At 63.7% G+C, this 56866-nt stretch carries 52 protein-coding genes (1 of these 52 cut by a window edge); 26 read left to right on the plus strand and 26 right to left on the minus strand.

From position 1 onward, the window contains the following. Window positions 1-218 precede the first annotated feature (218 nt). Window positions 219-746, plus strand: a complete 528-nt coding sequence (locus tag BTO02_RS24100) for a dihydroneopterin aldolase (RefSeq protein ID WP_083615343.1) — start codon at window positions 219-221, stop codon at window positions 744-746. A 65-nt stretch (window positions 747-811) separates the two neighbouring features. Here the strand turns inward: BTO02_RS24100 and BTO02_RS24105 are convergent, their stop codons facing one another. The 9 genes from BTO02_RS24105 to BTO02_RS24145 form a co-directional block, all read right to left on the minus strand. Further along, on the minus strand, window positions 812-1240 hold the full coding sequence (locus BTO02_RS24105) for a hypothetical protein (protein WP_075159722.1): 429 nt from the start codon (window positions 1238-1240) through the stop codon (window positions 812-814). Window positions 1241-1344: 104 nt separating this feature from the next. Further along, entirely contained in the window at window positions 1345-1854 is a 510-nt protein-coding gene (gene fae / locus BTO02_RS24110; protein ID WP_075159723.1) for a formaldehyde-activating enzyme, read from the minus strand. A 130-nt stretch (window positions 1855-1984) separates the two neighbouring features. After that, window positions 1985-2881, minus strand: a complete 897-nt coding sequence (locus BTO02_RS24115) for a triphosphoribosyl-dephospho-CoA synthase (protein WP_075159724.1) — start codon at window positions 2879-2881, stop codon at window positions 1985-1987. After that, entirely contained in the window at window positions 2868-3917 is a 1050-nt protein-coding gene (locus BTO02_RS24120) for an ATP-grasp domain-containing protein (RefSeq protein WP_075159725.1), read from the minus strand. Before BTO02_RS24120 ends, BTO02_RS24115 begins: the two co-directional genes overlap by 14 nt. Further along, a complete protein-coding gene (gene mch / locus BTO02_RS24125) occupies window positions 3914-5023 on the minus strand; it encodes a methenyltetrahydromethanopterin cyclohydrolase (protein WP_075159726.1) in 1110 nt (369 codons plus the stop codon). The genes BTO02_RS24120 and mch overlap by 4 nt, the downstream gene beginning before the upstream one ends. Next, a complete protein-coding gene (locus BTO02_RS24130) occupies window positions 4998-6281 on the minus strand; it encodes an ATP-grasp domain-containing protein (RefSeq protein ID WP_075159727.1) in 1284 nt (427 codons plus the stop codon). The genes mch and BTO02_RS24130 overlap by 26 nt, the downstream gene beginning before the upstream one ends. Window positions 6282-6299: 18 nt before the next feature. Continuing rightward, complete coding sequence (locus BTO02_RS24135; protein ID WP_075159728.1) at window positions 6300-7226, minus strand: NAD(P)-dependent methylenetetrahydromethanopterin dehydrogenase; 927 nt, start codon at window positions 7224-7226, stop codon at window positions 6300-6302. A gap of 137 nt (window positions 7227-7363) precedes the next feature. Further along, a complete protein-coding gene (locus tag BTO02_RS24140; protein ID WP_075159729.1) occupies window positions 7364-8398 on the minus strand; it encodes a beta-ribofuranosylaminobenzene 5'-phosphate synthase family protein in 1035 nt (344 codons plus the stop codon). A 132-nt stretch (window positions 8399-8530) separates the two neighbouring features. After that, window positions 8531-8917, minus strand: coding sequence for a 4a-hydroxytetrahydrobiopterin dehydratase (locus BTO02_RS24145; RefSeq protein ID WP_075159730.1), 387 nt, complete (start codon window positions 8915-8917; stop codon window positions 8531-8533). Window positions 8918-9201: 284 nt separating this feature from the next. Here BTO02_RS24145 and BTO02_RS24150 point away from each other — a divergent pair, with 284 nt between their 5' ends. The 8 genes from BTO02_RS24150 (at window position 9202) to BTO02_RS24185 (ending at window position 17605) form a co-directional block, all read left to right on the plus strand. Next, window positions 9202-11010 carry a methanol/ethanol family PQQ-dependent dehydrogenase gene (locus BTO02_RS24150; RefSeq protein WP_075159731.1) on the plus strand — a complete coding sequence of 603 codons (1809 nt, stop codon included), beginning with the start codon at window positions 9202-9204 and terminating at the stop codon, window positions 11008-11010. A 230-nt stretch (window positions 11011-11240) separates the two neighbouring features. Further along, entirely contained in the window at window positions 11241-11654 is a 414-nt protein-coding gene (locus BTO02_RS24155) for a c-type cytochrome (protein WP_075161324.1), read from the plus strand. Window positions 11655-11719: 65 nt separating this feature from the next. After that, window positions 11720-12628: a substrate-binding domain-containing protein gene (locus BTO02_RS24160; RefSeq protein WP_075159732.1), complete on the plus strand. Its 909-nt coding sequence runs from the start codon at window positions 11720-11722 to the stop codon at window positions 12626-12628. A gap of 47 nt (window positions 12629-12675) precedes the next feature. After that, window positions 12676-13479 carry a hypothetical protein gene (locus tag BTO02_RS24165; RefSeq protein WP_075161325.1) on the plus strand — a complete coding sequence of 268 codons (804 nt, stop codon included), beginning with the start codon at window positions 12676-12678 and terminating at the stop codon, window positions 13477-13479. A gap of 123 nt (window positions 13480-13602) precedes the next feature. Next, complete coding sequence (locus BTO02_RS24170) at window positions 13603-14634, plus strand: LysR family transcriptional regulator (RefSeq protein ID WP_083615344.1); 1032 nt, start codon at window positions 13603-13605, stop codon at window positions 14632-14634. Then, complete coding sequence (locus BTO02_RS24175; RefSeq protein ID WP_075159733.1) at window positions 14634-15581, plus strand: quinoprotein relay system zinc metallohydrolase 2; 948 nt, start codon at window positions 14634-14636, stop codon at window positions 15579-15581. The genes BTO02_RS24170 and BTO02_RS24175 overlap by 1 nt, the downstream gene beginning before the upstream one ends. 66 nt (window positions 15582-15647) lie before the next feature. Beyond that, window positions 15648-16550 carry a quinoprotein dehydrogenase-associated SoxYZ-like carrier gene (locus BTO02_RS24180; RefSeq protein ID WP_232243655.1) on the plus strand — a complete coding sequence of 301 codons (903 nt, stop codon included), beginning with the start codon at window positions 15648-15650 and terminating at the stop codon, window positions 16548-16550. Between the two features lie 44 nt (window positions 16551-16594). Further along, a complete protein-coding gene (locus BTO02_RS24185; RefSeq protein ID WP_232243656.1) occupies window positions 16595-17605 on the plus strand; it encodes an MBL fold metallo-hydrolase in 1011 nt (336 codons plus the stop codon). Window positions 17606-17615: 10 nt separating this feature from the next. On the opposite strand, the gene BTO02_RS24190 is transcribed toward BTO02_RS24185, so the two are convergent. The 4 genes from BTO02_RS24190 to BTO02_RS24205 all read right to left on the minus strand — a co-directional run bounded on the left by BTO02_RS24190 (window position 17616) and on the right by BTO02_RS24205 (window position 20987). Next, window positions 17616-18974, minus strand: a complete 1359-nt coding sequence (locus tag BTO02_RS24190) for an ATP-binding protein (RefSeq protein ID WP_075159734.1) — start codon at window positions 18972-18974, stop codon at window positions 17616-17618. Then, complete coding sequence (locus BTO02_RS24195; protein WP_075159735.1) at window positions 18971-19633, minus strand: response regulator; 663 nt, start codon at window positions 19631-19633, stop codon at window positions 18971-18973. The genes BTO02_RS24190 and BTO02_RS24195 overlap by 4 nt, the downstream gene beginning before the upstream one ends. 104 nt (window positions 19634-19737) lie before the next feature. Beyond that, window positions 19738-20019 carry a hypothetical protein gene (locus tag BTO02_RS24200; protein WP_156883964.1) on the minus strand — a complete coding sequence of 94 codons (282 nt, stop codon included), beginning with the start codon at window positions 20017-20019 and terminating at the stop codon, window positions 19738-19740. A gap of 158 nt (window positions 20020-20177) precedes the next feature. Continuing rightward, complete coding sequence (locus tag BTO02_RS24205) at window positions 20178-20987, minus strand: COG4705 family protein (RefSeq protein WP_232243657.1); 810 nt, start codon at window positions 20985-20987, stop codon at window positions 20178-20180. A gap of 190 nt (window positions 20988-21177) precedes the next feature. Here BTO02_RS24205 and BTO02_RS24210 point away from each other — a divergent pair, with 190 nt between their 5' ends. Further along, window positions 21178-21885 carry a dienelactone hydrolase family protein gene (locus BTO02_RS24210; RefSeq protein WP_075159737.1) on the plus strand — a complete coding sequence of 236 codons (708 nt, stop codon included), beginning with the start codon at window positions 21178-21180 and terminating at the stop codon, window positions 21883-21885. A gap of 197 nt (window positions 21886-22082) precedes the next feature. Here BTO02_RS24210 and BTO02_RS24215 read toward each other — a convergent pair whose 3' ends face one another. Further along, window positions 22083-23351 (minus strand): PQQ-dependent sugar dehydrogenase, encoded by a 1269-nt coding sequence (locus BTO02_RS24215; protein ID WP_075159738.1) that lies wholly within the window; start codon window positions 23349-23351, stop codon window positions 22083-22085. A gap of 269 nt (window positions 23352-23620) precedes the next feature. Between BTO02_RS24215 and BTO02_RS24220 the strand changes: the two genes are divergently transcribed. After that, complete coding sequence (locus BTO02_RS24220) at window positions 23621-24442, plus strand: enoyl-CoA hydratase/isomerase family protein (RefSeq protein WP_075159739.1); 822 nt, start codon at window positions 23621-23623, stop codon at window positions 24440-24442. Between the two features lie 98 nt (window positions 24443-24540). Here the strand turns inward: BTO02_RS24220 and BTO02_RS24225 are convergent, their stop codons facing one another. The 5 genes from BTO02_RS24225 to BTO02_RS24245 all read right to left on the minus strand — a co-directional run bounded on the left by BTO02_RS24225 (window position 24541) and on the right by BTO02_RS24245 (window position 30216). Next, window positions 24541-25692, minus strand: a complete 1152-nt coding sequence (locus tag BTO02_RS24225) for an ABC transporter substrate-binding protein (protein WP_075159740.1) — start codon at window positions 25690-25692, stop codon at window positions 24541-24543. 83 nt (window positions 25693-25775) lie between these two features. Beyond that, window positions 25776-26708, minus strand: coding sequence for a 3-hydroxyacyl-CoA dehydrogenase (locus tag BTO02_RS24230; RefSeq protein ID WP_075159741.1), 933 nt, complete (start codon window positions 26706-26708; stop codon window positions 25776-25778). 106 nt (window positions 26709-26814) lie between these two features. Beyond that, a complete protein-coding gene (locus BTO02_RS24235; RefSeq protein WP_198039331.1) occupies window positions 26815-27552 on the minus strand; it encodes an ABC transporter ATP-binding protein in 738 nt (245 codons plus the stop codon). Continuing rightward, window positions 27545-29338 (minus strand): branched-chain amino acid ABC transporter ATP-binding protein/permease, encoded by a 1794-nt coding sequence (locus BTO02_RS24240; protein WP_075159743.1) that lies wholly within the window; start codon window positions 29336-29338, stop codon window positions 27545-27547. Before BTO02_RS24240 ends, BTO02_RS24235 begins: the two co-directional genes overlap by 8 nt. Further along, window positions 29335-30216, minus strand: a complete 882-nt coding sequence (locus BTO02_RS24245; RefSeq protein ID WP_075159744.1) for a branched-chain amino acid ABC transporter permease — start codon at window positions 30214-30216, stop codon at window positions 29335-29337. Before BTO02_RS24245 ends, BTO02_RS24240 begins: the two co-directional genes overlap by 4 nt. 229 nt (window positions 30217-30445) lie before the next feature. On the opposite strand from BTO02_RS24245, the gene BTO02_RS24250 reads away from it, so the two are divergent. Beyond that, window positions 30446-31285 (plus strand): FadR/GntR family transcriptional regulator, encoded by an 840-nt coding sequence (locus tag BTO02_RS24250; protein WP_083615346.1) that lies wholly within the window; start codon window positions 30446-30448, stop codon window positions 31283-31285. Between the two features lie 43 nt (window positions 31286-31328). On the opposite strand, the gene otnI is transcribed toward BTO02_RS24250, so the two are convergent. The 5 genes from otnI to BTO02_RS24275 form a co-directional block, all read right to left on the minus strand. Further along, the gene (otnI, locus tag BTO02_RS24255) at window positions 31329-32111 is read right to left on the minus strand and encodes a 2-oxo-tetronate isomerase (protein ID WP_075159745.1); all 783 of its coding nucleotides are present in this window, start codon (window positions 32109-32111) and stop codon (window positions 31329-31331) included. A gap of 54 nt (window positions 32112-32165) precedes the next feature. After that, window positions 32166-32828, minus strand: a complete 663-nt coding sequence (otnC, locus tag BTO02_RS24260) for a 3-oxo-tetronate 4-phosphate decarboxylase (RefSeq protein ID WP_075159746.1) — start codon at window positions 32826-32828, stop codon at window positions 32166-32168. Further along, on the minus strand, window positions 32825-34120 hold the full coding sequence (gene otnK / locus BTO02_RS24265; protein ID WP_075159747.1) for a 3-oxo-tetronate kinase: 1296 nt from the start codon (window positions 34118-34120) through the stop codon (window positions 32825-32827). Before otnK ends, otnC begins: the two co-directional genes overlap by 4 nt. A 10-nt stretch (window positions 34121-34130) precedes the next feature. Continuing rightward, on the minus strand, window positions 34131-35105 hold the full coding sequence (gene denD, locus BTO02_RS24270) for a D-erythronate dehydrogenase (protein WP_075161330.1): 975 nt from the start codon (window positions 35103-35105) through the stop codon (window positions 34131-34133). Between the two features lie 163 nt (window positions 35106-35268). Continuing rightward, window positions 35269-36147: a FadR/GntR family transcriptional regulator gene (locus BTO02_RS24275; RefSeq protein ID WP_075159748.1), complete on the minus strand. Its 879-nt coding sequence runs from the start codon at window positions 36145-36147 to the stop codon at window positions 35269-35271. 156 nt (window positions 36148-36303) lie between these two features. Between BTO02_RS24275 and BTO02_RS24280 the strand changes: the two genes are divergently transcribed. From BTO02_RS24280 to BTO02_RS24305, 6 genes are all read left to right on the plus strand, one after another. After that, window positions 36304-37614: an MFS transporter gene (locus BTO02_RS24280; protein ID WP_075159749.1), complete on the plus strand. Its 1311-nt coding sequence runs from the start codon at window positions 36304-36306 to the stop codon at window positions 37612-37614. 24 nt (window positions 37615-37638) lie between these two features. Beyond that, the gene (locus BTO02_RS24285; protein ID WP_075159750.1) at window positions 37639-39585 is read left to right on the plus strand and encodes a hypothetical protein; all 1947 of its coding nucleotides are present in this window, start codon (window positions 37639-37641) and stop codon (window positions 39583-39585) included. Between the two features lie 2 nt (window positions 39586-39587). Continuing rightward, entirely contained in the window at window positions 39588-41549 is a 1962-nt protein-coding gene (locus BTO02_RS24290; RefSeq protein ID WP_075159751.1) for a sugar ABC transporter ATP-binding protein, read from the plus strand. Further along, a complete protein-coding gene (locus BTO02_RS24295; RefSeq protein WP_198039315.1) occupies window positions 41546-42646 on the plus strand; it encodes an ABC transporter permease in 1101 nt (366 codons plus the stop codon). The genes BTO02_RS24290 and BTO02_RS24295 overlap by 4 nt, the downstream gene beginning before the upstream one ends. A 43-nt stretch (window positions 42647-42689) precedes the next feature. Further along, complete coding sequence (locus BTO02_RS24300) at window positions 42690-43703, plus strand: substrate-binding domain-containing protein (protein WP_156883965.1); 1014 nt, start codon at window positions 42690-42692, stop codon at window positions 43701-43703. A 170-nt stretch (window positions 43704-43873) separates the two neighbouring features. Next, the gene (locus tag BTO02_RS24305) at window positions 43874-44740 is read left to right on the plus strand and encodes a class I SAM-dependent methyltransferase (RefSeq protein WP_075159752.1); all 867 of its coding nucleotides are present in this window, start codon (window positions 43874-43876) and stop codon (window positions 44738-44740) included. A gap of 4 nt (window positions 44741-44744) precedes the next feature. Here BTO02_RS24305 and BTO02_RS24310 read toward each other — a convergent pair whose 3' ends face one another. Continuing rightward, window positions 44745-45275, minus strand: coding sequence for a hypothetical protein (locus tag BTO02_RS24310; RefSeq protein ID WP_156883966.1), 531 nt, complete (start codon window positions 45273-45275; stop codon window positions 44745-44747). Here BTO02_RS24310 and BTO02_RS24315 point away from each other — a divergent pair. Beyond that, on the plus strand, window positions 45265-45477 hold the full coding sequence (locus BTO02_RS24315) for a hypothetical protein (protein WP_075159754.1): 213 nt from the start codon (window positions 45265-45267) through the stop codon (window positions 45475-45477). The genes BTO02_RS24310 and BTO02_RS24315 overlap by 11 nt on opposite strands. 13 nt (window positions 45478-45490) lie before the next feature. On the opposite strand, the gene BTO02_RS24320 is transcribed toward BTO02_RS24315, so the two are convergent. After that, window positions 45491-46216, minus strand: a complete 726-nt coding sequence (locus BTO02_RS24320) for a GntR family transcriptional regulator (RefSeq protein ID WP_075159755.1) — start codon at window positions 46214-46216, stop codon at window positions 45491-45493. 174 nt (window positions 46217-46390) lie between these two features. Between BTO02_RS24320 and BTO02_RS24325 the strand changes: the two genes are divergently transcribed. From BTO02_RS24325 to BTO02_RS24355, 7 genes are all read left to right on the plus strand, one after another. Beyond that, the gene (locus tag BTO02_RS24325; RefSeq protein WP_075159756.1) at window positions 46391-47611 is read left to right on the plus strand and encodes a pyridoxal-phosphate-dependent aminotransferase family protein; all 1221 of its coding nucleotides are present in this window, start codon (window positions 46391-46393) and stop codon (window positions 47609-47611) included. Next, window positions 47608-48411 (plus strand): 2-keto-4-pentenoate hydratase, encoded by an 804-nt coding sequence (locus BTO02_RS24330; protein WP_075159757.1) that lies wholly within the window; start codon window positions 47608-47610, stop codon window positions 48409-48411. Before BTO02_RS24325 ends, BTO02_RS24330 begins: the two co-directional genes overlap by 4 nt. A gap of 76 nt (window positions 48412-48487) precedes the next feature. Then, window positions 48488-51502, plus strand: coding sequence for an FAD-binding and (Fe-S)-binding domain-containing protein (locus tag BTO02_RS24335; protein ID WP_075159758.1), 3015 nt, complete (start codon window positions 48488-48490; stop codon window positions 51500-51502). A 308-nt stretch (window positions 51503-51810) separates the two neighbouring features. Continuing rightward, window positions 51811-53100, plus strand: a complete 1290-nt coding sequence (locus tag BTO02_RS24340; RefSeq protein WP_075159759.1) for an MFS transporter — start codon at window positions 51811-51813, stop codon at window positions 53098-53100. Between the two features lie 133 nt (window positions 53101-53233). Then, window positions 53234-54016, plus strand: coding sequence for an enoyl-CoA hydratase/isomerase family protein (locus BTO02_RS24345; protein WP_075159760.1), 783 nt, complete (start codon window positions 53234-53236; stop codon window positions 54014-54016). A gap of 1 nt (window position 54017) precedes the next feature. Further along, a complete protein-coding gene (locus BTO02_RS24350) occupies window positions 54018-55265 on the plus strand; it encodes a CaiB/BaiF CoA transferase family protein (RefSeq protein WP_442953505.1) in 1248 nt (415 codons plus the stop codon). Window positions 55266-55446: 181 nt separating this feature from the next. Beyond that, window positions 55447-56866 carry the 5' portion of a methyl-accepting chemotaxis protein gene (locus BTO02_RS24355; protein WP_075159761.1) on the plus strand. The gene runs 164 nt beyond the window's last position, so the window shows 1420 of its 1584 coding nt (coding positions 1-1420); the start codon lies at window positions 55447-55449; its stop codon lies beyond the right edge, outside the window.

A 56866-nucleotide genomic window follows, 5' to 3' on the forward strand; every position in this document is an offset into this window, starting at 1 on the left:
CATTGCCCGTCGCAAACACTCTACAACCGTTAGCGCGCGTCATCAATAAGTAGTCTTATAAGGTCCGCATTTTGCGCGCGCTTTTTGCTTAATGTGACAGGCTTGCGATTTGCGTGTTTTCGTTCATATGTGTTCCTTCATATGCATGGCGCAAATCCGAAATCCTGGATCACAGTCATTCCATTCAATCAAAAGCCGACAGGCGGCGGAGTTACTTTATGGAGCGTTTCGATGCAATTCGCGCGACCCGGGAACCGATCGACATACCGCCTGGCGCCATGAACGAGCGGCTCGCGGCAGGCAATGCGATAACCGACGCGCCGGCGCGCGTTGCGCTGGACATCGTGTTTATCGAAGGCTTCACCGGCCAGACCGTGATCGGCATCGACGCGCCGGAACTGCATACCGCGCAGCCGGTGCGGCTCGACCTCGCGATCGGCGTTCCGTCGCTGCGCGCATGCCATACCGACCGTATCGGCGACACCGTCGACTACTCGGCCGTGCGAACCGCGCTGCACACGCTTCTTGCGACGCACAAAGTTCAGTTGCTCGAGGCGCTGGCCGAGCAGATCGCGCAACTGGCGATCGGCTCATTCGGCGCGCATTGGGTGCGCGTATCGCTGTCCAAGCCCGCGAAGTTCGACGACGTGTCGGCCGTCGGCGTGCTGATCGAACGCAGACGCAGCCAGACACGCAGCGCCTGGGGCGCCTGCGGGTCGCTCGGAGAAGGACTGATTCCCGATTGATCGCTCATGCGTAAACGGCGCGCTCGAATTCGAGCGCGCTTGACGCTTTGGCACACCATCCAACGCTATTTGGCCGACGCAGACGTTGCGGGTTTACCCAACCCGCACTGATCGTACGCAGTCTGTTGCAACGCGCGGAATTTCTTCGTTTGTGCGCGCGCCTTGTCCATCCGGAATTCGGCGCCGCCTTCGCCGCCCATCGTCGCGTACTTCGAGAATGTCGATTGTTCGACGTATTCGTCGTACGGCAGCGCCGCTGCGATCTTGTCGATCGTGCACGAGCATTTATAGACGTTCGCGAAATCGTGTCCGTTTTCGTCCATGCAGCCGAGCACGTACTCGACTCTTCCCTCGGTCGGATAGCTATAGCCTTGCGCGGACGCTGCCTTGCCAGGCGCAGCCGGTGCACTTTGCTGAGCCGGCGCGGCAAGTGGCAGACACGCAGCGAGCGCGATGGAGACGATCGCGAGCCGAGTGCGACAACATGAAGTCATGCGAGACCTCTTATCGAAACACGATGATGATCTGCCGATGCAAGCCGCGCGCCGGGTCACCACCCGCCGCGCGAGTCTTCGCACCGGCATCCAGACATCGAAGTCTAGTTCGGCGCAAACGGGTGTGCGGCCGAACTCTTCTTCGATACCACTTCCGCCGCGCTGGGCTCGCCAGCTACCGCACGTTGCAACGCTTCGCGCGTCGCCTTGTAGTTGAACTCCTGAATCTTCTTGTCGTCGTCGGCCTGCCAGTGAATGAACACACCGACGCAGATAAAGAGGTCGTCGGCTTCGTCCTTCGGAATCGTGCCGTCTTCGACGGAATCGGCGACCGCCAGCGCCACCGCGTGCTGTGCCGGGCCGAACATCTGAACCGCCTGTTTGGCGCCCTTGATGGTCACCTTGTTGAACAGGATGGTGTTCGGCTTCGCCATGAGGTTCGGCGCGACCACCGCGAGGAGCGACGTGAAGCCGTCCTTGTTGTTCGTCAGTGCATTGCAGAATGCGGTCTCGGCTGCCGAACCGCGCGGTCCGATGATCAGATCGATGTGAGCGACCTCGTTACCATCGCCGATTAGCGACTCGCCTACCAGGACGCGATTAATCTTGGCCATGCTGTTCCTCCGTTGAAGTTGGATCGGTCGACGCGGGGGTCGCTCGCGGCGCACGGCAAATGCCGCGAGAGGCGAGCGGAGAAAGCACCATCGCCCTGTCTAACAGGAAGCGTGCCAATTCGAGGCCGTTTTACGGGCTGGCCACGCTCTTCAGGTAACGCTGCGGCGCAAGGCAGATCGCCGCAAACAACGTCGCGACCGTCAAGTCAGCGCTCGTACCCGGATTGATGCCGTCGCGCTTTAATTCGGCATCCCATGCATCGAGTCGAGCCGCCTGCGGGCCGAACGGCGCAAGACGCCATTGCGCGTGGCGCCTCGCGGCTTCGCGCGTGACACTTTGCGCCACCGTCACGCCCTGCTTGCGCACAATGTGCGAGTCGGGCCATGACGAGAGGTACGTGAGGAACACTTCGAGGGTGATCGTCTCGGGAGCCGCATCCGGGTTTATCTGTAGCAGGTTCTCGATCGCGGCGAGACCGGTCGTGAAGATATCGGCGAAGCCGTTTTCGTACTGGCGCGCGATGCTGTCGCGCTTCGCGGCGAGTTGCATGGCCGCACGCAGTCCGATGCTCGGTTGCGCGTGCACCGATTGTTCGGACGCATCGCCGAGGCCGCCCGGATTCGCCGCGCGAATCGCGATATAGGCCGCTTGCGCGTCGTCGACGCAGAGTCGCGCGAGCACGCGTTCTGTTGCGCCGCGCCACTGCGCCGCGCCCAGCAGGCTGCCCGGTTCTTCGAGTGCGGCGGCAAGCGGCGCAATAAGCAGCACGATACCGAGGTTCGTGTTGCAGCCGACCGCCTGTTGCGTGCTCATCACCGCATCGAGTATGCGCGAGCCGACCGGCGTGGCATGCGCGAACAGCGCCGGGGCGCAGGCGGCCGCGCTTGCGATGAACTGTTGGGCATCCATCCGGTGCCCGGCGCTGTGCACACTGACGTTGCCGGGCTTCGGCGTCTCGACGTCGAGGCTGCATGCACGCAGGAAGGCGTCGCGTGCGAGCACGAGCGGGTCGTCAGACGGTCGCATGGCGCAGCGGAGTCGGTTCGACAGGCGTGGCGCCTGTTGCCGCGAGTTTGCGGTCGAGCAGGTCGTCGACGAGGGCCGCGGCAATATCGAACTGCGTGACCGATTGCAGCCCTCGCCATGCGGCGACGCCATTGACTTCGAGCACGAGCGGACTCGCGCACGGATGCTCGGACGATGGATCGGCGGACGGCGCAGGCATCAGGTCGACGCCCGCATAGTCGAGCCCAAGCGCCCGCGTCGCGCGCACGGCGATTTCAGCAAGCGTGTCGTCAAGCTCCGCGGGCGCGCATTGGGCGCCACGCGCGACGTTGTGAATCCAGCCGCGGCCGCCGGTGCGCCTCATCGCCGCGACCGCGCGACCGCCGATCACGAGTACGCGCCAGTCGAATGCGGCGTCAGCACGATGCGCGCCGGCCCGCGGCCGCGTCCGTGCACCGTCGTCACCTACAAAGCGCTGTAAATACGCGACCTGCTGATACTGCCTGAGCGGCGGCAACGGCATGAGCGTGCCGTCGCGCCGCACGCTCGCGCCGAGCCTGCGTAAGCCCTTGCCCTGCGAACCGAACAATGGTTTCAGCACGACCTGATGTCCGGCAGCGGTCTCACGCATCAGCACACGCTGCGCGAATGCAGCCGATTCGCCGGCCCAGGTCGCCGGTGTCGGCACACCGCTGCGGTGCAGCAGAAAGCTCGTCATCGATTTATCGACGCTGCGCTCGATCGCGCGCGCATCGTTGTAGACCGGCACGCCGCATTCACGCAGCGCATGCAGGATGCCGAGGCGCAGCGTCACCTGCTCGAACGTGCCGCCCGCGATGCCGCGCACGAACACGGCATCGGGCAGCGCGTGCCCAAAGCCGGGCAGCGCGAGGCCATACGGTTCCCATGTCGTATCGATGCGGCAGGCGGCGAGGTCGATGCAGCGCGCGTCGACGCCGCGCGCCCGAAACGCTTTTTTGAGGCGCGAGGTGTGCCAGCCGGTTTCGTCGGTCATGATCGCGACGCGCAGGCCGGCGCCGATCGACGTAGCGATCATTGCGCACCTGTCCCGGTCTGGCCTGCGTCAGACGCAGCACTCGACGAACCCGAGCGGAACGCCGACGCACCGGTCGCAAGCGGGTCCGCCGCGCCGTTCCACTGGCGATGCAGCAACGCACCGTCGAGCCGCCCGCCGTAGTAAGTCGCGCCGCTTTCGAGGCTTGCGATCCACACTTCGGCCGGCGCGAACAGCGCGGGGTCGATCTGATAGAAGTCGTGGTTGAACGACGCGAATACATCGGCGAACGGCCGGCCGTAATCGCGCGAATTCCACGACGGCAGTTCGGCCGCGAGTTTGCGTGCGAGCGTATCGCCGGTCACGGTCAGATGCACGCGGCCGCCGTAAAGGATGGCGTCGTTCGTGCGGCCCATTGCAGCGAGCGCATCGGGTGCGGGCGGCGGCAGGGGCGCGATGCCGCTCGCTTCGACGATGTCGGGCAGATGCGCGCCGAGCACATGCGCTTTATGTAGCGCGACTTCGACGACGCGCGAAACGACCTGCACCGTACCGGCGACAGACTGTGTCGGCGTGACGACGATCGTCAACCGATCGGGCGCGAGGCCGCAATCGTTGAGCACCTTGTCGAGCACCGCTTGCGGCGGCAACTGGTTCACTTCCATCACCAGCACGCCGCTGTCGTGGCGATCGCGATAGCCGAGTTCGTCGAAGAGCGGCTCCTTGCATGCGAGCGCGCGCGCCGGCCCCGAGCCAAGCGAAAAGAATTTCTTGCCGTTGTTCTGCTCTTTGGTGGCCGACAGGCTCCAGCCCGCGTACTGGCTGCCGAGACAGGCGATGACCGGCGTCGACGTATGCACTTCGATCATGGCGGGCCACAGCGGCTCGCGCTCGAAGGCGACGCGCGGCGCGACCTGGCCGAGGCCGCCCATGCAGATGCGCGCGATTTGCACGCCCGCTTCGATGCTGCCGCGCACGGCGACGCCGGCATCGACGATCGTCGTGCCCGATGCGCTGCGGGACACGCCGATCCGCAGCCGTGCCGCATCGGCAATCAGCCGTGCAACGAGCGGTTCGGCGAGGCTGTTGACGCTGATCGCAGCGTCATGCGTTTGCGAATGGTCAGCCGGTTCGTGTGTGGAGGTCATCGTGGGACTCTTGGCAGGTGTCGATCAGTTCGAGAAGGCGCGCGCGCTGGCGCTCCAGTTCGTCGCGCAGGCGGGCGGGGGCCGCGGCGGTTGCGATCAGCGTGCAGACCGGTTCGCCGGCCGCGATGCGTACGCCGGGCTGCGGAACGTCGCGGCACCACGGCGCGGCGAACAGGGTGTCGCTGAGGCGCTGCGTGACGGCGAAGCTGCGCGGGGCGAACGCGACGCGTTGGGCAGCGTAGCGTTGCGGCGCGACTCCTGACGCAGCGTTGAGCGACTGCGGCAAGCGGCCCTTCAGACACGCGTCGATATGACAGGCGAGCAAACCATGCGGCCACATCGCGGGCGATGCGATTTCATAAAGCGCGGCGGTCGACGAAGGGCGCGCATTGATTTCGAGCACGCTGGTCGTGTCGTTGCCGTTTAGCAGGAAGTCGATGCTGTTCATGCCGACGAGCCCGGTCTTCGCGACGATTGCTTGCACGATCGCATCGATGCGCGATGCAACGGGCGGCGGCACGTCGATTGGACCGAGCGAGCCGGTGTGGACGAACGGCAGCGCGCCGTGCGAGACGGTCAGCTGTTCGGCGAAACCGACGATCACGGCTTTGCCGCCCGCAGCGATAAAGAGCGCGGACATCGAACGGCCCGCAGCGATTCGCTGGAAGTAGACCGGCGGCGTCGCGGCGGCATCGGATGCACACGATGCGAATTCACTTGCTGCCCGAATATGCGTACCACCGCACCCGTCAGCCCGCTTCTCGAGCCAACCCCGTGCGTCGACGGGCCGTGTAAGCGAGACTTCCGGATGCTCGACGCACAACTCGTCGAGCAACGCAAAAAAGCGCGTCGGCTCACGCACCGCTTCGATCGCGTGCATGTCGTTACCGATAAACCGCGGCATGCCCGCCCGTTCATGCAATTCGCGCGCGAACGGCTCGAGCCCGCTGCCTGCGATCAGGCCCAGCATCCTTGGCAGCCGCGCCACTCGCGCAAGCGCCTCGAACAGCTTGTCGCGATCGACCGACAAACCCTCGCCACCGACATCGAGCCACACCTTCGCGCGCTGCCGCGTATCGCGATCGCCAAACAGATCGAGCGCGGCCACATTGAGTCGTGCCTGCGCTGCCGACTCGGTAAAAAGCCGCGCAGACAAACCCGCGATCGCGACGAACGGCACGCGGATATCGTACGCACGCGCGTAGGGCCGCGCCGATGCACGCGCGGAAGAAGGTCGGGCAGGAAGCCTTGCCTGCATGACGTTCGTGCGGCCGTGTCAGTCGCGGCCGGCGACGATCGCACGCGCCTCGTCGAACGCTTCGGCGAAACCGAGGTACACGGGCTTGCCGCCCGTGCGCATCCGCAGAAACAGACGATGCTCGACCTGGTATTTGACGTTGCCGATCGCGAGCGCGCCGATGCCGACCGCGTCGGGCCGCGCGGCACCGGCCAGCGGCTTGCCGTTGTCCATCACGTTGACGCCCGCGATGCCTTCGGGCGGCACTGCATTGACGTCGGCGGCGACCCGCATCTGCTGCGCATGCGCAAGGTCCGCGTTCGCGACGACCTGCACACCGGCCGCGGCGGAGCCGATCACGACATCGGCTTTCGCGAGTGCCGCATGCAGCGCATCGGGTGTGCCGGCGCCGATGCCTCGAGTCGCGATGCTGAACCGCTTGTTGACCTCGTCGCTGACGCGCTGTGCGCGCGCTGCGTCGGAGTGGCTCGCGATCGATACGTCCGCACCGAGCGATGCGAAGAGCGCGGCCGACACGCGCCCGACCGCGCCGGTGCCCCCGAGAATCAGCACCTGTTTGCCGCCGAGGTCTTCGCCGTGCTCGGATTTCAACGTCCGTTCGACGAGCGCGACCAAGGCGGCCGACGTCGTGTATGCGCCGCTCGGGTCCGCGAATACCGACACCTCGAACGGCGGCACCATCGCCTGGCGCGCGAGATCGAGCATGTCGGCGGCGAGCATCACATCGCGCCCGCCGATAAAGATGCCGGTGCGCGATACGCCTTTCGGCCCGCGCGAAAAGATCGCGTCTTGCGTAAGCTGCACGACGTTGCTCGCGTCGACGTTGCTGTACGGCACGACGATCTGATAGCCCGCGTCGGCCGCCATGTTGACGTCGAACGGACTCATCTGCGGCGTGGCCGTGAACATATGCAGGATGTATGGCCTTTCGGTAGCTTCGGACATGGCAGTGGCTGATATCTAGGGATCAAGGATCGTTTCGGGATGGCGGGGCGACGTGAGGCGGTGTGTGCAATGTCGGCCGCAACGGCGATATCGATATCGCGGCGGCGCGCGGTGAATGCACGCGCGTGCGACGCGCGTCATCCGACATCGACTTTGCAGTTGCGCATGCGCTCGACGCTAAAGGTCGCGCCGCGATTGCGCCCGACCGTCACCGCGCACGTCACGGAGGCTTCGTTGCGGGTTGCCGCACGGGCCGCCGCGAGCGCGCGTTCCGCGGCTTGCGCGCTGCGCACGAATGCAAAGCCGGTCGGCCCCCACGACGTCTGGCCGATGCCGGCCTTCTGCTCGTCCGCGATCGCCTGCAGCGCGCGGCCGACCGCAGCGCTCGTGAAGATGCCGCCCTGGACGGGCGCGAAGTATTCGCCGATCGTTTGCTGCACTGCGCTGATGCCGTCGGCGAAGGCGTCGAAGTCCTGCTCGGCGATGCCGGGCAAGACACGCATCATCACGAGATGACACAGGTGCGCAGCCAGCGGCTGCGGAAACGGCGGCAGTGCGGCAAGGCCGCGCCGCTCCTCGTCGCCGTGCAGCCCTTCGAGAGCGGCGTCGTCGATCAGCACCACGCGCCATGCGTCGGGAAACGCCTGCCGAAACAGCAGCGGCGGCATACGAGCGTCTTGCGGCCGCGCACCGCGCGCAGGACCACCATCGACAATCAGGCCGCCATGATCGAAACCGAGCGCGCCGATGCCGGAGCGCGCGCCGCGCCCGAGCAGCCGCGCGATTTCATCGCTCGAGGCGGGCACGCCGGCGAGCCGCGCGAACGCGGTGCCGATCGCGAGTGCGAGCTGGGTGCCCGAGCCGAGCCCGCAATGCGCACGCGAGGCCTGATCGATATCGACGGCGATAGAAGGACCGCCCCACGCATCGCGCAAGCGGTCGAGATACAGCGCGGCCCGCGCGCGCAGCGCATCGTTCGGCGCCCGCGCGATATACGAGCGTTCCGCCCGTTGCGCGCTGACGCGCGTACCGCGTCCTTCGATCACGAGACCGATGCTGCCGAACGCGCGCCCGAGCGACGCGCTCGGGTCGAGAAAGCCCAGATGCAAACGGGCCGGTGCGTCGACGGTGACCGCCGATAGCGGCGCGATGTGATCAGAGTGAATCGGCATGGCAAGCGTGTCCTTGTCGCGTCGTGGTTCGGACCGGGCCGCGCGCCTGCACTGCGCGCGAGCCAGCAGATGCGAAACAGACGCTGCAAGGCAAAAGCCATACCACGCACGCGAACCGATCGCGTGCCGCGTCTAGCTTTTCGGGGCGTCGTACTTGATATAGCGGAAACGCTGATCGTCGGCGGGCGTGCCTTCGAGCGGACCGCTTTCCTTGCCTGGCTGCCACTGGATCACTTCCTCGATCTTGTTCGCAAGCGCGAAGTCTTTATCGGTGATCCCTTTGGCCGTGTGCGTTTTCAGCTTGACGATGACGAACGCATAAGACACGGTCAGATCCGGGTGATGCCACGCGGCTTCGGCGAGATGGCCGACCGTGTTGACCACCATCAGCGTGCCTTTCCAGCTTTCGGTTTTGTATTTGCGCCGGAGCCATCCATCTTCCAGATACCAGTGCTGCAGCGCACCCACGAGACGCGCTTCGACTTCCTGCTCTGAATACACTCGCTCGGCTTGTGCCATGACTGACCTCGATGAACATGAAGCGGACGCCTGCAATGTATCGCGTATTTGACACAGTATGTATCGTCATCCGAAGCGAAGCGGCACACCTTGACGCCTGCATGCGCGGTACACCGACAAAGCTCGTGGTCGGCATGGAATATGCGATCAGCCTTCATACGCATGAGCCGGGCAAAGAATCCGGCTTGAATCTGGCTCGTTACCCGCATCCGGACGGCGCGGCTGGTGTAGCGCGGTAGCGTTTCATCGTGAGGTGGACGGTTTACCCATTCTGGAGGAGACACATGAACGTACGCACCCTGGTTCTAGGACTGGCGGTGGCTGCGGCAACGGCACTGAGTTCATTCTTCGCACACGCCGATCCGCAGCTCGATTCGCTGCTGAAGAACCCATCCAACTGGGCTGCACAGGCGGGCGACTATGCCAATCATCGCTATAGCCCGCTCAAGCAGATCAACGAGAACAACGTAGGCAAGCTGCAAGTCGCATGGACGATGTCGACCGGCGTGCTGCGCGGTCATGAAGGCTCTCCGCTCGTGATCGGCGACACGATGTACATCCATTCGCCATTCCCTAACAAGGTGATCGCGATCAACCTGAAGGACAAGACCTTCATCTGGCAATACGAGCCCAAGCAGGACACGCAGGTTATTTCCGTGATGTGTTGCGACACGGTGAATCGCGGTCTCGCGTATGGCGACGGCAAGATCTTCCTGCAGCAGGCCGACACGACGCTCGTCGCGCTCAATGCGAAGACCGGCGACGTTGTCTGGTCTGCGAAGAACGGCGATCCGAAGGCCGGTGAAACCAACACGAATGCGCCCCACGTGTTCGGCGACAAGGTGCTGACCGGCATTTCGGGCGGCGAGTTCGGCGTGCGCGGGCGTCTGATCGCGTATGACATCAAGACCGGCAAGGAAGTCTGGAAGGCATACAGCACCGGTCCCGACAACGAGATGCTGCTCGATCCGGACAAGACCATGACGTGGACGGACGGCAAGATGCAGCCGGTCGGCGCGGATTCGTCGTTAAAGAGCTGGAAGGGCGATCAGTGGAAACTCGGCGGCGGCACCACATGGGGCTGGTACGCGTGGGATCCGAAGCTGAACCTCGTCTACTACGGCACCGGCAACCCCGGCACATGGAATCCGACGCAGCGGCCAGGCGACAACAAGTGGTCGATGTCGATCTTCGCGCGTGATCTGAACACCGGCAAGGCGAAGTGGGTGTATCAGATGACGCCGCACGACGAGTGGGACTACGACGGCGTGAACGAGATGATCCTCGCGGACATCCCGATGAACGGCAAGACGGTTCCCGCAATCGTGCACTTCGACCGCAACGGCTTCGGGTATACGCTGAACCGCGAAACGGGCCAACTGCTGGTGGCGAACAAGTACGACCCGGCAGTGAACTGGGCGGAAAGCGTCGACCTGAAGAGCGGCCTGCCGATTCGCAACGCGAGCTATTCGACGCAGAAGGCCGGTCCCGACCACAACGTGAAGGGCATCTGCCCGGCGGCGCTCGGCTCGAAAGACCAGCAGCCTGCCGCGTTCGATCCGAAGTCGAAGCTGTTCCTCGTGCCGACCAATCACGTCTGCATGGACTACGAACCGTTCGATGTCGACTACGTGTCGGGCCAGCCGTATGTCGGCGCGACGCTGTCGATGTTCCCGGGTCCGAACGAGAACGGCGCGATGGGCAATTTCATCGCGTGGGATGCGTCGAAGGGCAAGATCGTCTGGTCGAAGCCCGAGCGGTTCTCGGTATGGTCCGGCGCGCTCGCGACGGCCGGCGGCATCGTGTTCTACGGCACGCTCGAAGGCTACATCAAGGCGGTGCGGATCAGCGACGGCAAGGAGCTGTGGAAGTTCAAGACGCCGTCCGGAATCATCGGCAACGTGTTCACGTACACCTTTGACGGCAAGCAGTACGTCGGCGTGTATTCGGGCATCGGCGGCTGGGCCGGCATCGGGATGGCCGCGGGTCTGCAAAAGTCGACCGAAGGTCTTGGCGCGGTCGGCGGTTATCGCGAACTCGCGAAGTACACGGCGCTCGGCGGCACGTTGTTCGTCTTCGCGATTCCGAGCTGATGGCGCGCCTGGGGTGAGCGAACAGGCGCAGGCTTTCTCGTTGAAAATGAAAGCCTGCGCTTGACGAATAGCGACGTACGAGTAGTGACGCACAAGTAGTGATGCGAAAGATCGGGGGCGCGCATGCCGCACTGCGAGGGCATGCGGTATGCGCGCCATCCGGCGGGCACGGCAACTGGAAGTCGGGCTGGCCGGGAGTGAAAGCGACAGTGTGGATGGGAGACGAACGCATGAAAGGCCGTTTGATGTTGTTGCCGTTTGCAGTGGCTGTATTTGCGTGGCCGGTCGCATATGGACAGACCAATGCCGCCCAGATGAAACCGGTTGCCTACAAGGTCGTAGACGGCAACAAGGTCGATGGCGATACCTACCTCGGTTGGAAAACGTGGCGCGCGCTAGCCTGCGAACGGTGTCACGGCGCAAAACAGGAGGGTCTCGTCGGCCCGTCGCTCATCGATGCGTTCAAGACGCTCGACAAGACCGAATTCCATCGCACCGTATTCGGTGGACGCATCGACAAGGGTATGCCCGACTTCAGTTCGAGCCAGATGATGCAAAAGAATTGGGAAAACCTTTATTCGTATCTCAAAGGGCGTTCCGACGGAAAGATCAATCCGGGCGATCTGCAACCGATCGACAAATGACCTGATTGCGGACCACCCCCGTCGGCCCTATCGGTTTCCCGATGTTTCCCGTTTCGGAGATAGTCATGTCCGCTCGCAGAACCCGATTTGCTTATATCCTGCGTGCCGTGCTCGCGCTTTCGTGCGCGACCTGCGCGGTGCCGTTCGCGCAGGCGCAGAATGCGCCGTCGCTGCCGAACAACGACGGCGCCGACAAGGTGCTGCGCGTGTGCGCGGACCCGAACAACCTGCCGTTGTCGAACGACAAGGGCGAGGGCTACGAGAACAAGATCGCCGAAGCCATGGCGAGCGATTTCGGCTACAAGGTCGAATACACCTACTTTCCGCAGCGCATAGGTTTCGTGCGGCACACGCTGCGCGAGAAGGAGCCCAATACCGAGCGCTACAAGTGCGATCTGATTGTCGGCGTGCCGCGTGGTTACGACATGACGGCGACGACACGCCCGTATCTGCATTCGACTTACGCGATGGTCTTCAGTAAAAAGCCGGAGTTCGCGAACATCAACACGCCAAGCGATCTGTTGAAGCTGCCGCCCGACCAACTGAAGAAATTGCGCCTCGGCATTTTCGCGCAAACACCGGCGGTGGACTGGCTGCTCGCGAACAACCTGATCGATCAGGCCGTGTCGTATCAGGCGCAAAGCGGCGATCCGCAGGCGTTCCCGGGCGAGATGATCCAGCATGATCTGAAGCAGGGCAACGTCGACGTCGTGTTCGTCTGGGGGCCGATTGCCGGTTACTTCGTGAAGCGTTCGGGGGACACCGCGAAACTCGTGCCGTTCCCGCCGCAGCCCGGCATCCATTTCGACTTCGAGATCGCGATGGGGACGCGCCACGGCGAAAAGGCATGGCACGACAAGGTCGATCAGTGGATCGCGACGCATCAGGACAAGATCAATACGATTCTCACGAGCTATGACGTGCCGCTGCTGCCGATTGCCAGCGCGCCCGTCGCATCGAATACGCCGCAATGATGGACACGCCTGTGAAGTTCGTGCGGCGCGAAGCCGCGTGGTGCGTCATGCGGCATGCGGCGACGCGTCTGTCGTGGTGTGCGGCGAGCGCATTATGTGCGGCGGCAGCGCTTGCCTTGCCGCTGGGGTCGGCGCATGCGGCTACGCCAGCGGCGTCGGGCACAGCAGCAGCGCCGCCGGCGTCTGACGCGGCAGACGAGATCGCGCCGGCCGAGCGGCTGCTCTTCATGACGCCGCACTTGCGCGGCGTCGCGGCGCAAACCGAACTCGACTACGCGATGACGCTATCGCATCCGCCTGAAAAGGCCAGCGACACCGTGCGCGTGCTCGTGAAAAGTGCGAACAATTCGGCCGACGATGCGAGCGTCAGCGATCGCACCGGCAAGGTCTCCGTGCCGTCGGGCGGGCTGCCCTGCAACCCGGTGATCGTTTATTTTCTCGAGCGCGATATCGCCGAGATGGAACAGCTGACGGGCGGCCAGCGCCGCTATTTCCAGAAGCGCGTGCGGCTCGCGCTAGCCGCGAATCCGCCGATCACGCCGGTGACGAGCAACGCGAACGGCAAGACGGTCAAGGCGCGCAAGGTCGAGATTCAGCCCTATCTGAACGACCCGAACGCACAACGCTTTCCCGATTTCGTCGGCAAGCGCTATACGTTCGTGTTTGCGGACGACATACCCGGTGGCGTATCGCTGATTCGAACCGAAGTGCCTGGGGAGAAGAACGACTTCGCGCATCCGCGGCTCACGGAAACGCTGAGCTTCACGGGCGCCGTGCGCAAGCTCGTGCCGCCGCCGGCGCATGGCACGCCGGTGCCGCCGCCGCCGAACGGACCGCGCGCGAGTCGCTGAAAGGCGGGCGCGCGGGCCGCTAACGCAGTCCCTGAGGCGACCGGCGGGGGATCGCACTACGCTGCCGACCGTCCGCGTGCGAGCCGCCCAGGACGGCCGGAAGCATTTTGTTCGGGAGGCAACGTGAACCTGATCCGCGCGCTGACGCTGCGGCAATTGCAGATCTTCGTGATCGCGAGCCGTCTGCCGAGTTTCGCGCGCGCGGCCGAAGAGCTTCACCTGTCGCAGCCTGCGGTATCGATGCAGATCCGTCAGCTCGAAGAGGCGCTCGGCCTGCCCTTGTTCGAGCGCGTGTCGCGACGGCTTACGCTGACCGAAGCGGGCGAGCGCCTGTCGCACCACGCGAGCCGCATCATCGGCGAGATCAAGGACATCGAGGACACGATGACCTCGCTCGCGCAGGCCGACAGCGGCACGATCGCGGTCAGTATCGTCAGCTCGGCGACGCATTTCGCGCCGAAGCTGCTCGCGCTCTATTCGCGGCAATTCCCGAAGGTGGACGTGCATTTTTCCGTCGGCAATCGCGAGACGCTGCTGCGCCTGCTGCAGGACAACGCAACCGATCTTGCGATCATGGGACGCCCGCCGCCCGAACTCGGCACGACGGCCGAACCGCTCGCGCGGCATCCGCATGTGATCATCGCGCCGCTCGATCATCCGCTGCGCGAGGCTCGGCGTTTCGACCTGCAGGAGCTGGCCGGCGATACGTTTCTATTGCGGGAACCGGGGTCGGGCACGCGCGCCGTGTCCGAGCATATGTTCAGGCAGCATCTGTTCACACCGTCGCGCTGCGTGACGCTCGGCAGCAACGAAACGATCAAGCAGGCCGTGATGGCCGGTATGGGCGTAAGCCTGTTGTCGCTGCATACGCTGTCGCTCGAATTGCGCGCGGGTGCGCTTGCGGTGCTCGACGTGAACGGCACGCCGCTCGAGCGGACCTGGCAGATCGTGCATTTGAGCTCGAAGCAGCTTTCGCCGACCTGCGTTGCGTTCCGGCGCTTCATGCTCGAACACGCGGAGCCGTTTCTCGAGCGCGAATATACGGAGTTCTTGCGTTGCCTGTCGCCGGCCGCTGCGCGGCGCGCGGCGGCCACGGGTGCTGCGAACGCCGGTGACGATGAAAGCGGCGCGCGCGATCGGACGGCGGTCCGGTAATGCAGCGGGTGCGCCTCGCGTTTTTTGCGTGTGTTGCATACGTTGCGTCAGCAGCGTGCGGCGACCCGGCCGCGGCTTGGGAGGCCACCCGGCCGCTTGCGGTGGTCCAGCTCGAACCCGGACTTTATTTTCACCGAGGCCAGGATAACGTCGCGACGCGCGAAAACGGCGGCGATATCGCCAACATCGGCTTTATCGTCGGTTCGCGTTGCGTTGCAGCGATCGACACCGGCGGCACGGCAGCCGAAGGGCGCGCCTTGCGTGCGGCGATTCGTGCGGTCACGCCGTTGCCGGTCTGCTACGTCATCAACACGCACATGCATCCGGACCATATTTTCGGCAATGTCGCGTTTGCGGCCGATCATCCGCAATTCGTCGGCAGCGCGACGCTCGCGGAAGCGGAGGCGTCGCACGAAGAGAGCTATATGCGCGTGCTCAAGCGCGAACTCGGCGATCTCGCGGAAGGCAGCGTCATCGTGCCACCCTCGCTGACCGTGTCCGGCAGCATGAAGCTCGATCTGGGAAAACGCGTGCTGCGGCTGCGGACCTGGAAAACAGCCCATACGAACAACGATTTGACCGTCTACGATGAAGCTAGTGGCACGCTGATCGCAGGTGACCTGCTGTTCGCCGGATGTATCCCCGTGATCGACGGCGCCGTGCTCGGCTGGCTCGACGATATCGCGGCGATGCGGGCCATGAACCCGCGCCGCATCGTGCCGGGCCACGGCCCGCTCGTCGCACCGTGGCGCGAAGCGCTCGCGGCGGAGGAGGCCTATCTGGCGCATCTCGTGCACGATGTACGCGCGGCGATCGAGCAGGGCAGGACGATGCAGCAGGCGGTCGAAACGATCGGGCAGGAGGAACGCGGCGAGTGGCGGCTATTCGATATCTACCACCGCCGCAACGTGACGGCCGCATACGCTGAACTCGAGTGGGAACAATGAAGCGGATGCGCCCGCTGCTAACCGCTCATGCATCCGCTGTAGTTCCAAAGGGTGGAGGAGCTTGAAATGGACAACATGACGAAAAGCGCAGCGACGCGTTCTGGCGCGGCATGTGTGACGCTTGCCACGACGTTTTCTATGACGTTTGCCGCGACGTTTGCCGTTAGTGCCGCGTATGCGGAAGAACACCCGGAAGACAATCCGGACACGCCCGCGCGCTGGGTCGACTTCAAGGACGGCACGTTCAAGGGCCGGCCGATCGATACGCATGGCGACGCGGTAATCAAGCTCGACGCACCGGCGCGTGCGGCGGACGGCGCCGTGGTGCCGATTGCGATTGCCGCGCAGTTCCCGCAGACACCCGCGCGCTATATCAGGAAGGTGTATCTGTATATCGACGAGAATCCGGAGCCCTATGCAGGCTCGTTTTCGTTCACGCCTGAGTCGGGTTTCGCGACAATCGAAACACGCGTGCGCGTCGAAGACTACACGTTTATGCGCGCGATCGCCGAAACGAGCGACGGCAAGCTGTATAGCGCCGTGCGTTTCGTGAAGGCGTCGGGCGGCTGCTCGGCGCCCGCGGGCAAGGACGATGCGTCAGCCGAGGCGAGCGCGGGTCAGGTGCGCCTCACGCTGCAAGGCCAGACGGTGGCGGGCAAGCCGCAACTCGCGCAGCTGATGGTCAGGCATCCGAATCGCACCGGCATGGCGATGAACCAGGTCACGCGCAACTATGCGACCGCGTATTTCGTGCGCAAGGTGACGATCACCTATGGCGGCAAGCCGGTGATGGTCGCGGACGTCAATTTCTCGATCAGCGAGAACCCGAACTTCCGTTTCTGGTTCGTGCCGCACGGCGATGGCGAACTGAAGGCGCATGTCGAGGATACGAAGAACAAGCAGTTCGAAGCCGAGGTCGCGGTGAGCTCGCAAGCGGGCGCGCAGCAGAATGCGTCGTCGAAACTGTGATGCGGGCGGCACGAGATCGGCATGCGTGCAGGGACCGCCTTGACGTGCTGCGTGCGGCAGGCGCGGTACGCGAGGTCCACGGCGTATCGATTGCGATACTGGCCGGTGCGATGATCGTCGCGCTGGCGGCGGCTGTATTCGCACCGGCGGCGCGTGCGGAACCGCAGTCGGTGTCGGCATTTCGCGCGCCCGAGCCGAACGAAATCGCGTCCGGCGTCTACGTCATGATGGGCAGCGGCGAGGCGGTGACGCTTGCGAATCATGGAATTGTTGCGAACAATGGTTTCGTCGTCGGGCCGAGTGGCGTGACGGTGATCGACACCGGCTCGTCGTATCGCTACGGCCGCGCCATGCTCGACGCGATCCATAAGATTACGCCCTTACCCGTCCAGCTCGTGGTTATCACGCATCAAGGGCCCGAATTCGTGTTCGGCGCGTCCGCGTTTCGCGATCGGGGCGTGCCGATTCTCTCGCAGCGCCGCACCGCGGAACTGATTCGCGAACGCTGCGCGATTTGCCTGAAGAATCTGAATCGCACGCTGGGCGCAGACGAGATGGCCGGGTCGCGTGTCACCGTGCCGGATCGTACCGTCGACGGGAATACGCAGCTCGAAAGCGGCGGCCGCACGCTTCGGCTGCTGTATTTCGGGCCGGCCAGTACGCCGGGCGATCTCGCGGTGCTCGATACGTCGACCGGTGTGCTGTTCGCGGGCGGACTCGTCAGTGTCGGGCGTATTCCCGAACTGCGCAACGAGCGCATTCCAGGCTGGCTCGATGCGCTCGACGAGATCAAAACGCTCGACACGAAAGCGATCGTGCCGGCGTTCGGGCGCCTCGCGAAGCCGGCCGATCTCGATCTGCTTGCCGAATATCTGCGCGAACTCGATGCAGCCGTGCGGCGTGCATTCGCGTCCGGCGTCGGGATCACGCAGGCAATGCACACGGTGCAAGTGCCGGCGTTTCGTCATGACAAGCTGTATGCGCTCGCACAGCCGCAGAATGTCGAACACCTGTATTTGCAGCTCGAGAAGGAAAAAGATCAGGCGGGGCAGTAACGCGTTCGGCTCAGGTGTGCGCAACCCGCGTTTCAGCAACCGGTCGAAACCCATCGACGCGTGCCGACAGACCCGAGGCGCCTACCCGGTTACGCAAGATCAATACGATCCCTAGGCGCGTCGCGATGCGCGCGGCGATTGCCAGCCCGAGGCCGCTGCCTTGCACTTGCGTGCCGGTGCCACGATAGAAGCGATCGAATACGCGGTTGAGCTCGTCGTGCGGAATGCCGGGGCCGGTATCGCGCACTTCGATGCCGATGCGCTCGCCGATGCGTTCAAGCAGCACGTCGACCGTGCCGCCTACGGGCGTGTAGCGAATCGCGTTGTCGATCAGCGTCGACAGCAGCAGAAACAGCGCATGCTGATCGGTCAGCGCGATATACGCGTCCGTCGCGCCGAGCGCGGCGCTCGTCTCAAGCCCAAGGTCGATCTGCTTCGCCTCGGCTAGCAGCGAAAATTCGCCGACGACCTGCTCACCCAGGCGCCGCATGCTGACTGGCGCCATCGGCGCTGCGGCGGCTGCATCTTCGCGCGCGAGCGTCAGCAGTTGCTGGACGAGGTGAATCAGCCGCTTCAAGCGACCCTGAATGCGTTCGAGCGTGACGTCGGAACCGGTCAGCGTGCCGTCGCGCGCGGCGGCTTGCAGTTGCAATTGCAGCGCGGCCAACGGCGAGCGCAATTCGTGCGCGGCATCGGCGACGAACATGCGTTGCGCCTGCGAGGCGACATGCAGGCGCCTCAGAAGATCGTTCAATGCGACCACGAGCGGTTGCACTTCGACAGGTGTGTGCGCATCGATCGCAAGCGGTTCCAACGCTTCGAGAGAACGGCTCGCCAGCGAACGCGACAATCCCCCGATCGGTGCAAGCCCGCGCGTGACGACGAACAGCACGAGCACGATCGCGGCAGGCACCATCAGTGCAAGCGGCCACAGCGTATGCAGGGCGAGCGTCAGCGCGAGATCGTCGCGCACCGAAAGCGGCTGTGCGACCTGCACGAAGCGCGCAGCCTGCTGCATGCCGAAGACGCGCCAGTGCGTTTCGTCTTCTTCGATGGTGCGCAGTCCCGCCGGGTAGCGGCCGAGCGTCTGCCTTTCCTGCGAGCGATAGGCGGGCTTGCCAGACGCGTCCCAGATCTCGATGACGATACGGTCGTCGGCGATATCGCCGAGCATGGTGTTCGACTGCTGCGAGGTCATTGCCGCACGCAGGTTAGGCGGCAGCGATAACGCGACGGTGCGCAGCTCGTAGTCGAACAGTTCGCCGGCTTCTTCGCGCGCCGTGTGGAAGATGCCGTACGCGGCCGCCGCCGATGCCGCACCGAAACCGAAGATCAGCCATCCGAGCAACTTGCGCCGGATGGACGTCATTCCAGTCTCTTCAAGCGGTAACCGACGCCCCGCACCGTCACGATCTGATCGGCGCCGAGCTTGCGCCGCAAACTATGCACGTGCACCTCGATCGTATTGCTGCCGACTTCCTCGCCCCAGCCATACAGCTTTTCCTCGAGCTCGGTACGCGTGAAGACGCGCTTCGGAACTTCGATCAGCGCATGCAGCAGCGCGAATTCGCGCGGAATCAGTGCAATCGGTTCTCCATCCTTCAGAACCTCGTGCGCGGCCGGATCGAGGCTCAACGCGCCGTGCGTGAAGACGGGCTGGGTTCGGCCCGCGCGGCGTCGCAGCAGCGCGCGCGCACGTGCGGCCAGTTCGTCGAGATCGAAGGGCTTGACGAGATAGTCGTCGGCGCCGGCGTCGAGGCCGCGTACGCGGTCCTCCACCGCATCGCGTGCGGTCAGGATGATAACGGGCGCAGCGCCGCCCTCGTTGCGCCAGGTCTTCAGCAGGTCGATGCCGTCGCCCTTGGGCAGACTCAGATCGAGCAGCACGAGATCGTAGACATCGTTGCCAAGCGACAGCGCAGCGGCGCGGGCGTCGCGCGCCCAGTCGATGGCGTGGCCGGCACGGCGCATCGATTCGAGCACGGTCTCGCCGATCATGTCGTCGTCTTCGATCAACAACAGGCGCATCGGTCAACTCCGTTTGAAACCTGGGTCGATGTTATCGCAGCGGCGCGGTGTACCGGCCACGCGGGCATGGCGGAAGCGATGACCCGGCACGTCTGCGCCATCAGTCAGTGATGTCCGAAGGTCGGCTCTGTGAAGCCACCGTGATTCATCGGACGGCCGGACTGGTATGTGCCGTTTGCGGGCGCGCCGTAGTCGATGCCTGCATCGGCTCGCTGGTTTTGCGAGTTCATGGCCGACTGGTGTTGCCAGTTCTGCTGGTCCGTGCTGGATGTGGCGGGCGCGTTCGTTGCGGTTCCGTTGTTCGTTCCGTTGGCGGTTTGCGCGAACGAGGTCGCGGAGACCAGCAATAAAAGTGCCGAGGCGACAGTGGTTACAAGGGCCTTCATGTGATTTCTCCTGTGGAGTTGAACGAGAGCGGCACGCAATGCACACTCATCAATAAGCTTAGTTCTCCCGCCTTATGCAGCGCTTAAAAAAATTACGAAACCGTCATTCGCACCGATGCGGTAAACGCGGTCGCGATTCGACCGAGCCGGCGTCGACGTCATCTCGCCGACCTTGCAGCGACATCGCGCGTGCCGCGTCCGAGCCAATGCTGCAGCACGACCACCGCAGCCATCGTGCCCAGAATCGCAAGTGACGCGGGAATGCGCTCGAGCGCAAGGCCGCCTTCCGCGAGCGGCTTCGTCAGCGTATCGCCTAGTGTTGCGCCGAGCGGCCGCGTCAATACATAAGCGGCCCAGAACAATACGCTGACGGGAATTCGCGTGCCGATGCGCCATGCAGTTGCCACGAACACGAGCAGCCCCGCAAACACGAGCGAACCGCGCTCGAAGCCAAGACCAAGGCTCGTTGCGGTGAAATCGCCGAGCGCGGTGCCGAGCGTGTTCGACACGAGAATCGTGAGCCAGTAGAACACCTCGTCGCGAGGCCGCACGATATGCTGGTATTCGATGCGGCCCGCCACGGCACGCCAGCTCGCGAGAACGACCAGCACGGCGGCGAACAGGGAGGCGGACGATACGATGTAGCCGAGCCCCGCAGTGCGGTCGAGAAAGTCGGACAGCGTCGTGCCGACGGTGGTGGTCGCCACGACGACGGCCCAGTAGACGGCCGGGTGATAGCGGTCACTGCGCACCTGAAGCGTCAGCGTAATGACAAAGAACGCGAGGAAGATAAGCGTCGCGACCGCATAGCCGAGGTTCAGCGTCATCGATAACGCATCGCCGCCTGTTTCGCCGACGGTCGTCGCAAGAATCTTCACGATCCAGAATACGGCGGTGGCTTGCGGCACCTTGCTGATCAGATTGTCTTCATTTGTGCTATTGCGGTATGTCGATGGCGATCGCGTCACTTTGCCCTCCGGAAAGATGTGCGACGCAGGTGCATCGCTTGCGTTTACGCGGGGAATAGACGCGATGTTGCAGGACAGCAGCTTAAGACTCCCTTAGCTGCACTGCATCAGAATCTGCACGGGCGCGTGGGCGGCGCTATGCTACTGCTTTCGCTGCTCCTCCTCCTTCCTCTGTGACCAAGGACTTGTCATGAAAACGAACCTCGGATCGACGGTCGGCTTTCGCCGGCCTGACGGCAAAGACGTCAACGGCTATCTCGCGAAACCCGACAATCCGCAGGGCGCGCCCGCAGTCGTCGTCCTGCAGGAATGGTGGGGCGTCAACGACCAGATTCGCGGCGTGGCCGACCGTCTCGCGCAATGCGGCTATCTCGCGCTGGTGCCCGATCTGTACCGCGGCAAGTCGACCGTCGAGGAAGAAGAGGCGCACCACCTGATGTCGGGGCTCGACTTCGGCGATGCCGCATCGCAGGACATTCGCGGCGCCGTTCAGTATCTGAAGCAGCAGTCGCCGCGCGTGGCGGTGATCGGTTATTGCATGGGCGGCGCACTGGCGTGGCTTTCACTTTGTCAGACGCCGGAGATTTCGGCCGGCGTGATCTGGTACGGTTACCCGCCGATCGAATATATCGACGCGTCGAAAATCAAGGTGCCGGTGCTCGCGCATTGGGCCACGCAGGATGCGTTCTTCGCGGAAGCAGGCGTCGACGCGCTCGCCGCGAAGCTCAAGGAAGCGAATGTCGACGCGCAATTCCATCGCTATCTTGCACACCACGCGTTCTCGAACGAAACGGCCGTCGGTCCGGGCCGCATTGCCGGCACGCAGTTCGACCCGGTGTGGTCGCAACTGTCATGGGATCGCACGCTGACGTTCCTTGCGCGCAAGCTTTGGGTTTGAGTACCGCGAGCCGAACGTGCATCGACCGGTTTAGCTGAAAGACCAGGGCGCGCGGTGCTCGCACCGCGCGCCCTTTTTGCTACCGCTTCAGGCTGCGATAAAACGCCACGGGATTCGCGATGTCGGCCGCGAACGCCGCGTGCCTCGCGCCGGCTGCCGGTACACAGGCAGTGACGCCGCCGCGACTACCGCGCTCGTCATTTCGCTCCCATGTACGAGATGCGGTAAATCGCGCCCGCATAGTCGTCCGAAACGAGCAGCGAGCCGTCCTGCAACTGCTGCACGTCGACCGGGCGGCCCATGTATTCGCCGTTCGGCGTGAGCCATCCTTCGGCGAACACTTCGGCGGCGCCGGCCGTGCCGTCATCCTTGATCGGGATGAACATGATGCGCGCGCCGATCGGCTTCGTGCGGTTCCACGAGCCATGCTCCGCATCGAAGATGCCGCCCTGGTACTTCGCGGGGAACATCTTGCCCTTGTAGAACGACATGCCGAGATCGGCCGCATGCGCGGCGAATTCGACCTGCGGGAACACGACGCCCGCGGGCGGCGTGCTGTCCTTGTACTCCTCGGTGCGGACCTTGCCGCCGCCGTACCACGGGAAACCGAAGTTTTCGCCGGCCTTCGTCGCGTGGTCGAGTTCGCCCGGCGGGGTGTCGTCGCCCATGCCGTCGACCTGGTTGTCCGTGAACCACAACGTGCCGTCTTTCGGGTTGAAGTCGAGGCCAACCGAGTTGCGCACGCCGTGGGCGTAGACCTCGCGGTTCTTGCCGTTCTGGTCCATGCGGATGATGCCTGCCAGGCCATTCTTGTCGAGCTCGCTCAACTTGTCCTTCGGCGGCACGTTCCAGGGCTGGCCGAGCGCGATGTAGAGCTTCTTGTCGGGGCCGACGCGGCACGCGCGTGCGCCGTGATTGAAGCTCTCGAACTGCGTCGGAATCAGCTTGCCCTGAGGAACGACGACGGCTGCGGCGACATCGGGCCCGCCTTCGCCGAAGAACTGCGCGGCCGGAAAGGCGAGCACGCGGTTCTGCTCGACCACATACAGCACGCCGTCCGGCGAGAAGCACACGCCGTTCGGCACCTTGAACGTCACGGAACTCGCGAACGAGACGACGTCGTCGGCAACGCGATGTTTCGTGCGATCGGTGACCTGCCAGACGCGTGCCTTGCGTGTGCCGACGAAGACGACGCCCGTCGACGGCTCGACGGCCATGTGTCGCGCATCGGGCACCACCGCATACAACTCGATCTTGAAGCCGGGGGGCAGCTTGATCTGTTTGAGGTTTTCGCGTAGCTCGTCGGCGCGCTGGCCCGTTTGCGGCACCGTTTCGGGCGGCGTCTTGTCGCCGGTTTGCTGGAAGTTGGATAGCGCGGTCACGTTATCTCCCGCTGCTTGCGCGGCGGGCAATGTCGCGATGAGCGTCGCGACGGCGAACGGCAGAAGCTTGAGCGTTGCCTTCATTGCTGTGTCTCCTTGAGGTTCTGTTTTTGGCGACTGCAACTGCTGACTCGACTTCTCTTACTTCATGCGCAAATCAGTAGCGTTATAGGTGATTTCGCGTGGCGCCGCACAGGAAAAATCCCCTGGTGCCCGTACAAAGCTCCAGAATCCTCAGCTCGTAACGCGCGTGTCGCTGCAAGCGACATCGCTTCGTAGTCTTGACTTGACCTCCGGACTGGCGGGGAGCGCAATGGCATTCCCTGTTTTGAATCTGGCCAGGAATGTCCGCAATGACTCGACCCAGCAAGCAATTTTCGATCGACCGGCGCAGCGAAGCGTATTGGCGTGTGACCTTCAGCAATCCGCCCATCAACATGCTCGACCCCGACACCATCAAGGAACTGCAGGCGCTGCTCACGCAGATGGAAACGGACGAAGCGCTGAAAGTGGTCGTGTTCGATAGCGCGGACCCGGACTTCTTTATCGCCCACTACGACGTCTCGCGCGCAAAAGACGCATCGCGCGAACCGGGGCCGACCGGTCACGCGCCGTGGCTCGACTTTACGCACCGGATTGGCAGCGTGCCGGTGTTGAGCATCGCGGCAGTGCGCGGCCGCGCTAGAGGGGTGGGCAGCGAGTTCGCGCTCGCCTGCGACATCTGTTTCGCGAGCCTCGAGAAGGCGGTGTTCGGCCAGCCGGAAGCCGGCGTGGGGCTGATTCCTGGCGGCGGTGCGCTCGAGCGGCTGCCGCTCGCGGTGGGCCGCAAACGCGCGCTCGAAATCGTGCTTGGGGCCGACGATTTCGATGCCGCGACCGCGGAACGTTACGGCTGGATCAATCGCGCGGTGCCCGATGCGCAGTTCGATGCGTTCGTCGAACAGTTCGCACAGCGCATCGCGCGGTTCGAGCGCAACGCACTGCGTACATGCAAGGAACTCATCAATCGCACGACACTCGCGTCGGCGGAGCATCAGAACGAATCGTCGCTGGCCTTCAGGGGCGCGTTTGCGTGGCCCGGCACGCAGCGTATTGCGGCGGCGCTCATGCAGCAGGGCCTCGGCACGCGCAGCGAGCTTGAACTCCATTTTGGCGAGTATCTGACGAAGCTTTGAAACTGGCCTTTTTTGCAGACGTAAAAAAGCCGCGACGGCCAACCGGCCGCGCGGCTTCCATTCATGCAGAAAATTCAGCGATGCGGCAGTCCTTCGCCTTATTGCGCGAAGTCGATATGCTTCACGAACACGATCTTGCCGTTGTCGTTCTTCACGATGTTGTAGCCATGCAGGCCGTCGCCGTTCGCATCGAACGTGTACGTGCCTTCCACGCCCTTATAGCCTTTGATCGCGTGCAGTGCCTTGGCGATATCGTCGGGCTTCGTGCTGTTCGCGTTCTTGATCGCGAGCGCGAGCAGCTTCACCGAATCGTAGGCCCACGCGGAATAGAAGTCCGGCTCGACCTTGTATGCGGCGCGATACTTCTGCGCATACGCTTTCGCTTCGGGGCTCGAATCCGGCGCGAAATCGGCGATCGAATACGAGCCGTACAGCGCGTCGCCGGCCAGTTGCATCGCGGTCGCGGTCGAGACCGACGGCGAGCCGATCCATGCCGCCTTCACGCCGAGTTGACGCAGTTGCTTGCCGAAGATCGCGACGTCGGTCGAGTTCGCGATATACGTCGCGACGATATCGGCGCCGGAGTTTTTCACGGCCAGCACGATCGGCGTGAAGTCCTGCGAATTGCTCGTGAAGCCCTGGACGACCACCGGCGTGATGCCCGCTGCCTTCAGCGCGTCGGTCAGATTGTTCTTGCCGCCGTTGCCGAACGCGTCGGTCGAGTGCACGATTGCCCATTTCTTCAGCTTCAGCGTGTTCACGCCGTAATCGGCGATCACCTTCGCCGAGTAGCCGTCGTTCGGCCGCGCGCGGAAAATCCACGGGTTATTCGCGTGCGTGAGGCCGACGTCGGTGCCGCCGACCAGAGTCGGCAGCTTTGCGCGCATCACGGTCGGCGAAATTGCCTGAATCTGCGTGCTGCGCACTGTCGCGATCAGCGCCGACAGATTGCCCGCGCTCGTCAGCTTCGAAATCGCGAGCACCGAGCCCGGGTTCGTGCTCTGGTTATCCTCGTTGCGCACTTCGAGCTGGCGGCCCAGCACGCCGCCTGCTTTGTTGATTTCGTCGATTGCGAGCTTCGCGCCGTTCGCCTGATAGATGCCGGCTTCGGAGCTTGGGCCCGTGCTCTCGGTCATCATGCCGAACGTGATCGGATCGGCGGCGAATGCGGTTGACGTCGCAAGCGCGAGAGAGGCGGCAGCAGCCGTGGTGGCCGTGATTGCAGCCAGCCATGACGATGTTCTTTTCATTTGGATGTCTCCGTACGTTCCGGGCCGAATGGCCCGGTGTGATGGTCAAGCGTTCAACTTCACAACTTCCCCAACTTCAGACTTCATTCGTTGGGCGCGCCGCGCTTGTGCACGACGAGGTTCATCAAACGCCCGTCTCGCCACGCCGAACGCGCGGGGCGCTTGTCGGCCGGCAGTTCGGCGAGGCGTTCCTGCTCGAGCTTGCCGATCAGCGCGTCGTTCCATTTACGCGGTGTCGCTTGCGTTGCGATGTCGAAGTACAGCGGGCCGTAGCGGCCGCAGTAATCGCGAATGCCGCCCGGCGCGTTCAGATCGATCGTTTCCATCGGGCCCATGAACGACCAGCGCAGGCCAAGCCCATCCTTGACAGCTTTGTCGATATCGCCGCCTGTCACGTAGCCGTCTTCCACTAGCCGGAATGCTTCGGCGAGCAGCGCGCCTTGCAGGCGGTTCACGATAAAGCCCTGAATTTCACGGTTCACGACGATCGGCACCTGACCCACGCGCGCATAGAGCGTGCGGGCACGTTCGATCACTGCCGGATCGGTCCATGGCGCCGGCACGAGTTCGACGAGCGGCACGACCGAAGGCGGATTGATCGGGTGGCCGACGAAGCAGCGCGCGCGGCACGCGAGTTCTTCGGTAAACGCGGATGCCGGAATACCCGACGTCGAGCTCGCGATCAGCGTGTTCGGGCCGACGAGCCGGTCGAGCTTCGCGTACACCTCCTTTTTTGCATCAACCGTTTCGCGCACGTTTTCCTGCACGAAATCGGCGCCGCGCAGCGCGTCTTCGAGCGAAGCCGTCGCGCTCACGCGCGCGATCACGACGTCCGGTTCTTCGCTGATCAGACCGACCGCGCGCTGTTTGACGAGCCCGGCTTTCACCGTGTCGCGCGCGGTTTCGACGGCTTTCGCATCGATGTCGAACAGCGTGACCGTGTGACCGGCGCGCGCGAACACCGACGCCCATGCACAACCGATCAACCCGGCGCCGATGACTGCGATTTTTTCCATCTTCGACTCTCCTGTGTGTTCCGCAAACGGAACGAAAAACCATGAATGCGAAGCGTCGCCGCGGCCGGAAGGACCGTGACCGCGGCGGCTCGGCTTGAGCAGGGGGTCAGCCGGCCGCCGGCGCAGGCGCTTTGCCGCCGCCGAGATAGGCCGCGCGTACTTCTTCGTTATTGAGCAATGCGCTCGGCGTGCCCTCGACGATCACGCGGCCCGTCGACAGCACATAGCCGCGATCGGCTACCGACAGCGCCATATTCGCGTTCTGCTCGACGAGCAGCACCGTGGTGCCGCGCTCGCGAATCGTGCGGATCGTCGCGAACAGTTGCTGAACGATGATCGGCGCGAGGCCGAGCGACGGTTCGTCGAGCAGAATCAGCTTCGGCTTCGACATCAGGCCGCGCGCGACCGCGAGCATCTGCTGCTGGCCGCCCGAGAGGCTCCAGCCGAGCGCGCTCGACAGGCGCTTGAGGTCCGGGAAGATCGCGTACATCTCTTCGACTTCCGCTTCGAGCGCGCGCTTTGCGACATGGCCGCGCGGCGAGGAGCCGATCATGATGTTTTCCTTGACCGTGAGCCCCGGAAAAATGCGGCGCCCTTCGGGCACGTGCGCGATGCCCATCTTCACGATCTTTTCCGGCGATGCGCGCTCGATCGATTCGCCGTTGAAGCGGATCTGCCCGCGCGTGGCCGGCACGAGGCCCGAGATATTGCGCAGCGTCGTCGTTTTGCCCGCGCCGTTGGCGCCGAGCAGCGTAACGATCTCGCCTTGTTCGACGTGCAGCGACACGTCGTTCAAAGCCTGCACGTGGCCGTAGTGGCTTTCGATATTCGACAGTTCAAGCAGCGGCATGCGCGTTCTCCCCGAGATAGGCGGCAACCACGTCCGGATGGCGCATCACGTAGCCGGGTTCGCCTTCGGCGATCTTCTTGCCGAAGTTCAGCACCGTGATCGTGTCGGACACCTGCTCGATCAGGCTGATGTCGTGTTCGATCAGGAAAATCGTCATGCCGTGGCCTTTCAGGCGCTTCAACAGTTCGCCGAGGTTCTTCTTTTCGGTCAGGTTCAAACCGGCCGCCGGTTCGTCGAGCAGCAGGAAGCTCGGATGGCCAGCCAGCGCGCGCGCGATTTCGACGAGACGCTGATGCCCGTACGGCAGGTTCTTCACGGTCATATGCATCTGTTGCGCCATGCCGACGAATTTGAGCGCGGACATCGCACGCTCGGTCAGCGCGGCGCGGCTCGTGCCGATCGGGTTGTTCGCGCGTTGCGCGCCGACCATCACGTTCTCGATGACCGACATCGACGCGAACAGGCGAATGTTCTGGAAGGTGCGGCCGATGCCGAAGCCCGCGCGCTGGTGCGGCGACATCGCGGTGATATCGGTGCCGTCGAACAGAATGCGGCCGCTCGTGGCCTTGTAGATGCCGTTCAGCACATTGAGCGTGGTGGTCTTGCCGGAGCCGTTCGGGCCGATCAGCGTATGGACGGTGCCGCGCGCGACTTCGATCGAGATGCCGTCCACCGCCTTCACGCCGCCGAAATGCTTCGCGACGTTTTCGAGCTGCAGAATCGGCGCGGGGTTCGAGATCGGCACATCGAGTTCGAGCGGTCGGATGCTGTCGAGGTTCACCGCCGGCGCCTTCCTGAAGCGGTCGAAGCGGCCGCGCACGATGCCCCAGATGCCGGCCGGCAGGAACACCATGATCAGGATCACCGCGAGACCGTAGACCGCGAGGTAAATGTCCTTCAGGAACCGCAGCCATTCGGGCAGCACGATCAGCAGGCCCGTGCCGAACACGCCGCCGAATGCGGAATCGGCGCCGCCCAACAGCGTCATCGTCAGGAATTCGATCGAGCGCGCGAAGTTGAAGTTGTCGGGGCTGATGTACGCGAAGCCCGATGCATAGAATGCGCCGCCGACGCCTGCGAGCGCCGCGCTCATCGTGAATGCGGTGACTTTCACGCGCAGGGTGTCGACGCCGGTCACTTCCGCTGCGAGTTCGTTTTCGCGCACGGCGCGCATCGCGCGGCCGATGCGCGTATGCGGTAGCCACCAGACGAGCGCGACAGCCGCGTACAGAAACACGAGGCACAGCACGACGTAGAAGCGGTCGTCGGCGAACAGGAAGCCGAAGATCGACGGCCGCTGGATGCCCGCGACGCCGTCCGGCCCTTGCGTGACGCTGGCCCAATTCACCATCACGAGATCGAAGATCTGCTGGAAGCTGATCGTGATCATGGCGAGGTAGTGGCCGCCGAGGCGCAGCGTGGTGAGGCCAAGCACGAAGCCTGCAATCGTCGCGAGGCCGATACCGAGCAGCAGCGTGATCCAGAAGTTCAGGCCGAGCACGACGGTGCCGAGGCCGACCGCATAGGCGCCGAGGCCGAAGAACGTCGCCTGCGCGAGATTGATCTGCCCGGTATAGCCGAGCACGACGGTCATGCCGAGCACGGCGATCGCATAGGTCGCCGCCTGCATGAAGATGTTCAGCACATACGGCGTGAGCGGAAACACAAACGGCACGAGGGCGACTGCGATCGCGGCGACGACCGCCACGACGCCGCTGAAGGAAATACGTGCGGCGCGCGTGCCGGGCGCCGGTCCGGTGGAGGCGGGTGCCTGGCTCATGCTTTCTCCGAAATCTTTTCGCCGAAGATGCCTTGCGGACGCAGCATCAGGAACAGGAACAGCAGCAGGAACGCGAACGCGTCCTTATAGGCGACCGAGATGTACTGCGCGCCGAAGCTTTCGACGACGCCAAGCAGCAGGCCGCCGATAATCGCGCCCGTGATGTCGCCGAATCCGCCGATAATCGCGGCCGCGAACGCTTTGAGCGCAATGATCGAACCCATGCCGATCGACACGAACAGGATCGGCGACACGAGCGCGCCGGCAAGGCCGCCGAGCACCGCGCTGTAGAAGAACGTGAACGCGATCATCGCCGCGACCGGGATGCCGACGAGGCGCGCCATGTCCTTGTCCTGCGACGTGGCCTGCAGCTTCTTGCCGAGCATCGTGCGTTCGAACAGCACGTACTGGAACGTCACCGCGATGGCGGTGAAACCGAGAATGGCGAGGTATTGGGTGTCCATGAACACGCCGCCGACGTCGATGCCCGGCGTGTCGAACAGGCGCTTCATCGCGCGCGGCTGCGGACCGAAGATAAAGAGCGCGCCGTTCTGCATGAAGATCGATGCGCCGAGCGTGCTGATGATCACCGGCAGATACGAGCGATGGCGCAGCGGGTAATACACGCCGAGCGCGAAGATCACGCCGAAGATGCCGAGCACGACGAGTGCGAGTACGAACGCGAGCCAGTAGGGCAGGCCGCTGCTCAGAAACGCGACCATTGCGAACCCGCCCAACATCGCAAAGTCGCCTTGCGCGAAATTGACGACGTTGGTGGCTCTGACGATCAGCACGAAGCCGAGCGCGACCAATGCATAGATCGAACCCAGCGCAAGTCCGGCGAACAGCACCTGAACGTTGTTGACCACGAAGCTCATCGCTTCTCTCCTCTCTTGGGCGGCGCGGCCTGAGTGCCTAACGCCGCCGACGTCGCAGCCGGCTTGCAACCTTGTGCGGGCTGCAAACCGTGTCTCCCCAATGATGGATTTAAACGACTACATGTATAAAATCTGTATGCGGATGGTATAAAGCTGTTCCAAGGCTGTCAACAGAAATCCGATTTGCGTACAATGACCGGATGGTCAAAGACTTCGAAGGATGGGAAGAATGAGCCCGGCGACCCCACGCGTTGCGGCCGAGACAGACGAGACGGGCGGCACCTCAATTAGCGCCTCAGGTAGCACTTCAGGCGGCACATTCGATGCCGGCACGCTGGGCGAACGCGTGGCCGAAAAGCTGTTGTCGAAAATCCGCGGCGACGGTCTCGCGCCGGGCACACGGCTGCCTTCTGAACATGCGATGGCGCAGCACTTCGGCGTGAGCCGCACGGTGATGCGCGAAGCGATCGCGCTGCTAAAAGCCGACGGGTTGCTGACCACGCGCAAGGGGAGCGGCGCGTTTATCAGTCAGACGGCGTTTCCGCACGCGGCCAAGGGCGATCCACTGACCGAGCAGTCGGTGCAGTCGCTGTTGAACCTCACGGAAGTGCGGCGCGGGCTCGAAGCGGAGATCGCGTCGCTCGCCGCCGTGCGGCGCACGCCGGGGCAGCTCGCGGAAATCGAGCACGCGCTGCGGCGCGTCGAAGACGCGATGCGCGCGGGCGGCGATGGCGTCGAAGAAGATGTGCAGTTTCATCTGCGCATCGCGGAGGCGACGGGCAACCCGTATTGGGTGCGCTTCATCGAGATGTTCGCGCAGCAGATCCGGCTGGCCGTGAAGGTCACGCGCGCGAATGAAGCGCGCCGGATGGATTTCGTGAACCAGGTGAAAGAAGAGCACGATCGCATCGTCGCGGCGATCGTTGCTGGCGACCCCGACGAGGCGCGCATCGCCGCCGGCGATCACATGCTGTGCGTGGCGGAGCGCGTACGGCTTGCGGACCGCGACTTCTGGGCGGGCAGCGGCGGCAAGCTCGCGCACGATCTGGTGAAGGACTTCGGCGTTTGATGGGGCAACCCCGCATGCAAACGCATGCAGGGCTGCGGTCAGCCTAGCCGAGCCACTTCTTCGCCCAACCGAGGCCGGCCGACGTCGGGCCCTTCGGAATGTACTCGCAACCGATCCAGCCGTCGTAGCCGAGTTCGTCGATGAGATCGAACAGGTACGGGTAGTTCACTTCGCCGAGGTCCGGCTCGTGACGGTCCGGCACGCCTGCGATCTGCAGATGGCCGATATCGTCTTTCATCATCTGCTTCAGCTTGACGGCGAGATCGCCTTCCATGATCTGGCAGTGATAGAGATCGAACTGAACTTTCAGATTCGCCGCGCCGACTTCGCCGCAGATCTTTTTCGCGTCGCCCTGCAGATTCAGGAAGTAGCCGGGCATGTCGCGCGTGTTGATCGGCTCGATCACCACCATCAAACCATGCTGTGCCGCTTGCGATGCCGCATACGCGACATTGTGCACATAGACGTCGCGATGCCGTGCGCGGTCCGCGCCGGCGGGGACGAGTCCGGCCATGAAGTGAAGCTTGCGATTGCCGAGCACGTGCGCGTATTGAAGCGCGGTGTCGACGCTGCGCTTGAACTCGTCCTCGCGGCCCGGCAGCGCGGCGATGCCGCGCTCGCCGCTGGCCCAGTCGCCGGGCGGCGCATTGAACAACGCCTGCTCGAGATTGTGCTTCTTGAGCAGCGCGGCGAGGTCTTCGGCCGGATAGTCGTACGGAAACAGATATTCGACGGCTTTAAAGCCGTCTGCGGCGGCCGCGCCGAAACGGTCGAGGAACGCGTGCTCGCGGTACATCATCGTCAGGTTGGCGGCAAAGCGGGGCATGGTCGTCGTCTCTAAGTTGAGGAAAGGTGGTGGGCAGCGCGTTCGCGGCGCATGTTACCAGCGCGCGCCGAACGTCGAGCGCAGCTCGTCGATTTGCGCGTCCGTCAGCGGCGCGGGGCGCGGCTCGGTCATGAGCCACAGTTGCGCGGTTTCCTCGAGTTCTTCGAGCGCCCATGCGGCTTGCGATACGCTTGCCCCCCACACTACGGGACCAAGCCGTTCGAGCAGCACGCCGCGTACGTCGTTCGCGAGCGTGCGCACGCGTTCGGCGACGCTCGGGTCGCCGGGGCGGCAGTACGGAATCAGCGGAATGTGGCCGACTTTCATCACGTAGTACGGCGTGATCGGCGGCAGCACGTCGCTCTGCTTCCAGACACCGGCGAGCGTCAACGCGACGAGATTCGTCGAATGCGTGTGCACGACGCCGTGCATCTCGGGGTTCGTGTCGTAGACGCCGCGATGCAGCGCGAGCGTTTTCGACGGCTTGTCGCCGCTCACCCATTCGCCTTCGCGGCCGACCTTCGCGATCTTCGCCGGATCGAGATGGCCGAGGCACGCGTCGGTCGGCGTGATGAGCCAGCCGTCTTCGAGCCGCGCGCTGATATTGCCCGCGGAGCCGACCGTATAGCGGCGCGAATACAGATCGGCGCCGATGCGCGCGATCTCTTCGCGCGCGCGGCTTTCGGCCGCTGCCGCTGAAGTAACCGTTGCGCTCATGGCTGCGCTCCCAGCGTGTCGAACAGAGCCAGCGTCTTGCTGAAGAAATCGACGGTGCCGAAGTTGCCGGACTTCAACGCGAGCGCGAGCGGCGTTGCGCCGATCGAAACCGTGGCCGGCACGCCCGGATCGATTTGAGGCCCGATTTGCAGGGCTTTGACGTCGAGCGCATTGACGACCGCGCCCGACGTTTCGCCGCCCGCCACGACGAAGCGGCGCACGCCTGCCTGATGCATGCGCCGGGCGATGGCCGCGAGCGCCTGTTCGACGAGCTCGCCCGACGCCGCCGTGCCGAGCTGCTTCTGCACGGCACTGACTTCTTCCGGCGCGCTCGTTGCGTAGATCAGCACCGGGCCTTTCGCGAGCAGCGGTTCGGCGAACGCCATTGCTTCGTCGGCCACCTTGTCGCCGCGCGCAAGTGCGAGCGGATCGACGCGGAACGCGGGGCGTCCGCTGTCGCGCCAGTGTGCGACCTGCGCTTGCGTCGCGCGCGAGCAACTGCCGGACAGCACGGCGGACAGGCCCTTCACGCCCGGCACGCGCTCGCTGTTCTTCGCGGCGGGCAGCAGGCCTGCACGTTCGAAATTGCGCGGCAGCCCGAGAGCGAGACCGGAGCCGCCAGTCAGCAGCAGATCGTTTGCACAGGCTTCACCGAGCGTGTAGAGGTCGTCGTCCGAAATTGCGTCGGCGATCGCGAGTGCCGCGCCATCGCGCTGCAACGCCGCGCGCGCTTCGTTGACGGCCGCGGCGCCGCGCTGCACGGTGTCGTAACGCAGCAGGCCGACTTTGGTCTGCGTTTGCCGCTGCAGCACGCGCACGAGGTTCGCGTCGGTCATCGGCGTCAGCGGATGGTTCTGCATGCCCGATTCGTTGAGCAGCAGGTCGCCGACAAACAGATTGCCGCGATAGACGGTACGGCCATTTTCCGGAAACGCCGGGCACGCGATCGCGAATGGCGCGTTCAGCGCCTTCATCAATGCTTCGGCAACGGGGCCGATATTGCCGGCGTCGGTCGAATCGAACGTCGAGCAATACTTGAAGTAGAACTGTTTGCAGCCGAGCTTTTTCAGCCACTCGAGCGCGGCCAGCGATTCGGCGACGGCCTGTTCGCGTGGCGCCGTGCGCGATTTCAGCGCGACCACGATCGCTTCGGCAGGCGTATCGAGCGGGCCGCTCGGCACGCCGATGGTTTGAACGGTGCGCATGCCGCCGCGCACGAGCATGTTCGCGAGGTCGGTCGCGCCCGTGAAGTCGTCGGCGATGCAGCCGAGCAGGGCAGTCGATGAAGTCATGATGGCGGGCCTATTGTGCGGCGTTATCGCGAATGAAAGCATGCACGACGCTGTCGAAATCGGCGTCGAATACAAAGCCGAGGGCGCGCGCGTAGTCGGCCGAGAAATTGCCCGGCCACGAATTGACGATGCGCTCGATGGCCGGGTCGCGTTCCATCTTCACGCGGTTCGCCACCGCATCGCCGGCAATGCGCCGCAGCGATGCGAGCATGTCCTTCACCGACACCGACAGGCCCGGCATATTGATCACACGCCCTTGCGTGAGCTTATCTTTGGGCAGTTCGAAGCCGTGCAGCAGATTCTCGATTGCGCGATCGGGCGACATCAGCCACAGGATGGTTTCCGGCGCGACGGGGCATACCGCGTCGACGCCGTTGATCGGCTCGCGAATGATGCCGCTCGCGAAGCTCGATGCCGCGCGGTTCGGCTTGCCGGGCCGCACGACGATGGTCGGCATGCGCAGGCTGCGGCCGTCGATGTAGCCGCGCCGGCTATAGTCGGCAAGCATCAGGTCGGACAGCGCTTTTTGCGTGCCGTACGAACTTTGCGGCGACCACACCTGCGAGTCGGGCACCGTGGCCGGCATCGCGCCGCCGAAGACGGCGACCGAACTGGTCATCACGAAGCGCGCCTGCGTGCCGAGCGTGCGGATGCGTTCGAACAGCGTGCGCGTCGCGTCGAAGTTGATGCGCATGCCGAGCTCGAATTCCTGTTCGGCCTGCCCCGATACGATGGCGGCCAGGTGAAATATCGCGTGGGTGTCGGCGTCGACGAGCCGCTCGATCTGCACCGGATCGGCAATGTCGCCGGTGACCGGATGCACGCGCGGGTCGTCGATGCCTTCGAGCGGCACCACGTCGAACGCATCGATGCGCTCGATCGCAACCGGTTTGCCGGCCGGGCCGGTCAGTTCGCCGCGCGCCAGCAGCGCGCGAATCAGACGGTGGCCGAGGAAGCCCGCCGCACCCGTTACCAGCACTTTCATATGTGTCTCCATACAGGTCGCGCAAGATTGCGCACGGCGAACGAGCAAGGGTCGCCGCTGAGTCCATGCCAAAGTTGTATGATGATGTTATCTTAGGACGGCGGGCGTGGCAAACTTCATGGTGCGCTTTTGCATCGGTTAGTGCTCGCGCACGGCGTGTTTTCTAGCTGCGCGGGCGACTGCGAGCGCTTTTGCCGGAGCCGCCGGGCGATTCGTCGAGGGTTCCCTTGCGGGCCGCTTTCTTTTCCTCGTTGATCAGGGGCCGCGCGGCCGCGCTGCCGACGTCTTCCCAGAATGCCGAGTCGGCCTCCTGAATCCGCGCGCCGGCGTTGTCGATATGCGTAATGGCGGCCTGCCGTGCGGCTTCCGCGTCCTGAGCCGAAATCGCATCGAACAGCGCGCGGTGTTCGTTGCGCACCTGGGTCGAGAAATCGTCGCGGCGTGCTTCGTTCGTGCGCGTCACGAGAATCGCCGCATGCGTGAACTGGCTGATGAATTCGAGCAGCGACGGATAGAGCGGATTGCCGGTCGCGCGCGAAATCGCCATATGGAACGCGAGGTCTTCGTCTACGCCGTCGCGCTTTTCCTTCGCGGCCGCATCGATGGCGGCAAGTGCGCGCCTGATGTCGGCCAGTTGCGCGCGCGTGCGGCGCTGCGCGGCGAGCGCGGCCGCTTCCGCTTCGATGCCGCGGCGAAGTTCCGTGACGCGCAGCACCGCATCGACCGAATCTTTCGGATCGATGTCGAGCCGGAACGCGGTGGTGCGGTTCGGTTCGCGCACGACGGTTCCGCTGCCCTGACGCACTTCGACGAGGCCGTCGGACTTCAGCCGCGAGATGGCTTCGCGCACGACGGTGCGGCTCACGCCGAAGCGCTCGGAGATCACCTGTTCGGTCGGCAGCCGCGTGCCGGCCGGAAATTCGCCGCCCTTGATCTTTTCGAGCAGGACGGCCGTGACGCGATCGGCGAGCGTGCCGACATTCGTGATGACGGGCGCGTCGAAGGTGACGGAGGGGCGGGGCGTAGAGGTGGAGGTGGCCATGTCGTGTTTTACGAAAGACTTCGGAGACGTTCAGTTGTCTTTATAGGCGATGCGTTGACACGGTACCACTTTCTACCTATGATCGGAACCGCATAGATAACACATATGGTTATCATACAAATTCGGCCGTACGGATCGATGTAAGGAGACAAACCGGTGCAAACCGAGTCGATAGAAGTGGTAACACGCGGCGACGCGCAGGCATTCGAAGCGCGCACCTACGCAAAAGTGACCTGGCGCATCGTGCCGTTCCTGATGTTCTGCTATCTGGTCGCCTATCTCGACCGCGTGAACGTCGGTTTCGCGAAGCTGCAAATGTCGTCGGACCTGCATTTTTCCGACACGGTCTACGGCCTTGGCGCGGGTATCTTTTTTATCGCGTACTTCCTCGTCGAAATTCCCAGCAACATCATTCTTCATCGTGTCGGCGCGCGCCTGTGGATGGCGCGCATCATGATCACCTGGGGCGTGATTTCGTCGGGCATGGCGTTCGTGACGACGCCGACCGCGTTTTACGTCATGCGCTTTCTGCTCGGTCTTGCCGAAGCGGGCTTTTATCCCGGCGTCATTCTGTACCTGTCGTACTGGTATCCGTCGCATCGGCGCGGCAAGATGTTTGCGGCGTTCGCTGCCGCCGTGCCGCTTTCGGGGCTGATCGGCGGTCCGCTGTCGGGTTACCTGCTGCATGCGCTGACCGGCGCGATGAACTTCGCGGGCTGGCAATGGCTGTTCTTTGTCGAAGGCTTGCCGTCGATCGTGGCCGGCATCGCGGCGATTTTCGTGCTGACCGACGGCATCACGAAAGCGAAATGGCTGACCGCTGAAGAACGCGCGCTGCTGACCATGAACATCCGCGAAGATTCGGCGCACAAGGCCGAACATTCGGTGCTCGAAGTGTTCACGAATGGACGCGTGTGGCTGCTCACCGCGATTTATTTTTGCCTGATTTGCGGCTTCTACACGGTTGGTTTCTGGCTGCCTACGTTGATCTCATCGACCGGCGTCAAAGATCCGCTGCAAATCGGTCTGCTGACTGCGATCCCGTATGGCGCCGCCGCCGTGACGATGATCCTCGTCTCGCGCAGCGCTGACCGCCGCCGCGAACGGCGCTGGCACCTTGCATTCACGGCCGTGCTGGGCGGCGTCGGCCTCATCATGTCGGCGGCGTTTGGCTCGCAGCCGGTGCTCGCGATGATCGGCCTCACGCTTGCGGCGATGGGCGGCCTGAGCACGCTGCCGATGTTCTGGAGCCTGCCGACGGCGTTTCTCGGCGGTTCGGCCGCGGCCGCGGGCATTGCGCTGATCAATTCGTGGGGCAATCTGGCGGGCTTCGTGAGCCCGTATCTGATCGGCTTCATCAAGGACGCCACGCATAGCGCCAACCTGGGTTTGTACGCGATGGCAGGGGCGCTCTTCGTCGGCACACTGTTGACGTTCATCGTGCCGGGCAAGGTGGTCAACCGTTAGACATCCGGCGCCGAGGAGGGAGCAATGCAAACAGTCGAAGCACTCGCAGTTGCACTCACCGGTACGGCACAAACCGAATCCGAGCCGGTACGTCTTGCCGCGGGCCCGCTTTCCGTCGAGTTCGATGGCGGCGGCCTGCGTTATGTTTGCTACGGGGAAGTGGAAGTCATCCGGGCGATCTCGTTTCTCGCTCGCGACGAGAACTGGGGAACGCACGCGCTGAAGCTCGACGACGTTCGAATCGAGCAGCGCGACGACGCGTTCGAGGTGCGGTTTCGCGGCACATGCGGGCCGGGCGGTGCGGAGTTGCAGCTCGCTGCATCGATTGCCGGCAACGCCAACGGCCAGCTGGAATTCAACGCGAATGCGACGCTGGCGGGCGATCTGCTGACCAACCGCACGGGCTTTGTCGTGCTGCATCCGCTCGACGTGTCGGGCAAACCCGTGGTAGTCGAGACTGTCGACGGTCAGCGCAAGTCGACGCATTTTCCGCAAGAAATCGATCCGTTCCAGCCGTTTCGCGACATCCGTGCGCTGACGACGCAGCACAGCGAGGCAATGAGCGTCGAAGTGCGGATGGAAGGCGACACGTTCGAAATGGAGGATCAGCGCAACTGGTCCGACGCCTCGTTCAAGACGTATGTGCGGCCGCTTGCGTTGCCGTGGCCCTATACGCTCGCGAAAGGTTCGACGCTGGCACAGGCGGTGAAAGTGACGGTGCAGGCGGCGCAGCCTGCAGCTGCAAGCGGTGCGGCACAGGATAAGCCGGCCGCGCCCGCGCGTATCCGGCTCGATGCCGATATCGGCGCGCCACGCCCTGTGCCGCAACCTGGTATCGGCGTGCGCGCCGGGGATCTCGATACGGCGTTGCAGCATGCCGCAGCACTTCACGCGTTGAGTCCCGCGTACTTCATCGCGCATCTGGACTTGCGTCACGACGACCCCGCTCATGCGATGCCGCATTTCGCGCAACTTGCCGATACGGCGCGCGTGCCGTACGTGCTCGAAACCGTGCTGACCGGCGACGGCAGTCCAGCCGATGAAATGCGCCGTGTGGCCGCCGCCGCCAGCGGGCGCACGGCGCCTGTTGCGCTGCAGGTCTCGCCCGCGCCGGATCTGAAAGCCGTGTTGCCGGGAAGCCCGTGGCCGCCGTGCCCGTCGTTCGACGATGTATTCGCGGCTGCGCGTGCGGCGTTTCCCGATACGCCGCTTGGCGGCGGCACGTTTGCCTATTTCACCGAACTCAATCGCAAACGGCCGCCGTTCGACGAGCTCGACTACGTGACGTTCACGACATGCCCGATCGTGCATGCGGCCGACGACCGTTCAGTGATGGAAACGCTTGCGACGCTGCCGTTCATCGCGAACAGCGTCACCGCGCTTGCCGGCAAGACGCCGTTCCGGGTCGGGCCCAGCACGATTGCCGCGCGCGACAATCCGTATGGGGCGTCGACATTGGCGAACGAGACTGGGCGCGACGCGAAGCGGATCTGCCTGACCGATGACGATCCACGGCAGCGCGCGTTGTACGGCGCCGCCTGGAACCTCGGTTACTTCGCGGCGTTCGCCGCGGGTGGAGCGACGCATATCGCGCTGTCCGAACTGACCGGGCCACGCGGCCTCTTCGATAGCGGGAAGCCGACGCCGCTGTTTCGCCTGCTTGCATCGCTTGCCCAGGCGCGGGGCGCGCAGATCGCGAACCTGACCGTGGAGCCTGGCCGCGTGCCGCTTGCCGCATTCGCGGCGAAGCGGGCATCGGCGACGACGCTATGGATTGCCAATCTTTCTGCACAAACAAACCGCGTCGAGTTCGATGGCGGCGTGTCGAACAACGGCGCCACCATCGCGCGGTGGCTGCCCGGTGTCGATTTCGCCGTTGCATCGCCGCAGCACTCGCCACTGACAGCCGGGACGCTGACGCTCGAGCCCTACGAAACCGCTGAAATCCACTTATTCGCGTCAACGCCTTGACGATGAACACCGAAGCCGCCGCAACTGCCGGCACGGCCGGCGCCGAGGCACCTCGCGAGATTCTGCGCGCTGAGCACGTGACGAAGCTGTTCGGCCCGGTGCGCGCGCTCAAGGACGGCTCGCTCACGCTGCGTGCCGGCGAAGTGCATGCGCTGGTCGGTGTGAACGGCGCGGGCAAATCGACGCTCTCGCGCATTATCAGCGGCCACTTGCGCCGATCGGAAGGGCTGTTGCGCTACAAGGGCCAGGATGTCGACTTCGCGATGCCGCGCGACGCGATGCGCGCAGGCATTTCGCTCGTCTTGCAGGAAACGAGCATCGCGCCCGATCTCTCGGTGATGGAGAACCTGTGTCTTACGCATTTCGGCCAGCGCGAGCGCCTCGACTGGAAGGCGCTCAAGCGCAAGGCCGAAGCGGTGCTCGAAGAACTGCATCAGGCCGAGCATTTGCCGCTGCACAAACGGGCCGGCGATCTGTCCATGGCGCAACGGCAAATTATCGAAATCGGCCGCGCGCTGCAGCAGGACTCGGACCTCATCATCTTCGACGAGCCGACCGCGTCGTTTTCGCCGACCGAAGTCGCGAGCCTGTTCGAGGTCATGCGCTTGCTGCGCTCGCGCGGCAAGGCGCTCGCGTTCGTTTCGCATCGGCTCGAAGAAATCTTCGAGATTACCGATTGCGTGACGGTGATGCGCGACGGCCGCACCGTCGCCGCCGACGTTGCGACGCGCGAACTCACGCCCGCGGCGCTGATCCAGCTGATGGTCGGCCGCACTATCGAAAACCTCTACGAGCGCAGCAGCGCGCCGCCCGCGCAGGCACGCGTCGCCGATGCGCCGTTGCTCGAGGTGAGCCATCTCGCGTCGGGTTCGATGGTGCGCGACGTGTCGTTCACGCTGCATGCGGGCGAGATTCTCGGACTCGCGGGTCTAGTCGGCGCGGGCCGCTCGGAGACGATTGAAGCGATCTTCGGGCTGCGCAAGCGCGATAGCGGCACGGTCCGGTTGAAAGGCGAGCCATTTACGGCTGCGTCGCCGCGCGATGCGATTGCGCGCGGCGTCGGCCTGATCGGCGAAGACCGCCGGCGCCAGGGCATCGTGCCGGATTTCTCGGTGACCGAGAATCTGCTGCTCGCGCATCTGGGCCGCGACCGCGGCATTCATCGAAACTACGAACGGCACTTCGCCGAGATCGACCGTCTGATGACCGAGCTCGACATGCCCGAGCATATCCTGACCGCGCCGATGCTCGGCTTGAGCGGCGGGCAGCAGCAGAAGGTCATTTTCGCACGCTGGCTGTTGCTGAATCCGACTGTGCTGCTGCTCGACGAACCGACGCGCGGCGTCGACATCGGCACGCGCAATACGATCTACCAGATCATCCGCAGGATTGCGGCGCGCGGCATCGGCGTGGTGGTCGTGTCGTCGGATTTCGACGAGGTGCTCGGCTTGTCGGATCGCGTCGTCGTGCTCAGCGACGGCGTATCGGTCGCGCAGGCGACCAGCGATCTGCTCGACGCCGAGATACTTGCGACTTATGCGGCGCCGCGCTCGTCCGCGCAGGGCGTGCACGATGCGCTTGCCGATCTGTCCGCGCAATTCGGTGCGACGAGCTACTGGCTGCAGGTCGAGCGCGGCCGCGTGTTCTGCTTCGACGTCGTAGCGCACGCGAATGCGCCGGTCGGCATCGCGGCGGAACGCTTTCCGCTGATCGGCGAAACGGCGATACCGCTGGCGCTCGATACGCAAAAGGCGGGTACGGTGATCGACGACGGCGCACTGCATTCGGTGCTGTTTCGGCTCGTGAACCAGAGCGGCCACTCGTTCGGATATGTCGGCGTGAGTGTGCCGTCTGCGGCGACGCTCGATCCGCAAGCGCTGCGTAAGCAGATGACGCAGAACATGAGCCGTCACGGCGTGGGGCAGCTTCTCGTCGCGGCGCAAGGGGAGGAGACAGCGGTATGAGCAGCAACGATCTTAACGCACACGGCGCCAGTCGCAGCGGCGCCGGCCATGACATGCAAACTCCGGGCGCGCAAAGCGACGCCGACGGCGGCGCGGTTGCGGCCGCAGCGACGCCGGCCGCGCCCGTCGTGCGCCGTCGCCATGCGGGATTCGTCCATCGCTTCGCGCTCGAAATTCGCATGCTCGTCGTGCTGGTCGTGCTGTCGATTGCGCTTTCGCTGATCTCGTCGCACTTCTTCTCGCTCGGCAACCTGTTCAACCTGATGGACCAGTCGGTCGTGACCGGCATCGCGGCGATCGGCCAGACGTTCGTGATTCTGGTGGCCGGCATCGATCTGTCGGTCGGCGCGTTGACGGGCGTAGCCGGCATCGTGCTCGGCCTCGCGCTGACATCGGCCGGTTTGCCGGTGCCGGTTGCAATCGGCGCGGCGATCGTGTTCGGCGGCTTGATGGGGCTCGTCAACGGTTTGCTCGTCACGTTTGGCCGCATCGCGCCGTTTATCGTCACGCTCGGCATGATGTCGGTCGCGCGCTCGCTCGCGTACGTGATCAGCGACGGCAATTCGATTTCGTCGCTGCCGCAAGGGCTTTCCTATATCGGCTCGGCCGACGTGTTCGGGATACCCGCGAACTTTCTGTTCGTCGTGCTGCTGTTCGCGCTCGCCTGGTACTACCTGACCTTTACCAAAGGCGGTCGCACGATCTATGCGATCGGCTCGAATATCGAAGCGGCGCGCGCATCGGGTCTCAAGGTGACGTATTACACGACGCTCGCCTATGTGCTGTCCGGAGCGCTGTCGGCGCTCGCCGCGGTGATGCTCGCATCGCGGCTGCTGTCGATCGACCCGATCGCCGGCAACGGGCTCGAGCTCGATTCCATCGCGGCTGTCGTGATCGGCGGTGCGAGTCTCTTCGGCGGACGCGGGTCGATGATCGGCACGTTTTTCGGCGTGCTGATCATGGGCCTGATCCGCAACGGTCTGAACCTGCTGAACGTGGGACCTTACTGGCAGGGCAGTGCGATCGGCGCCATCATCATCATCGCCGTGCTTGCCGAACGCATCGTGACCACGCGCATCAACCGGCGCGGTCAATGACGTACGTATCGCCGTCCAACAAATCATTCAAGGAGACATCGGTATGAACCACATGCACAAGCGGGCATTTCTCGCACGCACCGCGAAGGCGTTCGGCGCATTGGTGCTCGGCGCGGCATTGAGCGCGTCGTTCGCAAGCGGCGCGTATGCGCAGCAAGGCGTGTCGGGCAAGCGCTTCGCGTATCTGACGCCTGGGCTCGATCTGCCGTTCTGGCGCATCGTCGGAAAAGGGGTGACAGATACGATCAAGGCGCAGGGCGGCACCGTGACGATTTACGATTCGCACAACGATGCCGCCACGCAACTGAAGAACGCGCAGGACGCGGTCGCGCAAGGCGTGGCCGGTATCGTGATTTCGCCGACCGATTCGTCGACGGCCCCGAGCGTGCTGCAGGTCGCCGCGCGCGCGAAGGTGCCGGTCGTGATCGCCGATATCGGTACGAACTCAGGCGATTACGTGTCGTTCATCAGTTCGGAGAACGAGAAAGGCGCCTACGAAACCGGCAAGAAGCTCGCTGAAGTGATGAAGCAGAAAGGCTGGGACAAAGGTGGTTACGGCATTTCGTCTATTTCGCTTGCGCGGCAAAACGGCAAGCTTCGCACCGAAGGTTTCCGCCGTGCGATGAAGGAAGCGGGCATTCCCGAAGTCGCGCTGAACCAGATGCAGCGCTACACGGCGGACGAGACGTTCCGCTTCGTGCAGGACATGATTACTGCGCATCCCGATATGCATGGCGTGTTCGTGCAGACCGATGCGCCGACGCTCGGCGCGGCGCGTGCGATCCAGGTCGCGCACAAGCAGTCTGATATCGCGCTCGTTGCGTTCGACGGCATTCCGCAATTCGTCGATATGATCAAGGACGGCACGCTGACAGCTTCTGGCATGCAGCAGCCATATCTGATGGGGCAGAAGGCGGCGGGCGCGATGCTCGACCATCTGGCGGGCAAGGAGCCGCCGAAGAGCATCGTCGTGCCGGTCGTGGTGGTGTCGAAGGATAATCTTGACCAGGAACTGCCGGTGATCAAGCAGACGGTATTCGGCGGCGAGATGAAGTGAAGCACGTGAATGTGTGCGGGGCTTGCAAAGGTGGAATAAATCATGGCGGCTGGACGTTCGATGCGAGGCAGGCGCGATGCGTTTATGCTTCTGCTTCGGTGAATGACTGCCTGGCATGCGTAGCGGCCGTTATTCGCTCATGTCCACCCTTGATGATTGCCCCGCTCACAATGAACGTTCCGACTCGCCGCAATGCACTTCGACGTTGTGCGCTCGCCATTGCGGCGAGCGTTTCACTGACCGTATTTCCGTCCGTTTTTCAGGTTACATACGCCGCGGATTCGGTGTCGCTTGCGGACGCGATTGCAGGCCCGCAGCGCAGCGACGCGAATCGCGCCCGCGACATTTACCGTCATCCCGCGCAAACGCTGACGTTTTTCGGCTTGACCGACCGTCAAACGGTAATCGAAATCGCGCCGGGAGCGGGCTGGTACACGGAGATTCTCGCGCCGTATCTGCATGCACACGGCAAGTTGTATGAAGCGCCGTACATCGAGTCCGACGCGACGAGCGCCGCGCATCTTGCGCCGATGATCGATCGCTTCAGGCAGAAGCTCGCGAACGATCCCGCGGACTACAGCGGCGTAACGGTCGGCGCACTGCAAGCGGGCCGCCTGACCGGAGTCGGCGCACCGGGTACCGCGGACATGGTGCTGACGTTCCGCAATATTCACAACTGGATCAAGGACGGCGATCTCGACGCGAATTTCAAGGCCTTCTACAAGGCATTGAAGCCCGGTGGCGTGCTCGGCGTGGAAGAACATCGCGCGAAGCCGGGCACCTCCCTCGCACAAACCATCGTGTCGGGCTACGTAACCGAAGATTTCGTGATCGAGCATGCACGCGCGGCCGGATTCGAACTGGCCGGCCGCAGCGAGATCAACAGCAATCCACGCGATACGAAGGACTATCCGAAGGGCGTATGGACTTTGCCCCCGACTTACGCGGAGGGCGCCACCGATCGCGCACGCTATGCGGCTATCGGCGAATCCGACCGGATGACGCTGCGCTTCGTAAAGCCGGCGGCCGGGCATTGAGCCGCTATTGCTTCATCGAACCGCTCGAATCTTGCGTCCCCTTTCCTTGCGGCGACATTCCTTGTTCGCGCTTTTGCATCAACGTGTCCTGCGGCGACGATGCGCCGCTTTGCGGACTGCCTAGCTGATTCATGTTCTCGCCGGCCTTGCCCGGTTCGATGCCTTGTTTCGCGCCGGGCGTAACGCCTTGCGCCGGCCCTTGCGTCGAACCGGCGCCCGTCGCATTGGCGCCGCCCTGGTTTTGAGCCATCGCGTCAGCGCCGGCAAGCAACACGAGCGCAAACGCCATCGTAGTGATGCCTTTCATCGTCCACCTCCCGTTTAGTGCCGGCTTTTTGCGCTGGCCGGTTTGTTCGACCGCGCATACCGTGTGCCATAAAAAGGAATACGGTTGCGGAGCATGGCGATCAGACTTCGTCTGAAATCGATAATGCCCTTCGATTACCATCGCACGAAAAAATCCGGTTTCGAGAAAAATCGGACGTACGTTGAGTATTAGCAATAACGCCGTTATTGATTCGCGGATGGACGGCAACGATGCCGGGGTTCGTATGAAGAAGCCGCAGCTGCGTGCTCACCGGGAACACATCGAGGGAGTCGGTTTGCGGTGCACGTGGATCGAAGAGCCGGAAAGCGAATTCAGCGGGACGCGGGAGGGCGAAGCAGACGATCAGGCCGAAGGCAAGGCGACGGCGAGGCCGACCGCGCCGACGGCACCGAACCCGATGCGGGCTTAGGCTCGAGCTAGCGCTACGTATCGTCGCGCGGCGCCAGCTTGACGGTCGACATCGTCCGCTCGGCGAGCACCGCGTCGCGTTTCGACAGCAAATGCGCGCGAAGGATCGTGCCCATTTTCTTGCCGTCGCGCGACTCGAGTGCCTCGATCATCTCTTCATGATCGTGAATCGCGCTATCCCACTTGTTCGTCTGGAAGTTCGAACGGAACCGCAGCGCCTGCAGGCGCCGGTTGATCGACAGATAGGTCTGCCGCAATGCCGAATTGCGCGCGGCTTCGTTGATCTTGTCGTGAATCTTCTGATTGCGGCTGTAATAGCCCGATAGGTCGTTCTGCGCGCGGCACGCCAGCATCGCGTAATGGAGCGCCTTGATCTCCGCCAGCTCGACAGGCGTAATCCGCTCGCACGCGAGCTCGCCCGAAAACGCCTCGAGCCCGCTCATCAACTCGAACGTCTCGCGAATCTCGGCGTCGGTCATCTGGGAGACCGTCGCGCCCTTGTTCGGCGAAATATCGATCAGGCCTTCGGCGGCCAGCACCTTCAGCGCTTCGCGCAGCGGCGTGCGCGAAATGCCGAGCGTCTCGCAGAGCTGACGCTCGTTGAGCTTCACGCCGGGCGCGAGCAGCCCCTCGACGATGAAATTGCGCAGATGGTCGACCACCGTGTCGTGCAGACGCTGCCGTTCGACCTTCGGCAATGACGGCGGCAGCATTGCCTCCGGCATGTCAGCATTTTGCATGCAAAGACCTCTTGAATGGGTTCGTCGGCATTTTATCGCAGGTCGGCGCGCCGTAAGGCGTGCGGGTTTATACCTGGCGAATTCGCGCGAATTTCGCTTCCCGCAGCCGGATACGTGCGTTAGAGTATTTTGCATGCAAAATTCAAACGCAAGGTTTCCAATAAAGGACCGCACATGCTGAAACTCGACTTCCACCCGGCCGGCCGTCACTTTCTGCAGATTCCGGGGCCAAGCCCGGTACCCGATCGCATCTTGCGGGCGATGAGCTATCCGACCATCGACCACCGCGGTCCCGAGTTCGGCGCGCTGGGGTTGAAGGTGCTCGACGGCATCAAGAAGATCTTCAAGACGTCCCAGCCGGTTGTCATCTATCCGGCGTCGGGCACGGGCGCCTGGGAAGCCGCGCTTTGCAATACGTTGAGCGCGGGCGACACGGTGCTGATGTACGAGACCGGCCACTTCGCGACGCTGTGGAAAAAGATGGCCGAGAACCTGGGTCTGAAACCGGAGTTTCTCGGTTTGCCCGGTGTCGAAGGCTGGCGCCGCGGCGTCCAGGCGGACATGATCGAAGCGCGCCTGCGTGCCGATTCAGGTCATGTGATCAAGGCCGTGTGCGTCGTGCACAACGAGACATCGACGGGCGTGACCTCCGATATCGCGGCCGTGCGCCGCGCGATCGATGCGGCGGGCCACCCGGCGCTGCTGATGGTCGATACGATTTCGGGCCTCGCGTCGGCCGATTATCGGCATGACGAATGGGGTGTCGACGTGACGGTGTCGGGCTCTCAGAAGGGCCTCATGCTGCCGCCGGGCATCAGCTTCAATGCGATTTCGCCGAAGGCGATGAAGGCCCACGAAAGCGCAAAGCTGCCGCGCGCGTTCTGGGACTGGGCCGACATCGTCGAGATGAACAAGCAGGGTTACTGGCCGTACACGCCGAACACGAACCTGCTGTATGGACTCTCCGAATCGCTCGAGATGATTCTCGGCGAAGGCCTCGACAACGTGTTCGCGCGCCACCAGCGGCTCGCGGCGGCGTGCCGCGCGGCGGTCACGGCGTGGGGTCTCGAGGTGCAGTGTGCGGACCCCGCTGTCTATTCGCCGGTGCTGACGGGCGTGATCATGCCGGAAGGCGTCGATGCGGACGCGGTGCGCAAGCTTATCTACGAACACTTCGACATGTCGCTCGGCACGGGCCTCGGCAAGGTGAAGGGCCGCATGTTCCGCATCGGCCATCTCGGCGAATGCAACGACCTTACGCTCATGGCGACGCTGTCCGGCTGCGAAATGGGCCTGAAGCTCGCGGGTGTGCCGCTCAAGTCGAGCGGCGTCACGGCAGCAATGGAGTATCTGACGAGTCACGTCGCGAAGCCGTCGTTGAAGGCGGCTGCATGACGGCGCGCGAACCGCAGCTCGAAGCTGCCGTCGGCTCGGCGCACGATTCGCGTGAGGCGCTGGCGGCTTTGCTGGTCGACGCGGGTACGCGGCGCGCGTGGCTCGATGCGCTGCCGCAAGACGTTCAGCCGGTGAACGCAGAGGATGCCTACGCAGTCCAGCACGCAACGCTCGATGCGATGTGCGATTCGATCGGCGGCTGGAAGGTCGGAGCGAAAACGCCGACGGGCGGGCCGATTCAAGGCTCGCCGCTGCCGGCTGCGTGCGTGCATCGCAGCGGCGCCGGTTTGCCGCGCGGCTCGTTCAACCAGCTAGGGCTCGAACTCGAAGTTGCGTTCGCGCTTGGGCGCCGTTTCGAGCCGGCCGGTGGGCCTTACACCGATGAACAGGTGCTCGATGCGATCGAATCGCTGCACGCGACGATCGAGATCGTGACGAGCCGCTTTAGCGCTTGGCCTGACGTCGACAAGCTGTGGCAGCTCGCCGATCTGCAGAACCACGGTGCGTTGGTCGTGGGCGAAGCGGTGCCGTACGACGGCGAGTTTCCGTTTCTCGCGCCTTCGGCACGCTTCACGATCGACGGCGCGCCGCTGTTCCAAGGCGCACCTGCGAATCCAGCTGGCGACCCGCGCCGGTTGCTCGGCTGGCTCGTCAATCACGGCGTATCGCGTGGGCTCACGTTCGAGCCCGGTACCGTGCTGACTTGCGGCTCGTATACGGGCATGGCGTTTCCGGAGAAGAACGGCGTCGTGCGCGGTGTGATCGACGGCCTGCCGCCGGTGCAGTTCACGCTTGTTTGAGGTTCGGATAAAGCGCCACCATGCCGGTCCGCTTTTCTTGAGCGAACGCCCATCCTTTTGAATCGTTGCGACGTCCATGCTGAATTCCCGTCCCCAGGCACTTGTTCAGCCGATCCACCTGATGCCCGCGACGGCGCGTGCGAAGCTCACGCCGCTTGCTGCACGCCTTGCGGCCGAACTGAAGGGCGATGTGCTGTTCGACCGCGCCGCGCGCGGCCGCTATGCGACCGATGCGTCGATCTATCAGATCATGCCGCTTGGCGTTGTCGTGCCGAAGGATCAGGCGGACCTGACGCTCGCGCTCGACATCGCGCGCGACAGCAAGGCGCCCGTGCTTGCGCGCGGCGCGGGCACGAGCCAATGCGGGCAGACGATCGGCGAAGCGCTGGTGATCGATACGAGCAAGTGGCTCAACAACGTCGTTAGCTTCGATAAAGAAGCGCGCACGGTTACCGTCGAGCCAGGCGTCGTGCTCGATCATCTGAACGCGTGGCTCAAGCCGCACGGGCTGTGGTTTCCAGTCGACGTGTCGACAAGCGCGCAATGCACGATCGGCGGCATGGCCGGCAATAATTCGTGCGGCTCGCGTTCGATGGAATACGGGATCATGGTGCACAACGTCGACGCGATCGATGCGGTGCTGGCGGACGGATACGAAACACGTTTTACAAGCCTGTCGAAGATGACGAGCGACGCGCGCACGCGTGCGCTCGTCGAAGAGGTGCGCACAATCGCGCAGCGCGAGCGCGAAGAAATGCGCGAGCAGATTCCGAAGGTGCTGCGGCGCGTGGCCGGCTACAACCTCGATCTGTTCGAATGCCAGAGCCCGCTGCCGTTTTCCGCCGATGGCGAGCCGAATCTCGCGCATCTGCTGGTCGGCTCGGAAGGCACGCTTGCGTTCAGCCGCACGCTTACGTTGAAGCTTTCGCCGTTGCCGGCGCACAAGACGCTCGGCGTCGTGAACTTCCCGACGTTCTATTCGGCGATGGACATGACGCAGCATATCGTGAAGCTCGGTCCCGTCGCGGTCGAACTCGTCGATCGCACGATGATCGATCTCGCGATGTCGAACCCGGCGTTTCGTCCCGTGGTCGAAAAGGCGCTGGTGGGCGAGCCGCAAGCGGTGCTGCTCGTCGAATTCGCGGGCGCCGACAAAGATACGCAACTCAAGAAGCTTGCTCAGCTCGTCGAAATGATGGGCGATCTCGGTTTGCCCGGCTCGGTTGTCGAGATGCCGGATGCCGCCGCGCAAAAGGCGCTGTGGGACGTGCGCAAGGCCGGGCTCAACATCATGATGAGCATGAAGGGCGACGGCAAGCCGGTGTCGTTTATCGAAGACTGCGCGGTGCCGCTCGAACATCTGGCCGACTATACGGCCCGCCTCACCGAGGTGTTCCACAAGAACGGCACCGAAGGTACGTGGTACGCGCATGCGAGTGTCGGCACGCTGCACGTGCGGCCGATTCTCGACATGCGTCGCGACGGCGCCCAGAAAATGCGTGCGATCGCCGAAGAGGCGGCCGCGATGGTGCGCGAGTACAAGGGCGCGTATTCGGGCGAACACGGCGACGGCCTGTGCCGCGGCGAATGGGTGGCCTGGCAGTATGGTCCGCGCATCAACGAGGCATTTCGCGACATCAAGAAGCTGTTCGATCCCGACAACCGGTTGAGCCCCGACCGTATCGTCAATCCGCCGAAGATGGACGACGCAACCAACTTCCGCTTCCCGCCCACATACCGGGAGCGCGAGTGGAAACCGGCGCTCGACTGGTCTGCATGGAACGTCACGCGCGATCCGCTAACCGGCGTCGAAGGCGCGTTGGGCTCGGGCGGCGATCGCGCGAACGGTCTCGCGAAAGCGATCGAAATGTGCAACAACAACGGCCACTGCCGCAAATTCGATGCGGGCACGATGTGCCCGAGTTACCGCATAACCAAGGACGAGCAGCATGTCACGCGCGGCCGCGCGAACACGCTACGCCTTGCGATCTCGGGCCAGCTCGGCGAAGACGGTCTGGCCGGTCGCGATGTCAAGGAAGTGCTCGATCTGTGTGTGTCGTGCAAGGGCTGCAAGCGCGATTGCCCGACCGGCGTCGATATGGCGCGCATCAAGATCGAAGCGCGCGCGGCATGGAATGCGCGGCACGGCACGACGCTGCGCGAGCGCCTGATTGCCTATCTGCCGCGCTATGCGCGTTATGCGAGTCGCATGCCGGCGCTGGCCGGTTCGCTCGAACGCATGCCGTTCGCGCGCTGGATGAAATCGCGCATCGGGCTTGCGGCAGAGCGCTCTTTCCCACGATTTGCGAAACCGTTCCTTCCGGCTGCGCAGCCGCGCATGAATATTGAAGCAGGCGCTAAAGAAGTTCTGCTATTTGTCGATACCTTCAACAACTACATGGAGCCCGATAACGCGCGTGCCGCACAGCGCGTACTCGAAGCGGCGGGCTACACGGTGCACTTCAACCTGAAGGATGGCGAACGGCCGTTGTGCTGCGGCCGGACGTTCCTCTCCGCGGGTCTCGTCGACGAGGCGAAGGCCGAGGCGCGCCGTGCGCTCGATGCGCTGCTGCCGTATGTCGAGCGTGGCGTATCGATCGTCGGTCTCGAGCCGTCGTGCCTGCTGTCGCTGCGCGACGAGTTTCTCGGTTATGGGTATGGCGATGCGGCGCAGCGCCTCGCGAAGTCGTCGTTTCTGTTCGAAGAATTTCTGGTGCGCGAGCAGGCGGCGGGTCGGTTCAGGGTGTCGCTCAAGCCGCTCGGTACCCCGAAGGCGCTGTTGCATGGTCACTGCCACCAGAAGGCATTCGATGCGGTGCGCCCGGTGCAGACCGTGCTCGGCTGGATACCGGGGCTCGAGGTCGAAGCGATCGAATCGTCATGCTGCGGCATGGCGGGCAGCTTCGGATACGAGGCCGAGCATTACGACGCGTCGAAGGCGATGGCGGAGCTGTCGCTGTTGCCCGCGATCAGAAAGGCGGGCGACGCGTTGATCGTCGCCGACGGCACGAGCTGCCGTCATCAGATTGCGGACGGAACGCAGGCCGAGGCGCTGCATGTCGCAAGAGTGCTCGCCGCGGCGCTCGCGTAATAGAGGATCACTGAACGATGGATGGAGAGGGAAAACCAGAGGAAGCAGAGACGTAGTAACGCATCGCGCGGAAATCCACGGAGTTCCGTGATCGGCGAACAGTAAGAGCAAGTACTACCAGAAAGGAGACAAAGCCATGACACGACTGTGCAATTTTCATCCCGGCCGCATGCCGGGCCGAATCCGAATCCGGTAACCGCAGTAGTCAAGGCGGGCACACGCTACCGCCACGCTTTCGATGTTCGCTTTGCGATGCCTTCGGTGTGCGACAGCGCGCTGGGGCTGATCGCACACAACTATAGGAGAGGATGATGTTCCGTCGAGCCACGACGCGCGTTCTACTGCTTCTCTGCGCGATGTATTTCATCACGTATATCGACCGGGTCAACGTCAGCACTGCCGCCAGCGCATTCGGCGCGGAATTGGGCTTGAACCACACCGAGGTCGGTTTTGTATTTTCCGCGTTCGCTTATCCGTACCTGATCTTTCAGATCATCGGCGGATGGGTGGGCGACCGTTTTGGGCCGCGCCGCACACTCGGCATCTGTGCGGTGATCTGGGCGGGCGCGACCGTGCTGACGGGTCTCGCAGGCGGCTTCGCGTCGATGATTTTCGCGCGCGTGCTGCTCGGTCTCGGCGAAGGCGCGACGTTCCCGACCGCGACGCGCGCCATGTCGAACTGGATGCGTTCCGATCAGCGCGGCTTCGCACAGGGCACTACGCATGCGGCATCGCGCATCGGCAATGCCGTCGCGCCGCCGCTGATCGTCTGGCTCATGGTCGCGACAAGCTGGCGCGGCGCATTTATCGTGACCGGTATCGTGAGCTTCCTGTGGGCGCTCGTGTGGATCTGGTACTTCCGCGACAATCCGCGCGACCATCCGCGTATCACGGACAGCGAATGCGCGACCCTCTCGGCGTATAGCGGTGCGAAGCAGCGCACGCCGGTGCCGTGGCGCCCGCTGCTTGGCCGCATGGCGCCCGTGACGGCCGTGTATTTCTGTTATGGCTGGGTGTTGTGGCTGTTTCTCGGCTGGATTCCGCAGTACTTCCTGCACAACTATCACATGGATCTCAAGAAGTCCGCGCTGTTCGCATCGAGTGTGTTCTTTGCCGGGGTGATCGGCGACTGGCTCGGCGGCTTGGTGACGGACCGCATCCTGCGCAAGAGCGGGAACATCCGCCTCGCGCGTAACGTGATGGTTGGCGTCTGCATGTTTTTGACGCTGCTGTCGCTCGCGCCGATCATGTTCGTGTCGAACATCTCGATCACGATGGCCGCGTTGTGTCTTGCCGGCGGCTTTTTCTTCAACGAGATGACGATCGGACCGATGTGGGCCGTGCCGATGGATATCGCGCCGAAGCATGCGGGTACCGCGAGCGGCATCATGAATACCGGGTCCGCGCTGGCGGCGATCATCAGCCCGGTGGTCGGCGGCTGGCTCATCGACCTGACCGGTAACTGGAATCTGCCGTTCATCGTATCGATGGCGCTGATGGCGCTCGGCATTCTGCTGTCTTTCACGATGCGCCCGGACCGTATGCTCGGTGCCGACGGCGTCGAACAGCCTGCCGGCGAAGTCCGCAAGTTCGTCTAAGGCCGGGCGCCCCCGCGCCAGCGTGCCGCTCGCAGCCCCGTGCGGCACGCGCCGGCGGCGGGCCGCCTGCCGCGACCACGATCGCGGCGGCCTCGACGGGCCGATTCGCCAATTCATATCCGAGGGAGACGACATGACAGAACCTTCGATTTCGATCGAACGCGAAGGCACGATCGCCACGGTTACGATCGACCGTGAAGCGAAGCTCAACGCAATGACCAAAGACTTGTGGCGCGCGCTCGGCGAACGCATGGACGAATTGTCGGCGGACGACGCGCTGCGTTGCATCGTGCTGCGCGGCGCCGGGGAAAAGGCGTTTTCGCCCGGCAACGATATCGGCGAATTCGCTACCGACCGCGCAAACGTCGAACAGGCGCGCGCCTACGGCGCGATCATGCATCGCACGCTCGAGTCGATCAAAGCGTGCAGGCATCCGATCGTTGCGATGATTCACGGCATTTGCGTCGGCGGCGGACTCGAAATCGCGGCGATGTGCGATTTGCGCATCTGCGGGACATCGAGCCGCTTCGGCGTGCCGATCAAGAACCTCGGTCTCGTGATGGCGCATGCGGAACTGGAAGGGCTCGTGCGTCTCGCGGGTCCCGCGGTTGCGCTGGAAATTCTGCTCGAAGGGCGTATCTTCGATGCTCAGGAAGCCTTGGCGAAGGGGCTCGTCACGCGTGTGGTGCCCGATGCGGACGTGACCTCGCACACCTACGAAACTGCGCAACGGATTGCCGATGGCGCGCCGCTCGTCGCGCGCTGGCACAAACAGTTCGTGCGGCGTGCGATGGACCCGGCGCCGTTGACGGCAGCCGAACGCGACGAAGGCTTCGCATGCTTCGGCACCGAGGACTTCCGCACCGGCTATCGCGCGTTTCTCGACAAGGTCAAACCGGATTTCAAGGGGCGTTGACATGACGAATACGACGAAGACGAACACGGCTCACGTTGCCGGTTCGGGTCCGCTTGCCGGTATGCGTGTGATCGAACTCGCGCACATCATGTCGGGACCGATCTGCGGCATGATGCTCGCGGATATGGGCGCGGATGTGATCAAGGTCGAGAAGATTCCGGGTGGCGACGATTGCCGGCGTTTTGCGCCGATCATCGAGGGCGGCGAATCGGCGTCGTTCATGATAGTGAATCGCAACAAGCGCGGCATTGCGTTGAACCTGAAGACCGAAGGCGGCAAGGAAGTGCTGCGCAAGATGCTGGCGAGCGCCGACGTCGTGACAGAGAACTATCGCGGCGGCACGATGGAAAAACTCGGCATGGGTTACGAGACGCTGAAGCTCGCGAATCCGGGCCTGATTTACTGTGCGATTTCAGGTTTCGGGCGCAGCGGCCCGTATGCGGAAAAAGGCGGCTTCGATCTGATCGCGCAAGGCATGAGTGGCCTGATGAGCATGACGGGCGAACCGGGACAGGCTCCGATCAAAGCCGGTTCACCGGTTACCGATATCAATGCGGGCATTCTGGCCGCGCTCGGCATCAGCGCGGCTTATGCGAACAAGCAGCGCACGGGTCTCGGCCAGATGGTGGACACGTCGCTGTTCGAAGCTGGACTGCAGCAGATGTACTGGGCGTTCGCAAATTACTTCGCGGATGGCACCGTGCTGCCGAAGGCCGGCTCGGCCAATCCGACGAGCGCGCCGTATCAGGCGTTTCGCACGCGCGATGGCTGGATCAATATCGGCGCGGCGAACCAGAGCAACTATGAGCGGCTCATCGGTGTACTGAAAATCCCAAATCTTGAGCGCGACGAACGCTTCACGACGAATGCGGGGCGTTTGAAGCATCGCGAAGCGCTGGTCGAGATTCTGACTGCGCGTCTCGTCGAGCGGACCACGGCTGACTGGCTCGCCGCGTTCGACGCAATCGGCCTGCCCTCGGGGCCGGTGCTCGAAGTACCGGAGGCGGTTGCGCACGAGCAGGCGCTCGCACGCGGCATGATCGTCGAGACGCAGCATCCGGTCGCCGGAAAAACGCGCGGCATTGGCTTGCCGATTCACTTTTCCGACGGCTGCACGCGCGAATCGCTTCCGGCACCGCTATTTGGCCAGCATACGGCCGAGGTGCTGCGCGAATACGGCTTCGACGATGCGCGCATTCGTGCGTTGAAAAGCGAAGGCGCTGTGATCGAAATGGAAGTTGCCGCATAAAAACAGGGGCTAATGCGGCATCGGCGTGCCGCATAACGGGGACCTGAAACGGTAGCCATCCGATGCTGGCCGTCGGCGCGCGCGGCCTAAAGTTTTGTAAGCCGCGTGCCGATGACCAATAAGAAGTGCCGCGAAGGAGACTTAAATATTTGCGGCGTCCGTCTGCCTACGCCGGATAATCATGAAAAAAAACCTTTCGATTCGATCCTGTCTGACCTTGATGGTGGTTGCGTTCGCAATTACGTTGGTGATTGGTGCGGCCATCGGTCTTTTCGCACTGCGCTCGGAAAACCAGGCGCTGCAACAAACGTACACCGTCGATACACCGGCCATTGCTAACCTGGAAAACAGCGCCGGCCAACTATTGCGGCTGCGCCTTGCGCTTGCCACCTATGCATCGCTGACCGACCTTCACGATGCAAAGGGCGCGGAGGCGGTGCTCAAGCGCTCGGACAACTATCTCGAGATTTCGAATGACAAGCTGAAGAAATTCCTCGGTGCCGCCGTCGATAGCGACGAAGCGCGCAATCGGATTCAGCTGATGCAGACCGCACGCGATACGTTGCTGAAGGAAGGCGTCGAGCCTGGTCTCGCCGCGTTGCGTGCGGGCGATCGCGACGCATTCCTGCAGATTCAGGCGTACAAGCTCCCGAAGCTCTATAGCGCGTTCGAAAAGGCCATGCTGTCGGTCGAAAAAGTGCAACTCGACCAGGGCGAGGATCGTTACCGCAAGGCGCAGGATCAGTTCCAGCTCGTGATGACGCTCGTCGCGCTCGGGCTGGCGGCAGCGCTTGCGCTGGGGTGGCTCATGCGCCTCGTGCTGCTGAGGGCAATCGTTAAACCCGCCGATGCGGCGGTCGCGCACTTCGAGCGGATTTCGGCGGGCGATCTGGGCGGCAATATCGTCGTCGAGAGTACGAACGAGATGGGCGTTTTGACAGCCGCTTTAAAGCGTATGCAGGAGTCGCTGATCTCGACAGTCGGCGATGTGCGCAGCGGCGTACAATCGATTCACACTGGCGTGAGCGAAATTGCAGCGGGCAATTCGAATTTGTCGCAGCGCACCGAACAGCAGGCCGCTTCGCTCGAAGAGACCGTTGCGAGCATCGAGGAACTCGCCGCGACGCTCAAGCAGACGGCCGACAACGCAAAGGTCGCGAGCTCGCTTGCGACGGGGGCATCGTCGCTGGCGAGCCAGGGCGGCGACCTCACGCGCGATGTGGTCGGCGCGATGGAAAACATCGTCAGCGACTCGCACAAGATCGGCGACATCGTCGGCGTGATCGAAGGCATTGCATTCCAGACGAATATTCTCGCGCTCAACGCGGCCGTCGAAGCGGCGCGGGCCGGTGAGAATGGCCGTGGTTTTGCGGTCGTTGCGAGCGAAGTGCGGTCGCTTGCACAGCGTAGCGCTTCGGCAGCGAAGGAAATCAAGGATCTGATCGGCGAATCGACGGGACGTATCGAATCGGGCGCCACGTTAGTGACGCGCTCGGGCGATACGATGCGCGAGATTCTCGAATCGATCACGCGCGTGAGCGCCATCATGAGCGAGATCGAAACCGCATCGTCGGAGCAAAGCGCGGGCATTGGGCAGATCA

Source organism: Paraburkholderia sp. SOS3 (genome assembly GCF_001922345.1).
Classification (GTDB): Bacteria; Pseudomonadota; Gammaproteobacteria; order Burkholderiales; family Burkholderiaceae; genus Paraburkholderia.

What these genes read in the sequence shown, in the direction of transcription:
- BTO02_RS24100 (WP_083615343.1), top strand. Translation starts at nt 219, where the DNA reads ATGGAGCGTTTCGATGCAATTCGCGCGACCCGGGAACCGATCGACATA.
- BTO02_RS24105 (WP_075159722.1), bottom strand. Translation starts at nt 1,240, where the DNA reads ATGACTTCATGTTGTCGCACTCGGCTCGCGATCGTCTCCATCGCGCTC.
- fae (WP_075159723.1), bottom strand. Translation starts at nt 1,854, where the DNA reads ATGGCCAAGATTAATCGCGTCCTGGTAGGCGAGTCGCTAATCGGCGAT.
- BTO02_RS24115 (WP_075159724.1), bottom strand. Translation starts at nt 2,881, where the DNA reads ATGCGACCGTCTGACGACCCGCTCGTGCTCGCACGCGACGCCTTCCTG.
- BTO02_RS24120 (WP_075159725.1), bottom strand. Translation starts at nt 3,917, where the DNA reads ATGATCGCTACGTCGATCGGCGCCGGCCTGCGCGTCGCGATCATGACC.
- mch (WP_075159726.1), bottom strand. Translation starts at nt 5,023, where the DNA reads ATGACCTCCACACACGAACCGGCTGACCATTCGCAAACGCATGACGCT.
- BTO02_RS24130 (WP_075159727.1), bottom strand. Translation starts at nt 6,281, where the DNA reads ATGCAGGCAAGGCTTCCTGCCCGACCTTCTTCCGCGCGTGCATCGGCG.
- BTO02_RS24135 (WP_075159728.1), bottom strand. Translation starts at nt 7,226, where the DNA reads ATGTCCGAAGCTACCGAAAGGCCATACATCCTGCATATGTTCACGGCC.
- BTO02_RS24140 (WP_075159729.1), bottom strand. Translation starts at nt 8,398, where the DNA reads ATGCCGATTCACTCTGATCACATCGCGCCGCTATCGGCGGTCACCGTC.
- BTO02_RS24145 (WP_075159730.1), bottom strand. Translation starts at nt 8,917, where the DNA reads ATGGCACAAGCCGAGCGAGTGTATTCAGAGCAGGAAGTCGAAGCGCGT.
- BTO02_RS24150 (WP_075159731.1), top strand. Translation starts at nt 9,202, where the DNA reads ATGAACGTACGCACCCTGGTTCTAGGACTGGCGGTGGCTGCGGCAACG.
- BTO02_RS24155 (WP_075161324.1), top strand. Translation starts at nt 11,241, where the DNA reads ATGAAAGGCCGTTTGATGTTGTTGCCGTTTGCAGTGGCTGTATTTGCG.
- BTO02_RS24160 (WP_075159732.1), top strand. Translation starts at nt 11,720, where the DNA reads ATGTCCGCTCGCAGAACCCGATTTGCTTATATCCTGCGTGCCGTGCTC.
- BTO02_RS24165 (WP_075161325.1), top strand. Translation starts at nt 12,676, where the DNA reads ATGCGGCATGCGGCGACGCGTCTGTCGTGGTGTGCGGCGAGCGCATTA.
- BTO02_RS24175 (WP_075159733.1), top strand. Translation starts at nt 14,634, where the DNA reads ATGCAGCGGGTGCGCCTCGCGTTTTTTGCGTGTGTTGCATACGTTGCG.
- BTO02_RS24180 (WP_232243655.1), top strand. Translation starts at nt 15,648, where the DNA reads ATGGACAACATGACGAAAAGCGCAGCGACGCGTTCTGGCGCGGCATGT.
- BTO02_RS24190 (WP_075159734.1), bottom strand. Translation starts at nt 18,974, where the DNA reads ATGACGTCCATCCGGCGCAAGTTGCTCGGATGGCTGATCTTCGGTTTC.
- BTO02_RS24195 (WP_075159735.1), bottom strand. Translation starts at nt 19,633, where the DNA reads ATGCGCCTGTTGTTGATCGAAGACGACGACATGATCGGCGAGACCGTG.
- BTO02_RS24200 (WP_156883964.1), bottom strand. Translation starts at nt 20,019, where the DNA reads ATGAAGGCCCTTGTAACCACTGTCGCCTCGGCACTTTTATTGCTGGTC.
- BTO02_RS24210 (WP_075159737.1), top strand. Translation starts at nt 21,178, where the DNA reads ATGAAAACGAACCTCGGATCGACGGTCGGCTTTCGCCGGCCTGACGGC.
- BTO02_RS24215 (WP_075159738.1), bottom strand. Translation starts at nt 23,351, where the DNA reads ATGAAGGCAACGCTCAAGCTTCTGCCGTTCGCCGTCGCGACGCTCATC.
- BTO02_RS24220 (WP_075159739.1), top strand. Translation starts at nt 23,621, where the DNA reads ATGACTCGACCCAGCAAGCAATTTTCGATCGACCGGCGCAGCGAAGCG.
- BTO02_RS24225 (WP_075159740.1), bottom strand. Translation starts at nt 25,692, where the DNA reads ATGAAAAGAACATCGTCATGGCTGGCTGCAATCACGGCCACCACGGCT.
- BTO02_RS24230 (WP_075159741.1), bottom strand. Translation starts at nt 26,708, where the DNA reads ATGGAAAAAATCGCAGTCATCGGCGCCGGGTTGATCGGTTGTGCATGG.
- BTO02_RS24240 (WP_075159743.1), bottom strand. Translation starts at nt 29,338, where the DNA reads ATGAGCCAGGCACCCGCCTCCACCGGACCGGCGCCCGGCACGCGCGCC.
- BTO02_RS24245 (WP_075159744.1), bottom strand. Translation starts at nt 30,216, where the DNA reads ATGAGCTTCGTGGTCAACAACGTTCAGGTGCTGTTCGCCGGACTTGCG.
- BTO02_RS24250 (WP_083615346.1), top strand. Translation starts at nt 30,446, where the DNA reads ATGAGCCCGGCGACCCCACGCGTTGCGGCCGAGACAGACGAGACGGGC.
- otnI (WP_075159745.1), bottom strand. Translation starts at nt 32,111, where the DNA reads ATGCCCCGCTTTGCCGCCAACCTGACGATGATGTACCGCGAGCACGCG.
- otnC (WP_075159746.1), bottom strand. Translation starts at nt 32,828, where the DNA reads ATGAGCGCAACGGTTACTTCAGCGGCAGCGGCCGAAAGCCGCGCGCGC.
- otnK (WP_075159747.1), bottom strand. Translation starts at nt 34,120, where the DNA reads ATGACTTCATCGACTGCCCTGCTCGGCTGCATCGCCGACGACTTCACG.
- denD (WP_075161330.1), bottom strand. Translation starts at nt 35,105, where the DNA reads ATGAAAGTGCTGGTAACGGGTGCGGCGGGCTTCCTCGGCCACCGTCTG.
- BTO02_RS24275 (WP_075159748.1), bottom strand. Translation starts at nt 36,147, where the DNA reads ATGGCCACCTCCACCTCTACGCCCCGCCCCTCCGTCACCTTCGACGCG.
- BTO02_RS24285 (WP_075159750.1), top strand. Translation starts at nt 37,639, where the DNA reads ATGCAAACAGTCGAAGCACTCGCAGTTGCACTCACCGGTACGGCACAA.
- BTO02_RS24290 (WP_075159751.1), top strand. Translation starts at nt 39,588, where the DNA reads ATGAACACCGAAGCCGCCGCAACTGCCGGCACGGCCGGCGCCGAGGCA.
- BTO02_RS24295 (WP_198039315.1), top strand. Translation starts at nt 41,546, where the DNA reads ATGAGCAGCAACGATCTTAACGCACACGGCGCCAGTCGCAGCGGCGCC.
- BTO02_RS24300 (WP_156883965.1), top strand. Translation starts at nt 42,690, where the DNA reads ATGAACCACATGCACAAGCGGGCATTTCTCGCACGCACCGCGAAGGCG.
- BTO02_RS24305 (WP_075159752.1), top strand. Translation starts at nt 43,874, where the DNA reads ATGAACGTTCCGACTCGCCGCAATGCACTTCGACGTTGTGCGCTCGCC.
- BTO02_RS24315 (WP_075159754.1), top strand. Translation starts at nt 45,265, where the DNA reads ATGGACGGCAACGATGCCGGGGTTCGTATGAAGAAGCCGCAGCTGCGT.
- BTO02_RS24320 (WP_075159755.1), bottom strand. Translation starts at nt 46,216, where the DNA reads ATGCAAAATGCTGACATGCCGGAGGCAATGCTGCCGCCGTCATTGCCG.
- BTO02_RS24325 (WP_075159756.1), top strand. Translation starts at nt 46,391, where the DNA reads ATGCTGAAACTCGACTTCCACCCGGCCGGCCGTCACTTTCTGCAGATT.
- BTO02_RS24330 (WP_075159757.1), top strand. Translation starts at nt 47,608, where the DNA reads ATGACGGCGCGCGAACCGCAGCTCGAAGCTGCCGTCGGCTCGGCGCAC.
- BTO02_RS24335 (WP_075159758.1), top strand. Translation starts at nt 48,488, where the DNA reads ATGCTGAATTCCCGTCCCCAGGCACTTGTTCAGCCGATCCACCTGATG.
- BTO02_RS24340 (WP_075159759.1), top strand. Translation starts at nt 51,811, where the DNA reads ATGATGTTCCGTCGAGCCACGACGCGCGTTCTACTGCTTCTCTGCGCG.
- BTO02_RS24345 (WP_075159760.1), top strand. Translation starts at nt 53,234, where the DNA reads ATGACAGAACCTTCGATTTCGATCGAACGCGAAGGCACGATCGCCACG.
- BTO02_RS24350 (WP_442953505.1), top strand. Translation starts at nt 54,018, where the DNA reads ATGACGAATACGACGAAGACGAACACGGCTCACGTTGCCGGTTCGGGT.